Consider the following 56,385-nt stretch of genomic DNA (forward strand, 5'->3'; position numbering starts at 1 on the left):
GCTCGGTGCTGGCGATCGGCCTGGTCCTCGCCGGGCACGACATGGGCACCGTGCTCGTCATGGTCGCCCTCGTCGCCGGTGCCTTCTTCGTCGCCGGCCTGCCGATGAAGTGGTTCGCCGCCGCGGGCGTCCTCGGCGCGGGCGTGGCCGCCGCGCTCGTGCTCTCCTCTGACAGCCGTACCACCCGCGTGATGTCCTTCCTCGGCCTCGCCGAGGCGGACCCCTCGGGTGCGGGCTTCCAGACGCGCCACGGCCTGTGGGGCCTGGGCACCGGGGGGCTCTCCGGCGTCGGGCTGGGCGCCTCCCGGGAGAAGTGGTCCTATCTCCCCGAGGCCCACAACGACTTCATCTTCGCGATCATCGGCGAGGAGCTCGGGCTCCTCGGCACCCTGCTCGTCCTGGCGCTCTTCGGGGGTCTCGCCCTCGGCATGTTCCGCATCGTGCGCCGCCACACCGACCCGTTCGTGCAGATCGCCACCGCCGGGATCGCCACCTGGATCCTCGCCCAGGCGCTGGTCAACATCGGCGTCGTCATCGGCCTGCTGCCCGTCATCGGCGTGCCGCTGCCGCTGGTCTCCGCCGGCGGGTCGGCGATGATCTCCACGCTCATCGCCATCGGCGTGCTGCTGGCCTTCGCGCGCTCCGAGCCCGGCGCGGCCCAGGCGCTGGCCACCCGCCGCGGGGTCGTGCGGCGCTCGCTCGCCGTCGTCGGACGGGGGCGTCGTGGCTGAGCCGCTGCGGGTCCTCCTCGCGGGCGGCGGCACGGCGGGGCACGTCAACCCCCTGCTGGCGACCGCCGCGGAGCTGCGCGAGCACGACGGCGCCGAGATCACCGTGCTGGGCACCGAGGCCGGGCTGGAGGGCACGCTCGTCCCCGAGGCCGGGTACCCGCTCCGCGTGGTCGAGCGCGTGCCCCTGCCGCGCCGGCCCTCGCCCGACCTGCTGCGCCTGCCCGGCCGCCTCGCCGGCGCCGTGCGCTCGGCCGACCGGGCGATCGCCGACAGCGGCGCCCAGGTGGTGGTCGGGTTCGGCGGCTACGTCGCCACCCCCGCCTACCTAGCCGCCCGACGGCGCAACGTCCCCGTGGTGATCCACGAGCAGAACGCCCGCCCCGGCCTGGCCAACCGTCTCGGGGCCCGCTGGGCCGCCGTCGTCGCCCTGACCTTCGCCTCCACGCCGCTGCGCGCGGCGAAGGGCCGCACCGAGGTGACCGGACTGCCGCTGCGCCCCGCCGTCGCCGCGCTCGTCGCCGACCGGGCGACGCCGGACGGTGCCGCGGCCCGGCGCCGCTCCGCCGCCGCCGAGCTGGATCTGGACCCGGCGCGCCTCACCCTCCTCGTCACCGGCGGCTCGCTCGGCGCCCAGCGCCTCAACGAGGCCGTCGCGGGGGCCGCCGCCGCCCTCGTCGGCGCGGGCGCCCAGGTGTTCCACCTGACCGGACGCGGCAAGGACTCCGGGGTGCGCGAGGCCGTCGCCGCGGCCGCGCGCGACCTCCCCGAGGTCGCCCGGCACTACCACGTGCGGGAGTACCTCGGCGCCATGGAGCTCGCCTACGCGTGCGCGGACCTGGTGCTGTGCCGCTCCGGCGCCGGCACCGTGTCCGAGCTGGCCGCACTCGGCCTGCCCGCGGTCTACGTGCCGCTGCCGATCGGCAACGGCGAGCAGCGGCTCAACGCCGCTGACGTCGTCGCCGCCGGCGGGGGAGTGCTCGTCGAGGACGTCGACCTGGACGCCGCGTGGGTCGCCGCGCACGTCAGCGAGCTGCTGGGCGACGGCGAGGAGCTGCGCCGCCGCGGCGGCGCCGCCGCCACGGCCGGCCCACGCGACGGCGCCGCCCAGCTCGCCGCGCTCGTGCGTGAGGCCGCAGGACGCGGCACCGAGGAGGGCCGGCATGGCTGAGCGTTTCCATCTGGTGGGCGTCGGCGGGGCCGGCATGTCCGCCGTCGCCGAGCTCCTCGCCGCCCGCGGGCACGAGGTCTCCGGCTCCGACCAGCGCGACTCCGCCGCGCTGGCCCGCCTCCGCGCGGCCGGCGTGCGGACCTACGTCGGCCACGACGCGTCGCACGTGCCGGGCTCGGGCTCCCTGGTGGTCTCCACCGCCGTGCGCCCGGACAACCCCGAGCTCGTGGCCGCGCGGGAGCGTGGCCTGGAGGTCCTGCACCGCTCGCAGGCACTCGCGCAGGCCGCCGAGGGGCTCGACTTCGTCGCCGTGGCCGGTGCGCACGGCAAGACCTCGACCTCGGCCATGCTCGCGGTCGCGCTGCAGGCGGCGGGCGAGGATCCGTCCTACGCCATCGGTGGCACCGTGCTGGCGCTGGGCACCGGTGCCCACCTGGGCGCCGGGCGCGCCTTCGTGGCCGAGGCCGACGAGTCCGACGGCTCCTTCCTCAACTACACCCCGCGGGTCGCGCTGGTGACCAACGTCGAGCCCGACCACCTCGACCACCACGGCAGCGAGGCGGCCTTCCGGCGCTCGTTCGAGCAGTTCGCCGACCGCATCGTGCCCGGCGGGCTGCTGGTCGCGTGCTCCGACGACCCCGGGGCGCTGGCGCTGGTCCGGCACGCCGTGGCCCGCGGCACCCGGGTCGTGACCTACGGGCGCGGCGAGGCGCCCGAGGGCGTCGAGGCGCACGCACGCCTGGCGGCCGCGGACCGGCTGACGGGGCGCGGCTCCGCCGCCCGGCTGACCCTCGCCGGCCTCGACGACGCCGTCGTCGAGGTCGAGCTGACCCTGCGCGTCGGCGGCGCTCACATGCTCCTCAACGCGGCCGGCGCCTGGTGCGCCGGGCTCGAGCTCGGCGTCGGCCCGGAGGACATGGCCGCCGCCCTGGGCGCGTTCACCGGCACCGGCCGCCGGTTCGAGGACCGTGGCGAGGCCGGCGGCGTCCGGGTGGTCGACGACTACGCGCACCACCCCACCGAGGTCGCCGCCACCCTCGGCACCGCCCGCCTCGCGGCGGGGGAGGGGCGCGTCCTCGTCCTGTTCCAGCCGCACCTGTACTCCCGCACCCGCACCTTCGCCGAGGAGTTCGCCACCGCGCTGGCCGCCGCCGACGAGGTGGTCGTCACCGACGTCTACGCCGCCCGGGAGGACCCGGTCCCGGGAGTGGACGGCGGCCTCATCACGGCCGCGATGGCCCGCCACGGCGACCGGGGGCGCTACGTGGCCGACCGTCTCGAGGCGGCCACCGCCGTCGCGGACCTCGCCCGTCCTGGAGACCTCGTCCTGACCGTCGGCGCCGGCGACGTCACCGAGCTGGGACCGGTGATCCTCGACCGGCTCGGGGAGCGGGCATGAGGCCGCCGGCCGCCCCCCGACAGCCCCGCCGCCCCGATCCCGAGCCAGCTCGCCCCGACCGGGGGCGCGCTCCGGCCGGGCGGCCGGACGGCGCCCCGACGCGCCCGGCGAAGACCGCCCGGGTGCCGGCGGCACCGGGGCGTGAGCAGACCGTGCCGGGCGACGCCCTCGAGCGCCGGCCCTCCGTGCCCGCCGCGGCCCGGGTCCTGCCCGACCGGCCGCGCGGCGCCACGGCCGCCGCGGTGAGCACCGGCCTGGCCGCCCGCCTCGCCGAGAAGGCGGCCGCCGACCGGCGGCTGCTCCTGCACCGGATCGGCGTGACCCTCGCGGTGCTCGCCCTGCTCGGCGGCGTGGCGTGGGTGCTGCTCTTCTCCCCGCTGCTCGCCCTCCAGGGCGACAAGATCGAGCTCGCCGGCGTCGGGGGCGAGGTGGACGCGGCCCAGGTGCGCGCCGCCGTCGAGCCCGAGGTCGGCACACCCCTGCTGCGGGTGGACACTTCCGCGGTCGCCGACCGCGTCGCCACGCTCCCCGCCGTCGAGCGGGCGCAGGTGTCACGGTCCTGGCCCGACGGCGTGACCGTCACCGTCGTGCCGCGGCAGCCCGTCGCGGCTGCGCCGGTCGAGGGCGGCTGGGTGCTGCTCGACGACGACGGGGTGCAGGTCACGACCGTCCCGGAGGTCCCTGCGGACCTGCCGGAGGTGACCGTCCCACTCTCGACGTCGGCCGAGACTGCGCCGGCCCTCGAGGCCGTGCTCAGCGTGCTGGGCGCCCTCCCGCCGGACCTGCTCGGCCAGGTGGCCGAGGCCGGTGCCACCTCGGCGGAGCACGTCACCCTGACGCTGGCCGACGGCGCCACCGTGCGCTGGGGTGACGCGGGGGAGAGCGAGCTGAAGGTCGAGGTGCTCACGGTGCTGCGCCAGCAGCCGGCGGGCGTCTACGACGTCAGCGTGCCGCGCGCGCCCACCACGAGCTCGTGAGCCGGCCCGACACGCGCGACACACCACCACCGGTCGTTGCCCCGGCCACCCCGGGGACCTAGCGTCACGTGTGGCAGAAAATGACATAAGTCTAACCCTGAGGTAAAGGTTGAGGGTTGGGCTCCGCAAGGACGACGAGAGGGACCGACGTGGCGGCACCGCAGAACTACCTGGCAGTGATCAAGGTGGTGGGAATCGGCGGTGGCGGCGTAAACGCTGTCAACCGCATGATCGAGGTCGGTTTGAAGGGCGTCGAGTTCATCGCCGTCAACACCGACGCACAGGCGCTGCTGATGAGCGACGCGGACGTCAAGCTCGACGTCGGCCGCGAGCTCACCCGCGGGCTCGGCGCGGGCGCCGACCCCGAGGTGGGCAAGAAGGCGGCGGAGGACCACGCGGAGGAGATCGAGGAGGTCCTGCGCGGGGCCGACATGGTCTTCGTCACCGCCGGCGAGGGTGGCGGCACCGGCACCGGCGGCGCCCCTGTCGTCGCCCGGATCGCCCGCTCGCTCGGCGCGCTGACGATCGGCGTCGTCACGCGGCCCTTCACCTTCGAGGGGCGCCGGCGCGGTGTGCAGGCCGAGTCCGGCATCGAGGCGCTGCGCGCCGAGGTCGACACCCTCATCGTCATCCCCAACGACCGGCTGCTCTCCATCTCCGACCGTGGCGTCTCCGTCCTGGACGCGTTCAAGTCTGCCGACCAGGTCCTGCTCTCCGGTGTCCAGGGCATCACGGACCTCATCACCACCCCCGGTCTGATCAACCTCGACTTCGCGGACGTCAAGTCCGTCATGCAGGGCGCGGGCAGCGCCCTCATGGGGATCGGCTCCGCCCGCGGCGAGGACCGCGCGGTCCAGGCCTCCGAGCTGGCGATCTCCTCGCCGCTGCTCGAGGCGAGCATCGACGGCGCGCACGGCGTCCTGCTCTCCATCCAGGGCGGCTCCGACCTCGGCCTGTTCGAGATCCACGAGGCGGCCAGGCTGGTCCAGGAGGCGGCGCACCCCGAGGCCAACATCATCTTCGGCGCCGTCATCGACGACGCCCTCGGCGACGAGGTCCGCGTGACCGTCATCGCCGCCGGCTTCGACGAGGGGACCGGGCCGTCCGGCTCGACGAACAAGCTCGCCGGCCGTCCGGTCGGCCAGGTGGCCCCGCGGGCGGCCGAGCCGGCCCCGGCTCCCGCCGCCCCCGCCGTCCCCGCGGAGGTGGAGACCGGCGCGCACCGGGCCGCGCTGCCCACGCCCGGCGCCCTCCCCGTCTCCGCGCCCAGCCCCGCCGCGGTCCCGGCCCACGAGCCGGCACCGGTGACGGCCTCCGTCCCCGCCTTCATCGGCGAGGACGGTCAGCCGCGCCAGCAGCGCTCGTTCGAGGTGCCGCGGGTCTTCGACGAGGAGCCGGCGCGTCGCCGCGACGAGGACCTGGACATCCCCGACTTCCTGAAGTGAGCGGGCGGCCGTGAGCGGTGCGGCGGCCAGCGCGGTCCCGCTCCTCCCGGCCGACGTCGGCCCCGGCGCGCGTGGTGCGTTCACCACGCGCGCCGGGGGCGTGTCCGGCGGCGCCTGGGGCGGTCCGGACGGCAGCGGCGGCCTGAACCTCGGGCTCCACGTCGGTGACGACCGGGACGCGGTCCTGGCGAACCGGGGCCGACTCGAGGCCGCCGTCGGGGCGCCCGTGGCGTGGATGGACCAGGTGCACGGCAGCGCCGTGCTCGAGGTGACCGCGGTGTCCGGCGCGAGCCAGGGGGAGTGTGACGCTCTCGTCGCGCGGGCCGGCGCGCGGTCGGGGCTTGCCGTGATGGTCGCCGACTGCGTCCCGGTCCTTCTCGCGGACTCGGCCGGGTCCGTCGTCGCCGCGGCCCACGTGGGGCGGCAGGGTCTCGTGCGCGGCGTCCTGGCCGCCACGGTCGCCCGGATGGCCGGGCTCGGCGCGGCGCCGGAGGACCTCCACGCCGCCGTCGGGCCGAGCATCTGCGGGCGCTGCTACGAGGTGCCCGCGGCCCTGCGTGACGAGGTGGCCGCGGCGGTCCCGGGCACGGCGTCCACGACCTCCTGGGGCACCCCGGCCCTCGACCTCGCCGCCGGGGTGCGCGGCCAGCTGACCGGCCTCGGCGTCTCTTCCGTGGCCACGCTCCGGGCGTGCACCATGGAGGACGAGCGGTTCTACTCCTACCGCCGCGCGGGCCGCGCGGGCACGGCGGCGACCGGGCGGTTCGCCGGGGTGGTCCGCCCGTCGGGCGCGGCACGCTGAGGCGCACGACACGCCGCCGGACGTGACGCCAGGCCTGGTCGCACTGGTCTAGCGTCGGGGGCAGCAGCAGGTCGCCGCAGACGCGGCCGGGGACAGACTTACGAGGAGCAGCGATGGCCGGAACGATGCGCAAGATGATGGAGTACCTCTCCCTGGCGGAGCCGGAGGACGAGCTGTACGACGACACGCCCGAGCCGGAGTCCTACGACGACGCCCCGGAGCCGGAGCGCGACCGTGACCGTGAGCGTTCCGAGCACCGCGCCGAGGTGACGCCCATCTCCCGCGCCGCCGCACTGCACATCGAGGAGCCCGTCGTGACCGAGGACCTGCGCCGGATCGTCACGGTGCACCCCGTGAGCTACAACGAGGCCCGCGTCATCGGCGAGGCGTTCCGTGAGGGCACCCCCGTCATCATGAACCTCACCGGCATGAGCGAGGCCGACGCCAAGCGCATGGTCGACTTCTCCGCCGGCCTGGTCTTCGGGCTGCACGGTGCCATCGAGCGGGTGACCAACCGGGTGTTTCTTCTCTCCCCGGCGACGGTCGAGGTCGACAGCGACAAGTCCGACGGCGACCGGGTCCCCGGGCGCTTCTTCTCCCAGGGCTGACACCTTTGTCCCTCTTCTTCGGCCTGCTGGACCTGCTGCTGCTGCTCTACATGCTGGTCCTGATCGTCAGGCTCGTCCTCGACTGGATCCAGGTGTTCGCGCGCTCCTGGCGCCCCTCGGGGATCGTCCTCGTCCTCGCGAACCTGGTCTACGGGCTGACCGACCCGCCCCTGCGCTTCCTGCGCCGGTTCATCCCTCCGCTGCGCCTGGGCCAGGTGCAGCTCGACCTGGGATTCCTGGTGCTCTTCCTGGGGGTGCAGCTGCTGCGCGTGATGGTCCGTGCGCTGGCGGCAGGTTTCTCCTGACACCACATCGACCGCTAATGTCCTAGCAGGCACTGCTTGCCAGGGGTCCGCTACGGTTGCTCGAGTGAGCGGCCGGACCAGGGCTCATGACCGAACGAGACGACACCGAGGTGACCACCATGGCGCTGCTCACAGCAGACGACGTCCTCAACAAGAAGTTCCAGCCGACCAAGTTCCGCGAGGGTTACGACCAGGACGAGGTCGACGACTTCCTTGACGAGGTCGTCAACACGCTGCGCGTGGTGACGGGTGAGAACGAGGAGCTCAAGGCCAAGCTGGCCGCCGCCGAGCGCCGAGTCGCCGAGCTGACCCGCGAGGGCGGCAACGGCGCGCGTCCGGCATTCGCCGAGAACCAGTCCCCGGCCGAGTCGGAGCCCGAGGTCGTCGAGCAGGCGGCCGCCCGGCCCGTCCCGGCCGCCGCCCCGGTCCAGCCGGCCCCGGTCCAGGCCGCGCCCGTGCAGGCCGCGCCGGTCCAGACCGCCCCGGCCGGCGGCAACGAGCCCGAGTCCGCCACCGGCATGCTCGCCCTGGCGCAGCGCCTGCACGACGAGTACGTGCGCAACGGCAAGGAGGAGGGCGAGCGGCTCGTCTCCGAGGCCCAGGCCGAGGGGCAGCGCATCATCAAGGAGGCCGAGGACCAGCACAACCGGACCCTCACCCAGCTCGAGCAGGAGCGTTCGCTCCTGGAGCGCAAGATCGACGAGCTGCGCACCTTCGAGCGCGACTACCGCACCCGCCTGAAGAGCTACCTCGAGTCTCTCCTCAGCAACGTCGAGTCCGGCGCCCCCAAGGCCGAGGGCATCTGACCCGCAGCACCGACGACGGACGGCGACGGCCCACCAGGGCCGTCGCCGTCCGTCGTCGGTGTGACGTGCGAGGATGACACCGATGGAGAGCCAGCCCGAGACGCCGCAGCACCGCGCCCGCGACCGGGGCGCCGACGTGCCCGCGCTGACGCAGGAGACCGAGGGCACGCCGACCGCCCGGGACGACGGCGCACCGGCCCGGGACGAGGGCCCACCGGCCCGGTTCGACGGCACGCCCGTCGTCCCGTCCCGCCTTCGCCGTCGGCTTCTCGCCCTCCTGCTCGGGCTCGCGGCGGGCATCGTCGCGGTCGACCAGGTGACCAAGCACCTCGCCGAGGCGCGCCTGGTGCGCGGCGAGATCGTGCCGCTCCTCGGAGACGCCCTGGGCCTGCAGCTCGTCTACAACCCGGGTGCGGCGTTCTCCTTCGCCACCGGCATGACGTGGGTCTTCACGATCATCATGGTGATCGTGGCCGTCGCGGTGCTGCGCGTCTCGCGCCGCCTCGGCTCGACCGCCTGGGCGGTCGCGCTGGGCATGCTGCTCGGCGGCTGCCTCGGCAACCTCTACGACCGGCTCTTCCGCGACCCGGGCTTCGCCGTCGGGCACGTCGTGGACTTCATCAGCTACAACGGCTGGTTCGTCGGCAACGTCGCCGACATCGCGATCGTCGGCGCCGCGGTGCTGGTCGCCCTGCTCGCCGTGCGCGGACGGGAGGTCGACGGCTCGCTCGCCGTCGACGTCGAGCGACGGGGGAGAGGTGCCGATGCCTGAGGTCCGCTCCCTGCCCGTCCCGGACGGCCTGGTCGGCGAGAGGGTCGACGCGGCCCTCGCGCGTCTGCTCGGCCTGTCCCGCACGCGCGCGGCCGAGCTGGCCGCGGCCGGCGGCGTCACGCTCGACGGGCGCGCCCTGGGCAAGTCCGACCGGCTCGTCGCCGGCGGCTGGCTCGAGGTGACCCTGCCCGACGTCGCTCCCCAGGCCGCGCCCGCGCCGGTCGCCGTCGCGGGGATGCGGCTGGTCTACGAGGACGACGACGTCGTCGTCGTCGACAAGCCCGTCGGCGTCGCCGCCCACCCGTCCCCGGGCTGGGACGGGCCCACCGTCGTCGGCGCGCTGGCCGCCGCCGGCCACCGGATCTCCACCTCCGGAGCCGCCGAGCGGCAGGGCATCGTGCACCGGCTCGACGTCGGCACGTCCGGGCTCATGGTGGTGGCCAAGTCCGAGCTGGCGTACAGCGTCCTCAAGCGCGCCTTCAAGGAGCGCACGGTCGAGAAGGTCTACCACGCGCTCGTCCAGGGCCACCCCGACCCGTCCACCGGCACGGTCGACGCCCCCATCGGCCGGCACCCGACCGCCCCCTACAAGATGGCGGTCGTGGCCGGCGGCAAGGAGTCGGTGACGCACTACGAGACCCTCGAGGCGATGGCCGGCGCCTCGCTCCTGGAGATCCACCTCGAGACCGGGCGCACCCACCAGATCCGCGTGCACATGGCCGCGGTGCGTCATCCCTGCGTGGGCGACCTCACCTACGGCGCCGACCCACGCCTGGCCGAGCGGCTGCACCTGACCCGGCAGTGGCTGCACGCCGTCCGGCTGGGGTTCGAGCACCCCGCCACGGGGCGCTGGACGCAGGTGAGCAGCGACTACCCCGAGGATCTCGCCGACGCCCTCGCGGCCATGCGGGAGGGAGCACGATGACCCCGCCGAGCACCCCCGAGAGCTCCGGCACCGACGTCGTCGACGACGCCGACGGCGTGACGATCGTCCGCGTGACCGAGCGCGCCCAGCTCGAGCGCGCCTGGGACGTGCGCACGGAGGTCTTCGTCCACGAGCAGCACGTGCCGCTCGAGGAGGAGATCGACGACCTCGACACCGCCGAGAGCACCACCCACGTGCTGGCGCTCGACGACACCGGCGGGGCGGTCGGGACCGGTCGGCTGCTCACCGACCCCGCCCACCCGGGCGAGGTGCATCTCGGCCGGCTCGCCGTCCGGGCGGCCGCGCGTGGCCAGGGCATCGGGGCCCGCCTCGTCGTCGCCATCGAGGCCCTGGCCCTCGCCGAGCACGCGGTGACGCGGGACGGCCCCGAGACCGGTGGGAGGCCGCGCCTCGCGGTGCGCGTCGTGCTCTCCGCGCAGGAGGTGGCGATGGAGTTCTACCGCCGGCTCGGCTACGAGGTGGTCACGGGCGAGCGCTACCTCGACGCGGGCATCTGGCACCAGGACATGGCCCGGACCGTCGTGTCCTGACCGCGGGGTCCGGCGCGTCGCTCCGGGTGATCCCGGCCACCCCGCGAGCCCGCGGTCCGCGGCGGATCGCGAGCTCCCGGACGACCCGCCGGGGAGCGACACGCCGGGCCCGGGCGGCACGCCGGGCGCGGCCGCCGCGCCTGAACGGAAGTGTCGGCGGCCCGACCTAAACTGGGGCGCATGGCTGCTGGAGGATCCTCGGAAGACTTCGTCCACCTCCACGTCCACACCGAGTACTCGATGCTGGACGGGGCCGCCAAGCTGAACCCGCTCTTCGCCGAGGTCGACAGGCTGGGCCAGAAGGCCATCGCCATGACCGACCACGGCTACATGTTCGGCGCCTACGACTTCTGGAGCACGGCCCGCGGCGCGGGCATCAAGCCGATCATCGGCGTCGAGGCGTACCTGACCCCGGGGACGGCGCGGGCGGACAAGACGCGCGTGCGCTGGGGCGACGAGTCCCAGTCCGACGACGACGTCTCGGCGCGGGGCTCCTACACGCACATGACCATGCTCGCCCGGACCACCGAGGGGATGCACAACCTGTTCCGGATGGCCTCCCTCGCCTCGCTCGACGGGCAGATGGGCAAGGCGCCGCGCATGGACCGCGAGCTGCTCACCACCTACGGCAAGGGCCTGATCGCGACCACCGGGTGCCCCTCCGGGGAGGTCCAGACCCGTATCCGGCTCGGCCAGTACGAGGAGGCCCGGCGGGCCGCCGGGGAGTTCCAGGACATCTTCGGCAAGGAGAACTTCTACGTCGAGCTGATGCAGCACGGCCTGGACATCGAGTCCCGCGTCATCCCGGACCTGCTGCGCCTGTCCCAGGACATCGGCGCCCCGCTGCTGGCCACGAACGACTCCCACTACGTCAAGGCCGAGGACCACAGCACGCACGACGCCCTTCTGTGCATCAACTCCGGGTCAACCCTGGCCGACCCGAACCGGTTCCGGTTCACCGGCGACACCTACTACGTGCGCTCGGCCGCCGAGATGCGCGACGTGTGGCGCGACCACCCGGACGCCTGCGACAACACGCTGCTCGTCGCCGAGCAGTGCGAGGTGGAGTTCCACACCGCCGCGCAGGGCGCGAACTACATGCCGCGCTTCGAGGTCCCGGCGGGCGAGGACGAGCACTCCTGGTTCGTCAAGGAGGTCGAGAAGGGACTGCACTACCGCTTCCCGAACGGCATTCCCGACGACGTGCGCAAGCAGGCCGAGTACGAGGTCGGCGTCATCACCCAGATGGGCTTCCCCGGCTACTTCCTCGTCGTCTCCGACTTCATCAACTGGGCCAAGTCCCAGGGCATCCGCGTGGGGCCGGGCCGTGGCTCCGGCGCCGGCTCGATGGTCGCCTACGCGATGCGCATCACCGACCTCAACCCGCTGGACCACGGGCTCATCTTCGAGCGGTTCCTCAACCCCGACCGCGTCTCCATGCCCGACTTCGACGTCGACTTCGACGAGCGCCGGCGCGGCGAGGTCATCGACTACGTGACGAAGAAGTACGGCGACGACCGCGTCGCCCAGGTGGTCACGTACGGCACCATCAAGGCCAAGCAGGCCCTGAAGGACTCCTCCCGCGTCCTCGGCTACCCCTTCGCGATGGGCGAGAAGCTGACCAAGGCGATGCCGCCGTCGGTCATGGGCAAGGACATCACGCTCTCGGGGATCTTCGACCCGAAGGACAAGCGCTACGCCGAGGCGGAGGAGTTCCGCCAGGTCCACGCCGCCGACCCCGAGGCGCAGAAGATCGTCTCCTACGCCAAGGGCCTCGAGGGCATCAAGCGCCAGTGGGGCGTCCACGCCTGCGCGGTCATCATGTCCTCCGCGCCGCTGATCGACATCATCCCGATCATGCGCCGTCCGCAGGACGGCGCCATCATCACGCAGTTCGACTACCCGACCTGCGAGGGTCTGGGCCTGCTGAAGATGGACTTCCTGGGCCTGCGCAACCTCACGGTCCTCGACGACGCCCTGAAGAACCTCGTGGTCAACGGCAAGGAGCCGGTCGACCTCGAGACTCTCGGCCTGGACGACCCCAAGACGTACGAGCTCCTCGGCCGCGGCGACACCCTGGGCGTGTTCCAGCTCGACGGCGGCGGCATGCGGACCCTGCTGCGGCTCATGCGCCCCGACAACTTCGAGGACATCTCCGCCGTCGGCGCGCTGTACCGGCCCGGCCCGATGGGTGCGAACTCGCACACGAACTACGCGCTGCGCAAGAACGGCCAGCAGAAGATCGAGCCCATCCACCCCGAGCTCGAGGAGCCGCTCAAGGAGATCCTCGGCACCACGTACGGCCTGATCGTGTACCAGGAGCAGGTCATGGCCATCGCGCAGAAGGTCGCCGGGTTCACGCTCGGCCAGGCCGACCTGCTGCGCCGCGCGATGGGCAAGAAGAAGAAGGCGGAGCTGGACAAGCAGTACGCCGGCTTCGAGGCGGGGATGCTCGAGCGCGGCTACTCCAAGGAAGCCGTCAAGACGCTGTGGGACATCCTCCTGCCGTTCTCCGACTACGCCTTCAACAAGGCGCACTCGGCCGCTTACGGCGTGGTCTCGTTCTGGACCGCCTACCTCAAGGCGAACTACCCGACCGAGTACATGGCCGCCCTGCTCACCTCGACGCAGGACAACAAGGACCGCCTGGGCCTGTACCTCGGCGAGTGCCGCCACATGGGCATCACGGTCCTGCCCCCGGACGTGAACACCTCCGCCGCCGACTTCACCCCGGTCGGCAACGACATCCGGTTCGGGCTGGCCGCGATCCGCAACGTGGGAGCGCACGTGGTCCGGGCGATCGTCGAGACCCGGGAGCAGAAGGGGGACTTCACCTCCTTCACCGACTTCCTCGACAAGGTCCCCGCGGTCGTCTGCAACAAGCGCACCATCGAGTCCCTCATCAAGGCCGGTGCCTTCGACTCCCTCGGACACACCCGCCGCTCGCTCGTGGCGGCGCACGAGGACGCCATCGACGCCGTCGTGGACGTCAAGCGCAACGAGGCCGTGGGCCAGTTCGACCTCTTCGCCGGCCTCGGCGGCGACGACGGCGGCGCGGCCGGCTTCGCGCCCGACATCCCCGACCTGCCCGAGTGGGACAAGAAGGCCAAGCTGACCTTCGAGCGCCAGATGCTGGGCCTGTACGTGTCCGACCACCCGCTCGCCGGGCTGGAGCACGTGCTCCAGCGGGCCGCCGACACCCAGGTGGCGTCCCTGCTCGAGGACGACGCCCGGCCCGACGGCGCCAGCGTCCACATCGCCGGCCTGGTCACCTCCCTGCAGCGGAAGATGACGAAGAACGGCAACCCGTGGGCCATCGCCACCGTCGAGGACCTCACCGGCTCCATCGAGGTGCTGTTCTTCCCGCAGACGTTCGCGACCGTCTCCACCGCGCTCGCCGAGGACACGATCGTCACCGTTCGCGGCCGCCTCAACCGCCGCGACGACATCCCCACGATCTACGCGCAGGAGATGACGCTGCCGGACGTGTCCAACGCCGAGGACGGGCCGGTGAGCCTGACGCTTCCCGCCAACCGGTGCACCGGCCCGATGGTCGAGCAGCTGCGCGGCATCCTCACCAACCACCCCGGCCAGGCGGAGGTGCGCCTGCGCCTGACCAGCCCGGGCCGCCACACGGTGATGAAGCTGGCGGACAACCTGCGCGTGCAGCCCACCCCGGCGCTGTTCGGGGACCTCAAGGCGCTGCTCGGGCCGAGCTGCCTGGTGCACTGACCCTGCATCGGCCTGATGGAACGGAGCGGGCGGGACACGAAATCTCGGCGAGGAGACGACGTCGCGTCGGGGTGAGGTTCAGCCCACGCGGGCGGCAGCCCTCCCGGTCGGCAGGTCCACCTCGACGAGCATCCCGGCCGCGAGCTGACGGCCGCGGCGGGTCTCGACCTCGCCGTCCACGCTCACCTCGCCGTCGGCGATGAGCTCCCGGGCCTGGGCGCCGGACTCCGCCAGGTTCGCGAGCTTGAGGAACTGGCCCAGCCGGATGGTTCCCTCCGTGGGGACCGTGGGGACGTCGTCGGTTCTCATGGCCCGATCCTGCCAGGTGGTGGCGGCCGGCCACCCGGCGGCGTCCCCGGACGGAAGCCCCGGCGGAGCGCCGCCGCTCCGCACCTAGACTTACCATCATGCTCAAGCGCACGGACCTGCGAGGTCAGACCCTGACCGCGGCCGAGCTGGCCGCCACCCTGCCGCGTGCGGCGCTGGACGTGGAAGGGGCCCTGGAGCAGATCCGGCCCGTCCTGAGGGACGTGCGCGCGCGTGGCGCGGCCGCCCTGCGGGACCTCGCCGAGCGGTTCGACGGCGTTCGCCCGGAGCACCTGCGCGTCCCGGCCGCCGAGATCGCGGCCGCGCTCGACGGGCTCGACCCCGCCGTGCGGGAGGCGCTCGAGATCTCGATCGCGCACAACCGGGCCGGGCACACCGCCCAGCTGCCGCGTGAGACCAGCACCGAGATCACCGGCGGCGGCGTCGTGCGCCAGCGCTGGGTGCCGGTGCGTCGCGTCGGCCTGTACGTGCCCGGCGGGCTGGCCGTCTACCCCTCCAGCGTCGTCATGAACGCCGTGGCCGCGCAGGTGGCCGGCGTGGAGCAGCTCGCCATCGCCTCGCCGCCCCAGAAGGAGTTCGGCGGCCTGCCCCACCCGGTGATCCTCGCCGCGTGCGCCCTGCTGGGCGTGGGGGAGGTCTACGCCGCGGGCGGCGCCCAGGCCGTGGCCATGCTCGCCTACGGCGCCAGCGTCGAGAACGACGTGGACCGCGCCGACCTTGCCGCCGCCGGCGGCGCCGGCGAGCTCCTCTGCGAGCCGGTCGACGTCGTCACCGGCCCGGGCAACATCTACGTCGCCGCCGCCAAGCGGGCCGTCATGGGCACCGTGGGCATCGACGCCGAGGCCGGCACCACCGAGATCGCGGTCCTGGCCGACGCGAGCGCGAACCCCGCGCACGTGGCCGTGGACCTGATGTCGCAGGCCGAGCACGACCCCGCCGCCGCGTCCGTCCTGATCACGGACTCGCCCGAGCTGGCTGACGCCGTCGACGCCGAGATCGCCCGCCGGGTGCCCGCCACCAAGCACGCCGACCGCATGCGTACCGCCCTGACCGGGCCGCAGTCCGGCACGGTTCTGGTGGCGGACCTCGAGCAGGGCATCGCCGTCGCCGACGCCTACGGCGCCGAGCACCTCGAGATCCAGACCGCCGACGCCGCGGCGGTCGCCGGGCGCATCCGCAACGCCGGAGCGATCTTCGTCGGCCCCTACTCCCCGGTGCCGCTGGGTGACTACCTCGCGGGGTCGAACCACGTGCTGCCCACGGGAGGGACCGCGCGGTTCGCGAGCGGCCTGAACGTCACCGCCTTCATCAAGTCCGTCCAGGTGATCGAGTACGGCGAGACCGCGCTGAAGGAGCTGGCCGCCCCGCTGACCGCCCTGGCCGTCTCCGAGGACCTGCCGGGCCACGCCGAGGCGGTCAACGCCCGTTTCGAGTGATGCGCCGCATCCCCCGGTGGCTTGCCCGGGCCCCGATCCCGCTCTTCCGGGCGGGCTTCGGCTGGGTCTTCGCGGGTGTGCTGGTGATGGTCGAGCACCGCGGTCGCAAGTCAGGTCTGCCCCGGTACGTCGTCCTCGAGACCGTGGTCGCCGAGCCGGGCGCCGTCGTCGTCCCGTGCGGGTACGGGTCGCGGTCGCAGTGGTTCCGGAACGTCCAGGCCGACCCGCGCGTACGGCTCTGGCGCGGGCGCACGGCCGGCGTCCGGGCGGTCGCGCACCTGCTGCCCGCCGCCGAGGCGCACGAGCTCCTCGACCGGTACCGGCACGAGCACCGCCTGCGCGCCCGCCTCGTCGCCCGGGTGGTCGGTCTCCCCGGTCTGCGTGCCCGTGACCCGCTGCCGGCCGACATCGACGAGCGTGTGGCGCTCGTACGCATCGCGACGCGGCCATGAACGGCTCCGTCCTGCGGGCGCCGGGCATGCCGCTGCTCCTGGCGATGACCGTGCTCGGCTTCTCGGGCTACGCCGCACTGCTGCCCGTCGCGCCGCTCTGGGTGGTCCGGGGCGGCGCCGACGCCGGCGGCGCCGGCCTCGTCAACGGCGTCCTCATGCTCTTCACCGTGCTGACCCAGCTCGTCGTACCCACCGCCCTGCGGCGCCTCGGCTGGGCCCCGGTGCTCGTGGCCGGCATGCTCCTGCTGGGGCTTCCCGGGCTCGCCCACGGCGTGACCGACGACCTCGGGCCCACCCTGGCGCTCTCGGCCGTCCGGGGGCTCGGGTTCGGCGTGCTGACCGTCACCGGCAGCGCCCTGATCGCCGAGCTGGTCCCGGCGGCACAGCGGGGGAGGGCGATCGGCGCCTACGGCCTCGCCATCGCGGGTCCCCAGGTCCTGCTGCTGGCGGGGGCGCCCTGGATCGCCGAGCGGCTGGACTTCTGGGTGGTCTTCGCCCTGGCGGGGCTGCCCGTGGTGGGCGTCGTGCCGGCTGTCCGCCTGGCGAGGATGCTTCGCCACATCCCCGAGCAGCCGAAGCGGGCACCCTACGTGCGCCTGCTCCGGCCGATGATCCTGCTGCTCGGCGTGACCCTGGCCGGCGGGGCGCTGATCACCTTCATGGCCCAGATGAGCAGCAGCGCACCCCTCACCGTGCTGGCCCTGCTCCTCATGAGCGTCACCGCCGCGCTCACCCGCTGGCGGGTCGGCTCGCTCGCCGACCGGTACGGCGCCCAGCGGTTCATCTGGCCGCTCGTGCTCAGCACGGCGGCGGGCATGGCGGTCATCGCCTGGGCGGTCCGGGACCCGCAGGCGACCAGCGTGCCGGCGCTGCTCGCCGGCACCGCCCTGGTCGGCGTCAGCTACGGCGCGCTGCAGAACCTGACGCTGGTGGTCACCTTCGCGTCGGTGAGCCGGCCGCATTACGGCTCGGCCAGCGCGGTGTGGAACATCGGCTTCGACGCCGGCACGGGGCTCGGCTCGGTCGTGGTCGGCGTGGTCGCCGCGGGGACGTCCTTCCCCGTCGCCATGCTCGCGGCAGGAGCGCTCTCCCTGCTGACCCTGCCTCTGGCCCTGCGGCGCGGACGACTCTCGCCGCAGCGCTGAGCTCAGCGCTGCGCGAGCACGAACGGGTGGACGGCGGACGCGCCGGCCTGCCGGAGAAGACGAGCGGCGACGGCGAGCGTCCAGCCCGAGTCGGTGAAGTCGTCCACCAGCACCACCGTCCGCCCCGGCAGGCCGGCCCGCGCGGCCTCGGACAGCTCCAGGTGCAGGCGGCGCTGGATGCCCGCGAGCCGCTGGGCGGAGTTGACGTCGTGCCGGCCGGCCGGGCGGTCCGGGGCGGGCGCGACCGCGCCGACCAGCGGGGCGCCGAGCACGTGCGCCACCCCCTGGGCCAGGTGCCGCACCAGCTGCGGGCGCGTGGCGGAGTCGACGATCACGACGCCGTCCACCCCCGCGGAGCCGTCGCCACGGCGCAGTGCTCCGGCCCAGTCCTCGAGCACCTGCTGGACCGGACGCCGCAGGGCCGTCGGCAGGAGGCCGTCGTGGCCGTGGGCCGCCTCCTGACCGCCACCCGCGCCGCCGCCCGCGCCGGAGTCACCGGCCTCGCCGTCGTCCCGAGGGCCCCTGGGCGGCTCGAGCAGCTCGCGCAGCGGCGCGGACCAACCGAGCCCGTCGAGGCGGGCGAGCGCCCGCCCCGGCTCGGCCCGCTCGTCCTCCGGGATCTTGCCGCGCAGGTCCAGGCCCAGCGCGTCCATCCCGGTCGGCCACTGCCGCCGCGGGGAGATCTCCAGTCCGGGCCGGTCGAGGGCCGCGCGCACCTGCTGGACCGCTGACGCGTCGACGCCGGCCTCAAGAGCCAGGCCCCCGCACAGGTCACAGCGCCCGCACCGCCAGCCCTCCGCCAGGTCGGGATCGTCGAGCTGGTGGCGCAGGAACGCCATGCGGCAGGCCCCCGCCGCCAGGCGCTGGTAGTCCACCATCGCCTGCTGCTCCTGCAGCCGGGTGGCCTCGACCCGGGCGTAGCGTTCGGCGTCGTAGGTCCACGCCGCCCCGGTGGCCTCCCAGCCGCCGCGCATGCGGCGGACCGCGCCGTCGACGTCGAGCACCTTGAGCATCGTCTCGAGCCGGTTGCGGCGCAGGTCCACCTGCGTCTCGAGGCGGGCGGTCGACATCGTCCCGCCCTCGGCCAGCGCGGCGAGCGTCTCCCGCACCGCCGACTCGGGCGGGAAGCCCAGCGAGCCGAAGTAGTTCCAGATGTCCCGGTCCTCCTGCCCGGGCAGGAGGACGACGTCGGCGCGCGTCACGCCGCGGCCGGCGCGGCCGACCTGCTGGTAGTAGGCGATGGGGGAGGACGGGGCGCCCAGGTGGACCACGAAGCCGAGGTCGGGCTTGTCGAACCCCATGCCGAGCGCCGAGGTGGCCACCAGGGCCTTGACCCGGTTCTCCTTCAGGTCCGCCTCCAGCTGCTCCCGCTCGGCGGTGTCCGTCTGACCGGTGTAGGCCCGCACGTCGTGCCCGGCGGCGCGGAGCTGCTCGGCCACCCCCTGGGCCGCCGCCACGGTGAGGGTGTAGACGATGCCGGACCCGTCCCACCGGCCGAGCTGGTCCGCGAGCCACGCGACGCGGCTGGAGTGGTCGGGCAGGGGCAGCACGCCCAGGTGCAGCGACGGCCGGTCCAGCGAGCCGCGCAGCACCAGCACGCCGTCGTCGTGCCGGCCCACCCCGAGCTGCTCCGCGACGTCCTGGCTCACCCGGGCGTTCGCCGTCGCGGTCGTGGCGAGCACCGGGATGCCGTCGGGCAGGTCGCCGAGCAGCGTGCGGATCCGCCGGTAGTCGGGGCGGAAGTCGTGGCCCCAGTCGGAGATGCAGTGCGCCTCGTCGACGACCACCAGCCCCGCGCTCGCCGCGAGCCGGGGGAGGACCTCGTCGCGGAAGCCGGGGTTGTTGAGCCGCTCGGGAGAGCACAGGAGCACGTCCACCTCGCCCGCCGCGATCGCCGCGTGGACCTCGTCCCACTCCGTGACGTTGGCGGAGTTGATGGTGACTGCGCGGATGCCGGCCCGGGAGGCGGCCGCGATCTGGTCGCGCATGAGGGCCAGGAGCGGGGACACGATGACCGTGGGCCCCGCGGGCGGGCGCCCCGCGGCGCCGGCCCGCAGCAGCGCGGTGGCCACGAAGTACACGGCCGACTTGCCCCAGCCCGTCCGCTCGACCACCAGTGCGCGCCGCCGGTCGGCCACCAGCGCCTCGACGGCGGTCCACTGGTCCTCGCGCAGGCGAGCGTCGTCACGGCCCACGAGGGCACGCAGCGCCGCCTCGGCCTGCCCGCGCAGGGCGGACGAGTCCTGGGGGCGGCCGTCGGCCGTCGTGCCGGTCGCCCGCTTCGGGCCGGCGTCCGTCGCCGCTGCGTTCTCGGTCATGGTGCTCCCTCTCCTCGGACCCTCCACGCTCTCACGAACGCCGCCACCTTCTCGCGGCCCGCCCACACCCGGTCGGCGTCGCGGCCGACGCCCGTCGGTGGCGGTCCGTGCCGGGCGCGAGGCAGCCGGATGCGCCAGCATGACGCCATGACGAGGCAGACGGACGCGCGCACCAGCTGGGACGCCACGGCCTACGACCGGTTCGCCGCGCACCGCGCCCGGCCGGTCCAGATCCTGCTCGCCCGGGTGGGAGCGAACGACCCCGCGCTGGTCGTCGACCTCGGGTGCGGCACCGGCGCCTCCACCCGCCCGCTCGCCGCCCGCTGGCCGCGGGCCCGTGTCCTCGGCGTCGACTCCTCGCCGCAGATGCTCGAGCGCGCCCGCCGCTCCGACCCGGACGGGCGCATCGATTGGGTGGGGGCCGACATCAGGGACTGGCAGGCGCCCGGCCGGCCGGACGTCGTCGTCACCAACGCGGTGCTCCAGTGGGTGCCTGGGCACCTGGAGCTCCTGCCCGGCTGGGTGGAGAACCTCGCGCCCGGGGGCTGGTTCGCCCTCCAGGTGCCCGGCAACGCCGGCGCCCCGAGCCACACGCTCCTGCGGGGCCTCGTCGAGCGGCTCCCCGAGGGGCCGGAGCTGACGCAGCTCCTGCTGGGCGACGAGGCGCAGGACCCGGCCGGCTACGCCGCGGCGCTGCACGCGGCCGGGTGCGCCGTCGACGCCTGGGAGACCACGTATCTCCACCTGCTCGACCCGGCGGGCGAGCTCGACGCCCCCGTCCTCGAGTGGATGCGCGGCACCGGGTTGCGGCCGGTGCTCGGTCGGCTCGGCCCGGCGCGCGAGGCCGACCTCCTCGACCGGTACGGCGCCGCGCTCGCGGCCGCCTACCCACGCGCGCCGATGGGGGTCCCGCTCCCGTTCCGGCGCATCTTCGCCGTCGGCCAACGGCGGGCCTGACCGCGATCGGCGTGGCGGTGCTCACCCCACGTCTCCCCGGCCGGACGCGGACGCGGCCCGCGTGCGGGCGCGGCCTAGACTTCCCTCCGTGACCACCCCCGCCGAGACCCCCACCGCGCAGGTCCGCCTGCCGCTGCGCCCGGGCCTGGAGGGCCTCGAGCCCTACGGCGCGCCGCAGCTTGACGTCCCCGTCCTGCTCAACGTCAACGAGAACCCGTACCCGCCGTCGGAGGCGGTCGTCGCGGACATCGCGGACGCCGTGGCCAAGGCTGCGCACGGGCTCAACCGCTACCCCGACCGGGACTTCCACGAGCTGCGCGCCGAGCTGGCCGAGTATCTGCGCGTCGAGTCCGGGGTCTCCCTCGCCGCACAGCAGATATGGGCCGCCAACGGCTCCAACGAGGTCATGCTCCACCTGCTCCAGGCCTTCGGCGGGCCGGGCCGCAAGGTGCTCTCCTTCGCACCCACGTACTCGATGTACCCCGAGTACGCCCGCGACACCCTCACCGAGTGGGTCGCCGGCCGCCGCGAGGAGGACTTCACCCTCGACCTGGACCACGCGCGCCAGCAGATCACGGAGCACCGGCCCGCGGTCATCCTCCTGGCCAGCCCCAACAACCCCACCGGCACCGCGCTGCCGCTGGAGGCCGTCGAGGCGATCTGCGAGGCGGCCGCGACGGCCGGCCCTCGCACGGCCGACGGCACCCCCACGGCCGCCGTCGTCGTGGTCGACGAGGCCTACGGCGAGTTCCGCCGGGAGGGCGTCTCCAGCGCCCTGACCCTGCTGGCCCGCCACCCCCACCTGGCCGTCTCCCGCACGATGTCCAAGGCCTTCGGCATGGCGGGGCTGCGGCTCGGCTACCTCGCGGCGACGCCGGCCCTGGTGGATCACCTGCGCGTGGTGCGCCTGCCCTACCACCTCTCCGCCGTGACCCAGGCCGCGGCGCTCGCCGCCCTGAGCCACCGGGACGAGCTGATGAGCCAGGTCGCCTCGCTGCGTGCCGAGCGTGACGCGCTGGTGGAGTGGCTGCGCGGCCACGGGCTGCGCGTGGCGGACTCGGACGCCAACTTCGTCCTGTTCGGACTTTTCCCCGACCGCCATGAGGTGTGGAATGGTCTGCTGGAACGCGGCGTCCTGATCCGAGAGGTCGGGCCCGAGGGCTGGTTGCGCGTGTCCGTCGGGACGCCGCAGGAGACGGCCGCCTTCCGGGCGGCGCTGGAGGAGGTGCTGGGCTGGTGACCGTGCAGACGCAGGCAGTGCAGACGCAGACCGGGCGGCGGACGGCGCGCGTGGCGCGCACGACGTCGGAGTCCGACGTCGTCGTCGAGATCGACCTCGACGGGAGCGGGCGGACGGACATCTCCACGACCGTGCCGTTCTACGACCACATGCTCACCGCGCTGGGCAAGCACTCGCTCATCGACCTCACCGTCCAGGCGACCGGCGACACCCACATCGACGCGCACCACACGGTCGAGGACGTCGCGATCAGCCTCGGCCAGGCCCTGCGCCAGGCGCTCGGGGACAAGAAGGGCATCGCCCGGTTCGGCGACGCCCTGGTGCCGCTCGACGAGGCCCTCGCGCAGGCGGTCGTGGACGTCTCCGGCCGCCCCTACCTCGTGCACTCCGGCGAGCCCGCCGGGCAGGAGTACCACCTGATCGGCGGCCACTTCACCGGCTCGCTGACGCGTCACGTCCTGGAGTCCATCGCGCACCACGCCGGCATCTGCCTCCACGTGCGCGTGCTGTCCGGCCGCGACCCGCACCACATCGTCGAGGCCCAGTTCAAGGCCCTCGCGCGCGCCCTGCGCGCCGCTGTCGCCCTCGACCCGCGCGTCGAGGGCGTGCCCTCCACGAAGGGAGCTCTGTGACCAGTCCCGGCGACCCACGCGGCGATGACGCCCCGCTGACCGAGGCCGACGTCGAGCGGATGCTGCGCGCCCTCGACGACGTCCCCGAGGCCGAGGGCCACGACCGGTCGGCAGGCGGCCCGGACCGCGCGTCCGCCACCGACGCCGGAGCCGGCGACGCCGCGGCCGGCCACGCCGGGGCCGACGCCGGGGCCGACGCCGGGGCCGACGGCGGCGCTGCTCCCTCACCGGGCGACGCCGCCGACGACGGCGTGCCGGCCGGCGACCCCGACGTGGCGGTCCCGACCGCCGCCCCGACGGTCCCCGGCAAGCTCGCCCTCGTGCTGACCCCCGTGGCGTCCGCGCCCGCCCTGGCCGGTCTGTGCGCCATGGCGGGCATCGACGTCGACGTTGTGCCCTCCTCCTCCGGCGCGGTCGCCGCGCTCGAGGTCGCCCCGAAGGCGCCCGCCGACGACTGGGACATCTCCCAGCTGCTCGGCGGGGAGGACGGCGGCTTCCCGCCCGAGGCCGAGGACCTCGCGAAGAACCTCTCGCGGCTCTCACGGGCGGGCGTCGTGCTCCTGGTGGCCGACCTCGCCACCGACGTCGGCATCGAGGCGGGCCTGTCGGGGCAGGTCAGCGCGAGGCGGTACACCTCCGGCGAGCCCGAGGGTGACGTCCCGGCGGGCCTGATCCTCGCCGGCGCGGACCAGGTGATCGAGGACCTCATCCTCGGCCGCACCCGCCCCGACGCCGTCAAGGGCCACCAGCGCTCCGGCACCCTGCCGCGGTGGAAGGCCGCCCGCATGTTCGGCCGGGGCCTGCGCCGGAGGAAGCCGTGAGCCGCCGCGTCGTCGTCCTGGACTACGGCTCGGGGAACGTCCGCTCCGCCGTGCGCGCGCTCGAGCGGGTGGGCGCCGACGTCGAGCTCACCGCGGACCCCGCGGCCGTCGCCGAGGCGGACGGCCTCGTCGTGCCCGGGGTGGGCGCCTTCGCCGCCGTCATGGAGCAGCTGCGCGCCGTGCGCGGCGACCAGCTGATCGAGCGCCGTCTCGCGGGCGGACGCCCCGTGCTGGGCATCTGCGTCGGCCTGCAGGTGATGTTCACCGCGGGCGACGAGCACGGCGTGCGCACGCCCGGCCTGGACCAGTGGCCGGGCGAGGTGGTCAGGCTCGACGCCCCCGTCGTGCCCCACATGGGCTGGTCCCCGGTCCGCGCCCCGGAGGGGTCGGTCCTCTTCGACGGCGTCGCGGACGAGCGGTTCTACTTCGTCCACTCCTACGCCGTGCAGACCGACCCGGCCGCGGCCCTGGGCGGCGACTCCCCGCTGGAGCCGCCCCTGGTGACGTGGGCCGAGCACGGCGTGCCGTTCGTGGCCGCCGTCGAGAACGGCGCGCTGAGCGCCACACAGTTCCACCCCGAGAAGTCCGGCGACGCAGGTGCCCAGCTGCTGCGCAACTGGGTCAACTCCCTGGGCCGCTGAGGAAGAGAGTCACATGAGCGCACCGCGCCTGGAGCTGCTGCCCGCCGTCGACGTCGTGGAGGGGCAGGCCGTCCGCCTCTTCCAGGGCGAGGCCGGGTCCGAGACCGCCTACGGCGACCCGGCCGAGGCCGCCGCCGCCTGGGTGGAGGAGGGCGCGGAGTGGATCCACCTCGTCGACCTCGACGCCGCGTTCGGGCGGGGCTCGAACCACGACCTCCTCGCGCGGATCGTGGCCGAGCTGGACGTGAAGGTCGAGCTCTCGGGCGGCATCCGCGACGACGACTCCCTCGAGCGCGCCCTCGACTCCGGCGCGCGCCGGGTCAACCTCGGCACCGCGGCCCTGGAGAACCCCGAGTGGACCTCGCGGGCCATCGCCCGCCACGGCGACCGCATCGCCGTCGGCCTCGACGTGCGCGGCACGACGCTCGCCGCCCGCGGCTGGACCAAGGAGGGCGGTGACCTGTGGGAGGTGCTCGACCGCCTCGAGTCCGACGGGTGCGCCCGCTACGTCGTCACCGACGTCACCAAGGACGGCACCCTGCGCGGCCCCAACGTCGAGCTGCTCCGGCAGGTGTGCGCCCGCACGGACGCCCCGGTCGTCGCCTCCGGCGGCGTGGCGAACCTCCACGACATCGAGACCCTGCGCGGCCTGACCGAGGTGGGGCTCGAGGGCGCCATCGTCGGCAAGGCGCTGTACGCCGGCGCGTTCACCCTCTCCCAGGCGCTCGACGTCGCGGGACGGCCGTGAGCACGCAGCACGACGGCCAAGGCCACGGCCACGGCCCGCAGCAGGGCGGCCACGCCGGGCACGGCCACGGGCTCCCGCTGACCGACTCCGCCGGGCAGCCCTGGGCCGGCCGGGCGCTCAAGCCGAACCCCTTCTCCGGCGACGACGGTCGGGTCCAGCCCGCTATGGCGGCCGCCCTCGCCCAGGAGGACGACGGCGCACGCGTGGTCGCCGTGGTCGAGGCGATGCGGACCGGCCGCGTCATCGTGCCGGTGGTGGCCCACGAGCACCCCGGCACGGACGCCGACGGCAACGTCGCCCCGCACGCGGCGGACAAGTTCCGCACCGGGGACCGCAGCGGCGACGCCATGGCGTCCGCGGCCATGGTCTCCGTGCGCGCGCCCGACGGCCGCTCCGCCCTGCCGGTCTTCTCCTCCGTGGCGGCGATGCAGGCCTGGAACCCCGGCTCCCGGCCGGTGCCGGTCGAGGCCACCCGCGCCGCGCTGTCCGCGGTGCAGGAGAGCGACTCGCTGCTCGTCCTCGACCCCGGCAGCGACGTCACCGTCCTCGTCCCGCGCCCCGCCGTGTGGGCGCTCGCCCAGCAGCTGCCGTGGACGCCGTCCTGGGCCGACCCCGAGCTCCCGGGGGTGGCCGTGGACGCCCTGCGCGGCATCACCGAGCTCCTCGGCGTCCGGCTCGAGCGCGGCGGCACCGCCGAGCTGCGGGTCGTCGTCGCCGTCCGGGCCGGCCTGGGGCCGGAGCAGCTGCGGGACGTCGTGGCGCGCACCAGCCGCGCCCTGTCGGAGCACCCGGTGCTCCGCGAGCGCGTCGACTCTCTCGAGCTCGCGCCCACCCAGGTCGCCTGACCCCGTGCCCGGCCGGGCACGTGCGTGTCGCGCACGTGCTCGGGAGGCGGGGGAGCGCCGCGCCCTGACAGACTCGGCCGCATGACATCCGCACGCACCCGGAGCTTCGACTCCGCCTACGACCACGGCTTCGTCCGCACCGCCGCCTGCACGATCCCGATCGCGATCGCCGACCCGCGCCGCAACGCGGAGGCCGTGATCGAGCAGGCGCGGGCGTGCCACGACGACGCCGTCGCGCTTGCCGTCTTCCCCGAGCTGTGCCTGAGCGGCTACAGCATCGACGACCTCTTCCTCCAGGACGCCGTCCTGGACGGTGTGGTGGAGGCGGTGGGCGAGATCGCCCGGGCGAGCGCGGACCTGCTGCCCGTCCTGGTCGTCGGCGCACCGCTGCGTCACCGCAACCGTGTGTACAACACGGCGGTCGTCATCCACCGCGGCGAGGTGCTCGGCGTCGTGCCGAAGTCACTGGTGCCGACCTACCGGGAGTTCTACGAGCGCCGGCACTTCGCACCCGGCGACGACGTGCGCGAGCAGGTCCTCGTCCTCGGCGATGTCTCGGTCCCGTTCGGCACCGAGCTGCTCTTCGAGGCGGTCGACGTGCCGGGGTTCGTCGTGCACGTCGAGGTCTGCGAGGACATGTGGGTCCCGGTGCCGCCGAGCGCCGAGGCCGCCCTGGCCGGTGCGACCGTGCTGGTCAACATCTCCGGCAGCCCCATCACGGTGGGGCGCGCCGAGGACCGGCACCTGCTGTGCCGCTCGGCCTCCTCCCGCTGCCTGGCCGCCTACGTCTACGCGGCGGCCGGCCAGGGCGAGTCGAGCAACGACCTGTCCTGGGACGGGCAGACGATGATCTACGAGAACGGCGTGCTCCTCGCGGAGACCGAGCGCTTCCCCGACGGGCCGCGACGGGCCGTGGCCGACGTCGACGTCGACCTGCTGCGGCAGGAGCGCATGCGCATGGGCACCTTCGACGACAACCGCCGCACCCACGCCGCCCGGACCGACGCCTTCCGGGCGGTGCCCTTCGCCCTGGACGCCCCGCGCACCGACGTCGGCCTGCGGCGCCACGTCGACCGCTTCCCGTTCGTGCCGGACGACCCGGACCGCCTCGCCCTCGACTGCTACGAGGCCTTCAACATCCAGGTCTCCGCGCTCGAGCAGCGGATGCGGTACATCGGCGAGCCGAAGCTGGTCATCGGCGTCTCGGGCGGCCTGGACTCCACGCACGCGCTCCTGGTGGCGGCGCGCGCGATGGACCGGCTCGGCCGCCCGCGCACGGACATCCTGGGGTACACCCTCCCGGGCTTCGCCACGAGCGAGCACACGAAGTCCAACGCCCACGCGCTCGGGGAGGCCCTCGGTATCACCTTCGAGGAGATCGACATCCGGCCCGCGGCGCGCGAGATGCTCGAGAAGATGGGCCACCCCTTCGCCCAGGGGGAGCCGGTCTACGACGTCACCTTCGAGAACGTCCAGGCCGGGCTGCGCACGGACTACCTCTTCCGGCTGGCGAACGCGAACAACGGGATCGTCGTCGGCACCGGCGACCTCTCGGAGATGGCCCTCGGCTGGTGCACCTACGGCGTCGGCGACCAGATGTCGCACTACGCCGTCAACACCGGGGTGCCCAAGACGCTCATCCAGCACCTCGTCCGGTGGGTCATCGCCTCCGGCGAGGTCGACGAGCACGCCGCCGCCGTCCTCCAGTCCGTGCTGGACACGAGGATCACGCCCGAGCTCGTCCCCGCGGGCGAGGACGAGGAGGTGCAGAGCACCGAGGCCTCGATCGGGCCGTACAACCTCCACGACTTCACCCTGTTCTACGTGCTGCGTCACGGGTTCCGGCCGAGCAAGATCGCCTTCCTCGCCCACCACGCCTGGCGGGACGCGGAGGCCGGGACGTGGCCGCCCGGCTTCCCGGAGGACGCCCACTTCGCGTACGACCTCACCGAGATCCGCCGGTGGCTCGAGGTCTTCCTCAAGAGGTTCTTCGGCTTCGCCCAGTTCAAGCGGACGGCGCTGCCCAACGGCCCCAAGGTCATGGCCGGCGGGGCGCTGTCGCCGCGCGGGGAGTGGCGGGCGCCGTCGGACAGCAAGGCCGACGCGTGGCTCGAGGAGCTCGAGCAGATGCTGCCCGCGGCGCAGGAGGCCAGGCCGGCGGGCGGCAAGCACGCCTGACCGGCGGGCGGGGCCGACGGAAGGCCGGAGCCGCGTCCCGCCGTCGTCCCGTGCTGTGGCCCGCACCACGCGCGCGACACCGGGACCGTGGTCGTCGCCCGTGCTAGTCTTTTCCACTGACCGACCAGGGAGCAGTCCCTGGTGCGCAAGCGGAGATTCTCCCACCTTGGTCTCGCACCGCCGTCAGGCGGCACAGAGGCCGGGTTCAGGTCGCCGAGGGCTCGCCCTCGGCCGTGCCCGTACGGGGCCGCCTCTGGCGACCACGTGCGGCACAGACCTCGAGGCCTCCGCGTGCGACCGCACGACGGAGGCCTTCTTCGTCCTACGGCGGTCGCGAGCGACGACGTAGAGGAGCACAGCATCAGCGAGCCCCGCATCAACGACCGGATCCGCGTTCCCGAGGTCCGGCTCGTCGGCCCCGCAGGAGAGCAGGTCGGCGTTGTCCGGGTCGAGGACGCCCTGCGCCTGGCGCAGGAGGCTGACCTCGACCTGGTCGAGGTCGCGCCGGACGCGCACCCGCCCGTCGCCAAGCTCATGGACTTCGGCAAGTTCAAGTACGAGTCGGCGATCAAGGAGCGCGACGCCCGTCGCAACCAGGCGAACACCGTCCTCAAGGAGATCCGGTTCCGCCTGAAGATCGACCCGCACGACTACGAGACCAAGAAGGGTCACGTGGTGCGGTTCCTCAAGGGTGGCGACAAGGTCAAGGTCATGATCATGTTCCGCGGCCGCGAGCAGTCCCGTCCCGAGATGGGCATGCGACTGCTGCAGCGTCTGGCCGAGGACGTCTCCGACCTGGGCTCGGTCGAGTCCTCCCCGCGCCTCGACGGGCGCAACATGACGATGGTCATCGGTCCGCACAAGAAGAAGGCCGAGGCCATGGTCGAGCAGCGCAAGAAGCGCGAGGAGGAGCGGGCCGCGAAGAAGGCCGAGCGGCACGAGGGTGCCGCGACCGCCGACGCCGGCGCTCCGGCCGAGGCTCCCGGGACCGGGACGGCCACCGAGACCGCCTGACGGTCACGAAACGTGCAAGACGCCCTGGGCCCCACCGGGTCCAGGGCAGGACAGATCTGTGCCGTCGAGGCGGCGCGGACGACAGAGGGACGGACATGCCGAAGAACAAGACGCACTCCGGTGCCAAGAAGCGCTTCCGGGTCACCGGCAGCGGGAAGCTGATGCGCGAGCAGGCCAACAAGCGCCACCTGCTCGAGCACAAGTCGAGCAAGCGGACCCGCCGCCTCTCGCAGGACCAGGCCGTCGCGCCCGCCGACGTCCGGACGATCAAGAAGCTGCTCGGCAAGTAACGCCGCCCCAAACTGTTAGGAGACTGACGTGGCACGCGTCAAGCGGGCGGTCAACGCCCAGAAGAAGCGCCGTACGACCCTCGAGCGCGCCAGCGGCTACCGCGGCCAGCGCTCGCGCCTCTACCGCAAGGCGAAGGAGCAGGTCACTCACTCGATGACCTACTCCTACCGCGACCGTCGCGCCCGCAAGGGTGACTTCCGGCGGCTGTGGATCCAGCGCATCAACGCTGCGGTCCGCGCGGAGGGCATGACCTACAACCGCTTCGTCCAGGGCCTCAAGGCCGCTGGCGTCGAGGTGGACCGCCGCATGCTCGCCGAGCTGGCCGTGACCGACATCGCCGCGTTCAACGCGCTTGTCGCCACCGCCCGCGAGGCCCTGCCGGCGGACGTCAACGCCCCGGCTGCCTGAGCCGACGGCGCCGCCTGCCCCGGCAGGATGAAGCCATGACCGAGCGCCCGGACACCGAGCTGACCAACCCCCGCGCCGAGCGGGTACGACGGGTCAGCCGGCTGTCCGGGCGCTCGGCGCGTTCCCGGCACCACCAGTTCGTGGTGGAGGGACCGCAGGGGGTGCGCGAGGCCGTCCGTCACGTGCCGGCCCAGGTGCGCGACGTCTACCTGACCGCAGAGGCCGCGGGGCGCCACCCGGAGATCGTCGAGGCCGCCCTGGCCGGCGGCTGCTACGTCCACACCGCCACGCCCGAGGTCCTCCACGCGATGAGCGAGGACGCCCAGGGCGTCCTCGCCGTCCTCGACGAGCAGGGTCCGACGACGACCCCCGCCCTCGCCGACCTCCAGGCCCTCCGCGACGGTGCCGGTCCCCGGCTCGTCGCCGTGCTGGCCCGGGTGAACGACCCGGGGAACGCCGGCGCCGTCATCCGCGCCGCCGACGCCGCGGGCGCGGACGCCGTCGTCCTCGCCGCCGGCAGCGTGGAGCTGACCAACCCCAAGGTCGTTCGCTCCACCGCCGGCTCGCTGTTCCACCTGCCGGTGGTCACGGGCCACGACCTGGCGTCCGTGCTGGCGTCGCTGCGCGGCATGTCCGGCCCGGTCGTCCTCGCAGCCGACGGCGCGGGGGAGTGGGACCTCGACGACCTGCAGGACCGTGCAGGGCTGCCCGGCCTGCCGGTGGCCGAGGACGAGCTGAGCGCGACCGCCCTGGTCGCCCCGGACCTGACCGGGCCGACCGTCTGGGTCTTCGGCAACGAGGCCCACGGTCTCGCCGAGGAGGAGCGCGCCCTGTGCGACGCCGCCGTGCGAGTGCCGATCCACGGCCTGGCCGAGTCCCTCAACCTCGCCACGGCGGCCACGGTGTGCCTCTACGCGTCCGCGCGGGCGCAGCGCCGGGCATGAGCCAGGGGTCGGTGCACGCCGGGCCGGGCCACCTGGACGCCCTGCTCGAGCGCGTCCAGCGGGTGCGCGCCGCCGGCGGGCCCGAGCGGCACGGTCGCGCGCTCATCGGCATCGTCGGGGCGCCCGGCGCCGGGAAGTCCACGCTGGCGTCCCTGCTCGCGGAGGCGCTCGGGAGCGCCGGCACCGCCTCGGCGGTCGTCGGGATGGACGGGTACCACCTCGCCCAGGCGGAGCTCGAGCGGCTCGGCCGGGCGGACCGCAAGGGAGCGCCCGACACGTTCGACGCCGACGGCTACGTCGCTCTCGTCCGGCGCATCCGCGTCCAGCGGCCCGATTCGCCGGCGGTCTACGCGCCGCTGTTCGACCGCCACCTCGAGGAACCGATCGGCAGTGCCGTACCCGTGCCGGCGGACGTCCCCGTGGTCCTCACCGAGGGCAACTACCTGCTTCTCCCGACGGACCCGTGGCAGCGGCTGCGCCGCCTCCTCGACGAGACCTGGTACGTGTCGGTCGACGAGGACGCGCGGCGGGCCCGGCTGCTCGCCCGCCACCTCGCGCACGGCCGGCCGCCCGAGGTCGCTGAGGCGTTCGCAGGCGGGTCGGACCAGCGCAACGCCGAGCTGGTGGCGAGCACGCGCCGCCGCGCCGACCTCGTGGTGCACTGGCGGGACGCCTGACCGCCGGCAGCGCGGGCTGATCAGGAACCCGGCAGGCCCGTCCGGGAGAACCGCGCGACGACGGCGAGGCACACCCCCGCCAGCACCACCAGGGCCGCCAGCATCGTCACGTGGTCGAACCAGCCGGCCAGCAGCGCGAGAACCGTGGGGATCAGGAAGCCGACGTAGCCAAGCGCGTAGAAGACCCCGGTGAGGGCGCCGAGGTCGTCGGGGCCCGCGATGCGCTGCACCTCCTGGAGTCCGGAGACCAGGTTGATGCCGTACGACGCGCCCAGGACCACCGAGCCCACCATCCCCAGCCACGGGTTCGCCGTCGCCGCGGTCAGCGTGGTCACCCCGAGCCCCACGACGACGACGCCGAGCGCCACCAGCAGCGCCCGTGCGCTCGCCCGGTCGTCGAGGCGCCGCGCGAGCGGCTGCACGGCGACCCCGGCCCCGAAGGTCAGGGCGATCAGCAGGGTCGCGTACGCCAGGTCGTGGCCGCCCACCGCCGAGGACAGGACGAGCGGGACGACGGCGAAGGAGACCGCGTTGACGCCGAAGACCCACGGTGCGGCCGGGGCGACGACCCGCAGGAAGCGCACCGACCGGGCCGAGCGGGCCGCCATGCTGCGCGGTGCCGCGCGCCGGGGGCTGAGCAGGGAGGGCTCCGGGAGGCCCCGCAGGACCAGCAGTCCGGGCAGCGTGATCACCAGGTGCAGCAGGTACGGCAGCACCTCGGGGGCGGGCGCCCACTCGGCCATCGCCGCGGTGAGGACCGGGCCGAGCCCGAACCCCGCCGTGAGCGCGACCGACGACCGCCGGGCGCCGGCGCCCGGGGCGGCGTGGTCGAACGGCGGGGCGGAGAGCTCCTTGACCCAGCTGGTCGCGGCGGCCATGGCCAGCCCCACCGACACCCCGGTGACGAACCGCCCGGGGAAGAGCAGCCACAGGCCCAACGGGCCTGCGGCCATGATCGCGGATCCGAGAAGAGCCGTGAGGACGGCCCAGGTGGTGACCGGGCGTCGGCCGAGCCGGTCCGACGCCGGCCCGCCCAGCAGCAGCGCCGGGACGAGGCCCACGACGTAGACACCCAGGACGGCGTTGACGGTCACCGAGGAGAGCCCGAGCGCGTCGCGGTAGAGGAGCATCAGCGGCGTGAACTGGTTCCCGCCCCAGCCGACGAGGGTGAGCACCAGCGCCGCCGGCACCCACGGCGCGACGCCGCGCCGGGAGCTGCCGGGGGCCTGACTCATGGGGCGGACGTTATCCGCTCCCCCCGGGCGGGGCCGAACGGGTCCGCGCCCCGGCAGCCGCCCACCCGAGCGCCCCCGGGTGCCGCACCGACCGGCTGGCGACCTCGATGCCCTCCGCGAGGGCGTCCAGCCAGGGCGCGCCGGCCGCGAGGGCCGCGGCGGTCGCGCCGTGCAGCACGTCCCCGGCGCCGAGCGTGTCCACGACTTCGACGGCTGGCACGGACAGCTGCGTGCGGACGCCGTCGTGCAGCACCGCGACCGGGCCGCCGCCGTGCGAGCGTGCCACGAGCGCCGGACCGAGGCGGGCCACCGCCCCGAGGACGGCGTCGTCGTCGGGCGTCCCCGCCGCGCGGGTCGGGCCGGGCGGCACGAGGTCCGCGGAGAGGACCGCGAGGTCGACGTCCGCCAGCAGGGCCTCCAGCCCGTCCTTCCACGAGCCGCCGTCGAGGATCACCGTCGTCCCGCGGGCCCGGGCGGCCGCGGCCAGCGCGGTCTGCGCGGCGAGCAGGTGACCGTCCACGAGCAGCGCGCCGGCGCCGTCGAGGGCGTCCGGCGGGGGAGCGGCCACCCGGCGCCCGACGGCGTTGGTCGAGACCACGGCCCGCTCGCCCGTGCCGCGGGTCACCAGGACCGTGGAGAGGGGAGGGGCGCCGTCGTCGGCAAGGTCGAGGACCGTCACGCCCGCCGCGGCGAGCTCGGCGCGCGCCAGGTCCGAGAGCGTGCCGGTGCCGAGGGCGGTCACGAGCGTCGTCGGCGCCCCCAGGGCGGCGGCGGTGCGGGCGGCGTTCGCCGCCGGTCCGCCGACCTCGACGGCGAGGGAGGCGGCCACGACCTTCTCGTCAGGTCCGGGCACGCGCTCGACCACCTGCGTGACGTCGATCGTCGTCAGCCCGCAGCACACCACCCGTCGCGCTCCCACGGGCCGATCGTGCCACGTGCGCCGGCCGCCCTCCGCCGTGCGGGCCGGTGCGCGCCGGGCGGCCGCCGCTCAGTGCGGCGCGGGGCGTCCCTGCTGGACGTAGTCCACGAGCTGGTCACGCTCGTCCTGCAGCTCGTCGAGCCGCTGCTTGACGATGTCGCCGATGCTGACGATGCCGGCCAGCCGCCCGTCCACCAGGACGGGCAGGTGCCGGACGCGCCGCTCGGTCATCGTGCGCGCGAGGCTCTCGATGTCGTCAGCGGGTGTGCAGGTGGTGACCTCGGTGGTCATGATCGCCCCCACCTTCTCCTCGAGGGGCGGTGCGGTGGCGCGCCGGAGGTGGATGACCACGTCCCGCTCGCTGACGATGCCGTCCACCCGCCCCTCCCCGTCCGAGACGACCACCGCGCCGATGCGGTGCTCGGTGAGCAGGTCCAGGAGCTCGGCGACCGTCGCGTCGCGGCGGATGGTGACCACGCTGTCACCCTTGCGTCGGAGCACGTCGGAGATGCGCATACCCGAAGGTACTGCCTTTCCGCAATGTGATCCAGGTCATGGGCGTTCGAAACCGGTGAGAACCGCCGGGTATTACGGCACTTACGAGTGGCGTTATATGGTTAGGCAATGCTTACCTCAGCGACGCGCGTCACGCCGGAGGTCGTCAAGGACGACCGCCCGGCCTACCGCCCGTTCGCCGTGCGCGTCGCTCGCGTCGCCCGGCTCACGCCGCACTTCACCCGGGTGACGTTCACGGGCGAGGACCTGCGCTGGTTCGGCACCGACGGCCTCGACCAGCGGGTGAAGCTGGTCCTCCCGGTCGACGGCCGCCTCTGCGACGTCGGCGCCGAGGACCCGGAGACGCTGCGGGCCGGCACCTGGTACGCCCGCTGGCGCGACCTGCCCGAGGACGAGCGTGGGCCCTTCCGCACCTACACCGTCCGTCACGTCCGCCCCGAGCTCGGCGAGGTCGACGTCGACATGGTCGTCCACGACGACGGCGGACCGGCCTGCCGGTGGGCGACCGCCGCCGCGCCGGGCGACGAGGTGATCCTCGTCGGCCCGGACGCCCGTTCGCGCGAGTCGCACATCGGGATCGACTGGGCACCCGGCACCGCGACCGAGCTGCTCCTCGCCGGGGACGAGACCGCCGTCCCCGCCATCTGCTCCATCCTCGAGACGCTCCCCGCGGGCCGCCGGGCACGCGCGTTCGTCGAGGTCCCCACCGCCGAGGACGTCCTCGACGTGGCACTTCCCGAGCACGCCGAGATCACCTGGCTGGCCCGCGAGGCCCAGCCGCACGGGGCGCTGCTCGTGCCGGCCGTGCGCCGGTGGATCGACGGCCACGCCCGTGTGGTCGCCTCCGCGCTGGCGGTCGAGGACCAGCCGCTCGAGGACGTCGACGTCGACCATGAGCTTCTCTGGGACTCCCCGGTCGTGCGCGTGCTGCCGCACGACCGCTGCGGGCGCGGGGCGCGCTGCGGCAGCGACTTCTACGCCTGGTTCGCGGGCGAGGCGGGCACGGTCAAGTCCCTGCGCCGCCTCCTCGTCTCCGAGGTGGGCGTGTGCCGCCGCCGGGTCGCGTTCATGGGGTACTGGCGTCTCGGCCGCGCCGAGGCGCAGTAGGACCCGCGCGGATGACCACCGTCCTCGGCGGCCGCGCGCCCGCGACCGCCCCGGCGAGGCGGGACGCCGCCGCCCTGCGCGCCGGTCTGCTCGCCGCCGTCGCCCTCCTCGGCGTCGTCGTGCTCGCCTCCCTCGCGCTCGGGGCCCGTGACGTCGCGCCCGGCGACGTCCTCGACGCGCTGCTCCACCGGGTGCCCGGCAACGCGGACCACGACGTCGTGATCGACCAGCGCGTTCCGCGCACCGTCGTCGGCCTGGTGGCCGGCGCCGCCCTCGGCCTGGCGGGCACCGTCATGCAGGGCGTCACCCGCAACCCGCTCGCCGACCCCGGGCTCCTGGGGGTCAACGCGGGTGCCTCGCTCGCCGTCGTCCTGGCGATAACCCTGCTCGGGGTGACCAGCCCGGGTGCCTACGTCTGGTTCGCGCTCGCCGGCGCGGCGCTGGCTGCGGCGCTCGTCTACGGCGTCGGTGCGATCGGCCGGGAGGGCGCCACCCCGGTGAAGCTCGCGCTCGCCGGCACCGCGGTCACGGCCGGGGCGACGTCGCTCATCACGCTCGTGCTCATCGCCGACTCGGACACCCTCAACAGCTACCGCCGCTGGTCCGTCGGCTCGCTCGCCGGCCGCGGCACGGACGCGCTGGTGCCGCTGCTCCCGTTCCTCGCCGTCGGCGCCGTGCTCGCGCTCGCCGCCGGGCGGAGCCTCAACCTCCTGGCGATGGGCGACGACGTCGCACGCGGCCTGGGTCAGAACCTCCACCTCGCCCGGGGGGGCGCGGCCACGGCGATCGTGCTCCTCGCCGGCTCGGCGACGGCGCTCGCGGGCCCGGTCGTCTTCGTCGGTCTCGTCGTGCCCCACCTCGTGCGCCCGTTCACCGGGCCCGACCACCGCTGGATCCTGCCGTTCTCCCTCGTGCTCGGGCCCGCGCTGCTGGTCGCCGCGGACGTGGTCGGGCGCCTCGTCGTGCGGCCGGGTGAGCTCGAGGCGGGCATCGTGGTCGCCGTCGTCGGCGCCCCCGTCCTGATCGCCATCGTGCGGCGCGTGAAGCTGGCGGGGCTGTGAACGGCGCGCGCGCGGTCGTCGCCCCCGCCCGGCCGGGCGTCGCGTCCTCCCCGGCGCTCGCCGTCGCCCGGTACCGCCGCGCCGGCACCCGCACGCGCGCCGTGGTCGCGGTGCTGCTCGCCCTCGTGCTCGTCCTCGTGTGGCTGCACCTGAGCGTCGACAACGCCATGTCGGCGCCGGACCTGCTGCGCACCCTGACCGGCCGGGGCGAGAGCGGGGAGAAGTTCGTCCTCTTCCGGCTCCGGCTGCCGCGGCTGCTCCTCGGGGTGCTGGTCGGGGCGGCGTTCGCGCTGGCCGGCGGGCTGTTCCAGACCACCCTCCGCAACCCGCTGGCCAGCCCCGACATCCTCGGGGTCAGCGGCGGTGCGTCGCTCGCCGCCGCCGCAGCGATCCTCCTGGGCGGGCTCTCGGGCGCCGCCGTGTCCCTGGCCGCGCTCGGCGGCGCGGTGGCGGCCGCGGTCGCGATCTACGCCCTGGCCTGGCGTTCCGGGGTGAGCGGCTACCGGTTCGTGCTGGTCGGCGTCGCCGTCGCGTTCCTCGTCAACGCCGGGCTCGCGTACCTGATCTCGCGCGCCGCGGTCAACGACGTGCGCGAGGCGCTGGTGTGGATGGTGGGCAGCCTCGGCACCCCGGCGTGGGCCGACGTCGTCGCCCTGGCCGTGGCGCTCGCGGTGCTGCTGCCCGCCGTCGGGCTGCTGGCCCCTCGTGTCCGGATCCTCCAGCTCGGCGACGACACCGCCGGCGGCCTGGGGGTCCGGGTCGAGATGACGCGGCTGGCCGCCCTCGCGCTCGCCGTCGCCCTCGCCGCGGCGGCCACCGCCGCCGCCGGCCCGGTCGCGTTCGTCGCCTTCGTCTGCGCGCCCGTGGCGCGCCGCCTCCTCCCGACGGCGGGCCTCGCCCTGGTGCCCTCCGCGCTGGTCGGCGTCGCCCTCGTCCTCGCGGCCGACCTCGCCGGGCAGCACCTGCTCGGCCTGCAGGTGCCCGTCGGCATCGTCACCGGGGTCCTCGGGGCCCCGTACCTGCTGTGGCTTCTCGCCACCGCCAACCGGGAAGGACGCGGCGCATGAGCGGACGCAGACCCGAGCACGAGCTCCGCGCCGAGGCCCTGAGCCTCGCCTACGACGGCGATCTGGTCGTCCGTGACCTCGCCCTCGAGGTCCCCGCCGGCGCGGTCACCGCGATCGTGGGGGCGAACGGGTGCGGCAAGTCGACCCTGCTGCGCGGGCTCGCTCGCCTGCTGCGGCCGCGCTCCGGCCTCGTCGTCCTCGACGGCCGGGCCGTCCACGAGCGGCCCGCGAAGGAGGTCGCCCGCACGATCGGGATCCTCCCGCAGTCCGCCACCGCGCCGGAGGGCATCACGGTGGCCGACCTCGTCGGCCGCGGTCGGTACCCGCACCAGGGCTGGTTCCGCCAGTGGACGTCCACGGACGACGCCGTCGTGCGGGCCGCCCTGGAGGCGACGTCCACCCTCGAGCTCGCGCCGCGACGGGTGGAGGAGCTCTCCGGCGGGCAGCGCCAGCGCGTGTGGATCGCGATGGCTCTCGCCCAGGACCCGGACGTCCTGCTCCTCGACGAGCCCACGACGTTCCTCGACGTCGCCCACCAGATCGACGTCCTCGACCTGCTGCTGGAGCAGAACCGTGACCGCGGGACCACCGTGGTCATGGTGCTGCACGACCTGAACATGGCCGCCCGGTACGCCGACCACCTCGTGGTCATGGCCGACGGGCAGGTGGTCGCCACCGGCGCGCCGGCGGAGGTCCTCACCGCCGAGCTGGTGGGCCGGGCGTTCGGCGTCGAGGCGCGGATCCTGCCCGACCCGGTGTGCGGCTCGCCGATGGTGGTGCCGATCGGGCGCTTCCACGGCGTGCAGCCCGGCCCGGCCGCGGCGTCCCGCCCTGCCGTCGCGTCCGGCCCGGCTGCGGCGTCCCGCCCTGCCGTCGCGCCCGGGGCCACCGCGACGCCCAGCTCCACGGCGACCCCCGCCCACGCCGGCTGACCCCGTCCGCCCCGTCCCGGCGCGTACCTCCTGACACCCGACCCAACACCGAACACACCCCCTGGAGTCCCCGTGACCTCATTCCGACCCCTCGCGGCCGCCGCGACGGCCGCCGCGCTGCTCGCCCTGACGGCCTGCGGCTCGAGCGGGACCGCCGACGAGACCGCCACCACCGCCGCCGCGGGCTCAGGCGACTTCGAGCCCGTCACCATCGAGCACGCGTTCGGCTCGACGCAGATCACCGAGCGGCCCGAGAAGGTCGTGACCCTGGGCTGGGGGAGCGCGGAGGCGGCGATCGCCCTCGGCGTCGTCCCCGTCGGGATCGAGGCACAGACGTACGCCGCCGACGAGAACGGGCAGCTGCCCTGGGTCGCGGAGGCCCTGGAGGAGGCGGGCGCCGAGCCCACGATGATCCCGGCCTCGGTCGAGGAGCCCGCGTACGAGGAGATCGGTGCACTCGCGCCGGACGTCATCCTCGCCCCCTACTCCGGCATCAGCGCCGAGCAGTACGAGCTGCTGTCCCAGATCGCTCCGACGGTCGCCTTCCCGGACGAGCCGTGGACCACCCCCTGGCGAGAGGTCATCACCACCGTCGGCACCGCGCTCGGGACGCCGGACGAGGCCGAGAGCCTCGTCGCGGACCTCGACGGCGAGATCGCCGACGCCGCGGCCGCCCACCCGGAGCTCGAGGGCAAGACCGTCGCCGCGGTGTGGGACGTCGGCGGGACGTTCTGGGTGTACAAGCCCGAGGACTCCCGCGTCGACTTCCTGCTCGACCTCGGCCTCGAGAGCGCCCCGGCGGTGGAGGAGCTGGCGACGGACGAGGAGAGCTTCGTCTACTCCCTCAGCTACGAGGAGACCGACCGGCTCGAGTCGGACGTCCTGGTCACCTACGCGAGCACCGAGGAGGAGGCGCAGACGTTCCTCGGGCAGTCGTACGCGCAGGCCATCCCCGCCGTGCGGTCCGGTGCGGTCGCCAGCATCACGGGTGACGAGCTCATCGCCGCGATGTCGCCGCCCACCGCCCTGTCGGTCAGCTGGGGCCTGGACACCTACGTCGAGCAGATCGCGGAGGCCGCGGCCGCGGTCAGGTGACCTGCGGCGCCATTTCGTTGACGGCGCCACGGTCGCGAGGGATCATCCGGAGATGAGCGTCGTCCCGATCCCGCCGCGCACCCGCTGGGTCCCCGACCCGCGGGGCGGCGGCCGGGGCGTGCGCATCTCCGCGCACCCCGAGGCCGGCGTCGTCGTGCTGAGCGTCTGGCGGGCCGACGAGTGCGTCGCGACAGTCAGGCTCCGCCCGGCCGAGGCGGCCGAACTGATGTCCGCGCTCGCCGCCTCGCTCGCCGAGGTCGCCGAGTCGGGTGCCGCCCGTCCGGGGCCTGGCGCCGGCCGTCGGGAGTCTGGTCCGGCCGCCCGTCCCCGGGCCAGCTGAGCGGATGAGGCTCTTCGTCTCGCTGCCGTTGCCGCCGGAGGTTCAGGAGCACCTCGCCCTGGCCGTGCGCTCGGTGTCGGAGCTCGATCCGGTGCCGGGCCCGCGGGGCGGCAGGCCGGCACTGCGCTGGGTCCCGGAGGAGCAGCGCCACATCACGCTCGCCTTCTACGGCGAGGTTCCCGACGGCGCCGTGGAGGACCTCTCCGACGACCTCGCCGGAGCCGCCGCTGCGTTCCCGCCGCTCCGGCTGCAGCTGCGAGGCGCGGGAGTCTTCTCGAGGCAGACGCTGTGGGTCGGCGTCCACGAGGAGGCGCGCAGCGACGGCGGGCGCTGGCTCTGGGACGAGGCGACCGGGGAGGGGCAGAGCGGCAGGCTCGTCGAGCTCATGGCGGCGTGCGAGGACGTCGGTGCGCGGTACGCCTCGTTCGAGCGTCGCGACCGGCGGCGGGCGCACGTCACCCTCGCCCGGGCGCGGAACCGACGCTCGGACGACGGCGAGCTCTCCCGGCGGGCGCAGGCGCTCTCCGTCTACACCGGCCCGCCCTGGACGGCCACGCACGCGCGGCTGCAGGTCTCCTACCTCGGCGCGGGAAAGGGAGGCACGCCGCTGCACGAGGCGGTCGCGGATCTGGCGTTCGGCACTCGGTAGAGCGGTGCGGCCTGTGCCACGCCGTACGGCTGTCGGCCCTACTGCGCGGCCGGAGCCTCCTTCGCGGACTCCGCCAGAGCACGGTTGCGCTCACGGACCACGGCCACCGTCGCGACGGCCGTGGCCGCGAGTGCGGCCACCGACATCCATGGCCTGTTCAACCGGTAGCCGAGCAACCTGTCCACCGACCATTCCCCCGGGCCGGTGAGCGCGAGCGCCGCCGTCGAGACGCCGAGGAGCGCCGCGTACTCGTACCCGCCGCTCTGCGCGAAGAACCCCGAGGGGTAGTGCACCGACGCCGCCGCGGCCATCGTGCCGCTCGCGGCGGCCGCGGCGAGCGGGGTCGCCAGCCCGAGCACGATGCAGGCGCCGCCTCCGGCCTCCCCGAGCCCGGCCGCGATCGCGCTGGGCAAGCCCGGCTTGAAGCCCATCGACTCGAACGCCGCTGCCGTGCCCTTGAGCCCGTGGCCACCGAACCACCCGAAGAGCTTCTGGCAGCCGTGGGCGATCAGGACCCCTCCGACGCCGGACCGGAGGATCACGCGGCCGGCGTCCTTGAACGGGTCTGGCGTGCCGTACATGAGCGGTCCTTTCGTCGGACGCCCGGTCCGCGGGGCGCGGCCGGCCCACCGACCAGGCTCCCACCGGCGCCTCCCAGCGATCAAGGGACGCTGAAGATCGGGCGACGCGCCCCCGACCCCTCAGCCGTCGGTCAGCCCGAGTCGTCGCTCGGTCCACGTCCTCAGCGGTGCCGACGGGCGAGGCGCGGACGTTTTCCCCATGCCAACCCCGGATGTCAGTGGTCGAATGTACGTTCGATGCATGGACGGGGAGACGGCGGTCGAGGAGGGGATCGTGCGGCGCAGTCGGCCGCCGTCCATCTCCGTCAGCATGCTCGACGGCGAGCCCATGCTCGCCCTCAGCCTCGACCACGCCGACTGCGGGACGCCCGCTGCCGACATCGCCGGCGAGCTCGTCCAGCTGGCCAACGCCGCGCCCTGGATCCTCCCGCTGTCGGAACTGACCACGCCGCACCCGGACGAGGCGAAGGAGCCGTCGCCGCACCGGCTGCGGTCGCCCGCGGCGGCTCTGCTGGAGGCGCACCGGCCGGGGCCGGAGCTGGCGCGCAAGCTCGAACGTGCATCGCTGGCCGACGCGGACGACGCCACGCTCGTCGAGATCGTGGCGGCGTGGGAGCGAGAGGCGTCGTGGGCGGCGGCCCAGCAGGCGCGAGCCATCGCTGAGCTCGGCCGGCGGCGCTCGGCGGGTGGCCCCCGCTCCGCCCGCTCCACGGTGTACGAGGTGGAGGCACGGCTGAGCCTCACCAAGTACGCCGCCGAGGGGCGCATCACGACGGCTGAGGCGCTGGAGGAGTTCCCCGCGGTCGCCGACGCACTCGCGGTCGGTCACATCGACTCGCGCAAGGCCAACGTCTTGCTTCTCGAGGAATGGCTGTCGCCGGACGAGCGCCGCAGGGTGCACGACAAGCTGCTCCCGGACGCCGACCTCTACACGGCACCGCAGCTGCGGCAGATGATGCGCCGCGAGGCGCTCACGGCCAACCCCGCCGCGGCGAGGAAGCGACACGCGAAGTCCTACAGCGACCGGCACCTGCGCGTGGACCCCGGATCGGACGCCATGTCGTTCCTCAGCGGCTATCTCCGTGCTGACGACGCCGAGGCCGTGCGCATCGCCGTCGACGCGATGGCGGTGGCCGCCAAGGGGCCGGGGGACGCCCGGACCATGGACCAGCGCCGTGCGGACGCTTTCACCGACGTCTTCCGCACCATCCTCGACACGGGCACCACACCGGCTGGTGCCACGCTGCCCACGCTCCAGCGCCGCGGCCCTCACATCCAGGTGACGGTGGCGGGCGGCACGCTGCTCGGGCTGGACGACCAGCCTGCCGAGCTGGGCGGCTACGGGCCCATACCCGCCGAACTGGCTCGCCAGATCGCTCAGGACGGCACCTGGCGGGCGCTCTTCACCGATGCGGCAACGGGCGAGTTCGTGGCCCTGTCGTCGAAGGCCTACCGGCCCGGTGCCGACCTCACCCGTACGGTCCTCGCCCGGGACGTGACCTGCGTGTTCATGGGGTGTCGTACGCCCGCCTGGCGCTGCGAGATCGACCATGTCGACTCCTACGACGCCGCCAAGGCCGAGATCGTCGAGCAGACTGCGACCGAGAAGGTCGACTCCAAGTGTCACAGCCACCACGACGTCAAGACCGTCGGCCTGTGGGACTCCGACCGAGAGCCGGTGACAGGCGAGGTCACCTGGACCGCTCCCACCGGCCATACCTACGTCCGCAGACCCGTCCGGCCACCTGGGCCGCCCCCGCGGCGGTCGGCGGACGAGGACCCGGACGATCCACCGCCTTTCTGAGCAACGGCAACGCCTCGGGGAGGATTGCGCGGCCCGCCGCCGCACTGAGCGGGCGACGTGCTGCCGCGAGCCCGGCGACGCGCCGCCGCCCTGGGCTAGCATCGACGCGTGCCTCATGCGCAGGACGTCGGCCGTCCACGCCGATTTACCGGGCCCGCCCTGGGCCTGGTCTGAGCCGCGCCTCGAGACCGAACTCCGCCCGGGCGGGCGTGCCACCTAGACTGACCCGCTGGCAGCCGCCCGTGCCCGCACGCGTGCACTGCCGCCCCGAACCGCCCGGAAGGTAGTCATGACTTTGACCGACGAGTCCCTCCACCCGCTGGACGAGGCCGCCGTCTCGGCAGCGGTCGAGAAGGGACTGGCCGCCGTCGCGGCTGCGTCCACTCTCGACGAGCTGAAGGCCGCGCGCCTCGCCCACACCGGTGACCGCAGCCCGCTCGCCCTCGCCAACCGCGCCATCGGCGGGCTCGAGCCCAAGGACAAGGCGGTCGCCGGCAAGCTCCTCGGACAGGCGCGCGGGCGCCTGAACAAGGCCATCGCCGAGCGGCAGGGTGTGCTCGAGGCGGAGCGCGACGAGCAGGTGCTGCGCACCGAGACCGTCGACGTCACCCTCCCCACCGCGCGCGAGCCTCGGGGCGCCCGGCACCCGCTCGAGACGCTCATGGAGGACGTCTCCGACTTCTTCGTCGCCATGGGCTGGGAGATCGCCGAGGGCCCCGAGGTCGAGCACGAGTGGTTCAACTTCGACGCGCTGAACTTCGGGCCGGACCACCCGGCCCGTCAGATGCAGGACACCTTCTACGTCGAGCCGCCGGCGGACGCCGACGGAGACCCGCACCTGGTGCTGCGCACCCACACCTCCCCGGTGCAGTCGCGCACCATGCTCTCCCGCGACGTCCCGATCTACATCGCCTGCCCGGGCAAGGTGTTCCGCACCGACGCCCTGGACGCCACGCACACCCCGGTCTTCCACCAGGTCGAGGGCCTCGCGGTCGACAAGGGCCTGACCATGGCGCACCTCAAGGGCACGCTGGACCACTTCGCCCGCGCGATGTTCGGACCCGAGGCCCGCACGCGCCTGCGTCCGAGCTTCTTCCCCTTCACCGAGCCCAGCGCCGAGATGGACCTGTGGTTCCCGCAGAAGAAGGGTGGACCCGGCTGGATCGAGTGGGGCGGCTGCGGGATGGTCAACCCGAACGTCCTCGTCGCGGCCGGCATCGACCCCGACGTCTACTCCGGCTTCGCCTTCGGCATGGGCATCGAGCGCACCCTCATGCTGCGCCACGGCATCGCCGACATGCACGACATGGTCGAGGGCGACGTCCGCTTCTCCCAGCAGTTCGGCACCACCGGAAGGGGCAACTGACATGCCGTACGTCCCGCTGACCTGGCTCGCCGAGCACGTGGAGGTCCCCGCCGGCACCACCGCCGAGCAGCTCGCCGCCGACCTCGTGCGGGTCGGCCTCGAGGAGGAGGGGATCGTCCCGCCCGCCGTCACCGGCCCGCTCGTCGTCGGCCGCGTGCTCTCCGTGTCCAAGGAGGAGCAGAAGAACGGCAAGACGGTCAACTACTGCCGCGTCGACGTCGGCGAGCACAACGACGCCCCCGGCGAGGGGAAGGAGCCGGCAGACGTGCCGAGCCGTGGCATCATCTGCGGCGCGCACAACTTCGAGGCCGGCGACCACGTCGTCGTCGCGCTGCCCGGCGCCGTGCTGCCGGGGCCGTTCCCGATCGCCTCCCGCAAGACGTACGGCCACATCTCCGACGGCATGATCTGCTCCGCGCGCGAGCTCGGCCTGGGCGAGGACCACTCCGGGATCATCGTCCTCGAGGAGATGCTCGGAGCCGACGGCGTGCCCGCGCCCGGGACCGACGCCCTCGACCTCCTGGGCCTCGGCACCGAGGTCCTCGAGATCAACGTGACACCCGACCGCGGGTACTGCTTCTCCATGCGCGGCGTCGCCCGCGAGTACTCCCACTCCACCGGGGCCGCGTTCACCGACCCGGGCCTGCCCGAAAACCTCCCCACGCCGCCGCCGGCGGCCACCGGCGACGGGTTCGCCGTCGAGGTGGAGGACCCGGCGCCCGTGGACGGCCCCGGCTGCGACCGGTTCGTCACCCGCATCGTCCGCGGCATCGACCCGACGGCGCCGACCCCGCGCTGGATGGTCGAGCGGCTCACCCAGGCGGGCATGCGGCCGATCTCGCTCGCCGTCGACGTGACGAACTACGTCATGCTCGACCTCGGGCAGCCGCTGCACGCCTACGACCTCGGCACGCTCGCCGCCCCGATCGTGGTGCGGCGCGCCCGGGCGGGGGAGAAGCTCACCACCCTGGACGACATCGAGCGCCGGCTCGACCCCGAGGACCTCCTCATCACGGACTCGCCCGACGGCGCCCGGGCCGGCCGCGTCCTCGGCCTCGCGGGTGTGATGGGCGGGGCGGAGACCGAGGTCTCCGCCGCCACCACCGACGTCCTGATCGAGGCCGCCCACTTCGACGCCGTCTCCGTCGCCCGGACGGCCCGCCGGCACAAGCTGCCGAGCGAGGCCGCCAAGCGCTTCGAGCGCGGCGTCGACACCCGCCTCCAGGCGGTCGCGGCCCAGCGGGTCGTCGACCTGCTCGTCGAGCACGGTGGCGGCACGGCCGACCCGGCCGTGAGCGACCTCGACACGACGACGGCGCCCGCGCCGATCCTCTTCGACCCCTCCCAGGCGGGCCGCCTGGTGGGCGTGGAGTACCCGCGCGAGCAGGTGCTGGACACCCTGCGCCAGATCGGCTGCACCGTGGTCCCGGCCGCGGACGCGGAGACCACCGTCGCCGGCGACGGCGCGGACGACGCCGCCCCCGGCGTGCTCGTCACCCCGCCCACCTGGCGCCCCGACCTGGTCGGGCCCGCCCACCTGGTCGAGGAGGTCGCGCGCCTGGCCGGCTACGACGAGATCCCGTCCGTGCTGCCGCCCGCCCCCGCCGGGCACGGCCTGACGGTTGCCCAGCGCCAGCGTCGCGACGTGGCCCGCGCCCTGGCCGAGCACGGCCTGACCCAGGTGCTCTCGTACCCCTTCGTCGGTGACGACGTCCACGACAGGATGGGGCTGCCCGCCGACGACGCGCGCCGCACCGCGCTGCGACTGGTCAACCCCATCGCCGACGACGCGCCCGCCCTGCGCACGTCCCTCCTGGCCACGCTCCTGGAGACCGCGCGCCGCAACGTCTCCCGCGGCACGGCCGAGCTCGGCATCTTCGAGATCGGGCTCGTCACCAGGCCCGCCGGCCTGCGGGCCGGGGCTGCCCCCGGGGTCGACCGCCGGCCCACCGAGGACGAGCTCGCCGTCCTGCGGGCCGCCGTGCCGCTGCAGCCGCGCCGCGTCGCCGGCGTCCTCGCCGGGCAGCAGGTGCCCGACGGCGTCTGGGGCCCCGGCCGCCGCAGCGACTGGGCGGACGCGCTCGAGGCCGCGAAGATCGTGGCCTCGACGGTCGGCGTCGAGCTCACCGTCCGCGCCGACGACCACGCCCCCTGGCACCCCGGGCGCTGCGCCGAGCTGAGCGTGGGGGGCGGCGTCGTCGGCCACGCCGGCGAGCTGCACCCCAAGGCCTGCGAGGCGTTCGAGCTGCCGTCCCGGACGGTCGCCTTCGAGCTGGACCTCGACGCGGTCCTCGCGGCGAGCCCGGCCGAGCCGGTGCAGGTGGACCCGGTGTCGACCTTCCCGCTCGCCAAGGAGGACGTCGCGCTCGTCGTGGACGCCTCCGTGCCCGCCGCCGACGTGCTGGCCGCCGTCGTCGAGGGGGCCGGGGAGCTCGCCGAGGAGGTCCGGCTCTTCGACGTCTTCACCGGCGAGCAGCTCGGCGAGGGCAAGAAGTCCCTCGCGTTCGCGCTGCGCCTCCGGGCGGCCGACCGCACGCTCACGGCGGAGGAGACCGCCGGGGTGCGCAACCGGATCGTGAAGGTGGCCGGCAAGCGGGTCGGCGCGGTGCTGCGTGGCTGAGGCGGGGGCGGGGGCGGCCCAGCGCGGCGACCGGCCGGACCTGCGGCGCGACCTGCGGCCGGACCCCGTGGCCGGCACCGCCGTGCCGCCCGCCCGCACCGCGCTGGTCACCGGCGCCTCGCGGGGCATCGGCCGGGCGCTCGCGGTCGGCCTCGCCCGGGCCGGCCTGGACGTCGCGGTGCTGGCGCGCGACGGCGACCGGCTGGCGGACGTCGCGGCGGAGATCGAGGCGCTCGGCCGGCGCACCGCCGTCGCCGTGGCGGACGTGACTGACGCCGCCGCGGTGGACCGCGCCGTCGCGGACGTCGAGAACGCCCTCGGCTCGATCGACCTCCTCGTGAACAACGCCGGACGCATCGACACCGAGGTGCCGCTCTGGGAGGCCGACCGCGACGAGTGGTGGTCCGTGGTGGAGACCAACGTGCGGGGGCCGTTCCTGCTCGCGCGCGCCGTCGTCCCCGGCATGCTCGCCCGCGGCGGCGGCCGGGTCATCGACCTCAACTCCGGCGCGGGCACCCGGGACAGCGCCGATGCCACCGCCTACTACGCCTCGAAGACCGCGCTCTTCCGCATCGGCGGCGGCCTGCACGAGGCGGGGTTCGCGCGCGGGCTGCGCGCCTTCGAGCTGGCGCCGGGCGTCGTGGACACGGACATGACGCGGTCCATGCGCTCTCACGAGGGCCGCACGGAGTGGACGGACGTGGCCGACGTCGTCGAGCTGGCGGTCATGATCGCGCGCGGCGGTCTCGACGAGCTGTCCGGGCGCTATCTCCGCGCCGGGACGGACACGCCCGCCTCGCTCCGGTTCCAGCTCGGCCGAGGCGAGCCGGCGGAGCCGGTGCGCAGGCTGCGCGTCGCCGACTGGCCCGGCTGACGGCCTCCGTCCCGCACGCAGCGTGCGTCGTAGCCCTGGCGTTCGACGCAGCCCTATCGTTCGACGATGAGCAGCCGCCACGTGGTCCTCGCGACCCTCGGGAGCGCGGGTGACGTGCTGCCCTTCGTGGCGGTGGGGTCCGAGCTCACGTCCCGCGGGCACCGGGTCTCCGTGACCGCCAACCCCGCCTTCCGTGAACCGGTCGAGGCAGCCGGTCTCGAGCTCGTCCCGACCGGCACGGTCGCCGACTACGAGCGCACGACGGCGGACCCGGGACTGTGGAGCCCGGTGCGGTCGTTCCGCACGGTCGTGGAGCGCGCCGTCGTCCCGGCGATGCGTCCCGTGTACGAGTACCTCACCGGGCTCGACCCCGCCGGGACGGTGGTCGCCGGGTCCGTGTTCGCGCTCGGCGCGCGCATCGCGCACGAGCGTCACGGGTTCCCCCTCGTCGGCGTCCACCTCCAGCCGACGGCGTTCCTCAGCGCCTACGACAACGCCGAGCTCGGCCCGGTCCGGGCGCCGTCGTGGCTGCCGCCCCGGTTGCACGCAGCGCGGCTGGCCGCCGTCGACCGCTGGGTGTGCGACCCCGTCCTCGCCCCGCCGGTCAACGCCTTCCGGGCCGAGCTCGGCCTGCGGCCGGTCGCCCGCGTCTTCGGCAGGTGGGCGCCCTCACCCCAGAGCAACCTCGGCCTGTTCCCCGACTGGTTCGCGCCCGTCCGCCCGGACTGGCCCGTCAACATGACGCTGACCGGGTTCGTCGCGGCCGGTGACGAGGAGGCTGAGCTGCCGACGGCGGTCGAGGCGTTCCTGTCCGGCGGTGCGCCGCCCGTCGTGGTGACGTTCGGCTCCTCGATGCGCCACGCCCGCAATCTCTTCGCCGCGGTGCTCGGGGCCAACCGTCTTCGCGGACGCCGCACCATCCTGCTGACCCGGTTCGCCGAGCAGGTGCCGGACCCGCTGCCGGCGGACGCGCTCCACGTGGGGTGGGCGGCGATGGCGCGGCTGCTGCCGCGCGTCGCCGCCGTCGTGCACCACGGCGGCATCGGCACCGTCGCGCAGGTTCTCCGGGCCGGCGTGCCGCACCTCGTGGTGCCGTTCACCCACGACCAGCCGGACAACGCCAACCGGCTCGTCCGCCTCGGCGTCGCGGAGCGGCTCGATCCCGCGCGTCTCAGCCCCGACGCCGCGGCCACGGCCCTCGACCGGCTGCTGCGGCCCGGCGTGCGCGAGCGGTGCGCGACGTACGCGGCACGCATCGATCCCGCCGCGGCCGTCCGCGCCGCCGCCGACGTGATCGAGTCGGCGGGCCGTGCCTGAGCCGGCCGTCCGGTCGGGCTTCGCCCCGCGGCGCGGACGACGGACACAAGCCCGCGCCGGCGAGTTTCTGACGCTCCGTCCGTATCCGAGGACAAAAGTCCCTCGGGCGCCGGACCGGGCGGGCGCAGAGTGGAGGCATGAGGATCCTCGTCGTCACCGCGTCCAAGCACCACGCCACCGACGAGATCGGTGACGCCATCGTGACGGAGCTGCGCGCGTCCGGCCACGAGGCGAGGCGGGTGGCGCCGGCAGACGTGCGCGACCTCGACGGGATCGACGCCGTCGTCCTCGGTTCCGCCGTCTACATGACGCAGTGGATGGAGTCCATGCGGGGCCTGGTCGCCCGGCTCGGCGGCGAGCTCCGGGCAAAGCCGGTGTGGGCCTTCTCCTGCGGGCTCGCCGGCGTCACCGCGACAGGCACGGTCCAGGACCCCGCGCGAGCCTCCGCGGTGGTGCGCCAGATCGACCCGATCGACTACCGGACGTTCGCGGGCCGCCTGGACCCGACCGTCCTCGCCCTGCGCGAGCGCTCGGTGATCCGGCTGTCCGGAGCCCCGGAGGGGGACTACCGCGACTGGGACGAGATCCGGTCCTGGGCGCGCGGCATCGCGAGCGAGCTCCGGACGCACCTCGCGGAAGCCGGCTGACCCACGGGCTGCCCCCGACGCCGTCAGGGGAACTGGCCCCTCAGGGGATCAGGAGCACCTTGCCGGTGGTGGCCCGCCCCTCGAGCGCCTCGTGGGCCGCGCGCGCCTCGGTGAGCGGGAAGCGGGCCCCGATCCTCACCCTCAGGGTCCCCGTACCGGCGGCGTCGAAGATCTCCCGGGCCCGCCACAGGAGCTCCTCCCGGTCGACCGTGTGGTCGGCCAGCTTGGGACGCGTGACGAAGAGCGAGCCCGCCTTGTTCAGGCGCTGGAGGTCGAAGGGCGGGACCTGGCCGCTCGCGCCGCCGAAGAGGACGACCATGCCGCGGCGGCGCACCGACGCGAGCGAGGCCTCGAAAGTGTCCTTGCCGACGCCGTCGTAGGCGACGTCCGCGCCGGCCCCGTCGGTCAGCTCGCGCACGATGCGGGGCACGTCGGAGGTGAGGTCGTCGAGCTCGGTGTACCGGATGACCTCGGCGGCTCCCGCCTCGCGGGCCAGCGCCTCCTTCTCCGGCGAGCCGACCATGCCGATGACCCGGGCGCCGCGCGCGGCGGCGAGCTGGGTGAGCAGGAGGCCGACTCCGCCGGCGGCGGCGGTGAGCAGCACCGTGTGCCCGGCCTCGACCGGGAACGTCGACCTCAGGAGGTAGTGCGCGGTCATGCCCTGCAGCGGCAGGGCGGCGGCGGTCGCGAGGTCGAGCCCGGCCGGGACGGGCACGGCGACGTCGGCGCGCATCAGCACCTGCTCGGCGTACGAGCCCGGCGCGTCGGCCCAGGCGATCCGGTCGCCGACGGCGAGGCCCTCGACGCCGTCGCCCACGGCGATGACCGTGCCGGCGCCCTCGGCGCCGGGCACGTGCGGGAAGGGCATCGGGTAGACCCCTCCGCGCTGGTACGTGTCGATGAAGTTGACGCCGGCCGCCGCCACCTCGGCGAGGACCTCGCCGGGCCCCGGCTGCGGGTCCGGCAGCTCGACGGTGGACAGGACCTCGGGGCCACCGGCCTGGGTGGCGTGGATCGCGCGCATGGGCCCCAGCATGGCCCGCGCGCCGCCCGCCGGACAAAGCGGCGGCCCACGGCCCCCGACGCAGCCGGTTCTCGCGCGAGGGCTGTCCGGATGCCGGGACGCCCACGGCCGGGGAGCGACACGGCATGCAGAGCGCTGTATGGTTATGCAGGTGTCCTTCTCCGTAGCCGTCGCCGGCGCCTCCGGGTACGCCGGGGGCGAGGTGCTCCGCCTCCTCCTGAACCATCCCGACGCCGAGATCGGTGCGCTCACCGCGCACTCGAGCGCGGGCCAGCGCCTCGGGACCCACCACCCGCATCTCCTGCCGCTCGCGGACCGCGTCCTCGAGCCCACCGGGGTCGACGCGCTGGCGGGCCACGACGTCGTCGTGCTCGCGCTCCCGCACGGGGCCTCGGGCGAGATCGCCGCCGCCCTCGACGCGGCCGGCTCCTCCGCCCTGGTCCTGGACTGCGGCGCCGACCACCGCCTCACCGACGCCGCCGCGTGGGAGCAGTTCTACGGCAGCGAGCACGCCGGCTCCTGGCCGTACGGGATGCCCGAGCTGATCCTCGCCGACGAGGGGGCCCGTCAGCGGGAGAAGCTGCGCGACGCCCGCCGGATCGCGGTGCCCGGCTGCAACGTCACGGCGGTGACCCTGGGCCTCCAGCCCGGCGTCGCGACCGGCCTGGTCGACCCGGCCGACGTCGTGGCCGTCCTCGCCGTCGGCTACTCCGGCGCCGGCAAGGCCGCCAGGACGCACCTCCTCGCGGCCGAAGGGCTCGGCTCCCTGGCGCCCTACGCCGTCGGCGGGACGCACCGGCACATCCCCGAGATCGAGCAGAACCTGCGGGCCGCCGGCGCGGGGACGGTCCGGCTCTCCTTCACCCCGGTCCTCGCGCCCGTCTCCCGTGGCATCCTCGCCACGGTCACGGCGCCGCTCCGGGCGGACGTCACCGCAGCCACCGTGCGGGCCGCGTGGGAGCAGTACTACGGCGACGAGCCGTTCGTCCGCCTCCTGCCCGAGGGGCAGTGGCCCACCACCGCGATGGTCACCGGCGCGAACACCGCGCTGGTGCAGGTGGCGGTGGACGAGCGGGCGGGGCGCGTCGTGACGGTCTGCGCGATCGACAACCTGGTCAAGGGCACCGCGGGCGCCGCCGTGCAGTCCATGAACCTCGCCCTCGGCCTCCCGGAGGCGACCGGCCTGACCACCGTGGGGGTCGCCCCGTGAGCGTCACCGCACCCGCCGGCTTCCGCGCCGCCGGCGTCACCGCCGGCCTCAAGCCCTCCGGGAAGCCGGACCTCGCGCTCGTCGTCAACGACGGGCCCCACCACGTGGCGGCGGGGGTGTTCACCTCCAACCGCGTCGTGGCCGCACCGGTGACGTGGTCGCGGGCGGTGGTCGGGGACGGCACGGCCCACGCCGTCGTCCTCAACTCCGGCGGCGCCAACGCCTGCACAGGCCCCGAGGGCTTCGCCGACACCCACCGCACCGCCGAGCACGTCGCCGAGGTCCTGGGCGTCTCCGCCGGCGACGTCGTCGTCTGCTCCACCGGCCTGATCGGCGAGCGGCTGAACCTGCCCGCCCTGCTCGGGGGCGTGGACGCCGCCGCCGCGGCGCTTGCGGCCGACGGCGGAGGCGCCGCCGCCCGAGCCATCATGACGACCGACACCCACCCCAAGGAGGTCCTCGTCACCCGGGGGGCCGCCGGCGCGGCGGGGCCCGACGGCACCTCCGCCGGCGCCTGGTCGGTCGGGGGCATGGCGAAGGGGGCCGGCATGCTCGCGCCGGGCCTGGCCACCATGCTCTGCGTGCTCACCACCGACGCCGTGGTCGAGGCCGCCGACGCCGACGCCGCCCTGCGCGCAGCGACCGCGGTGACTTTCGACCGGGTCGACTCCGACGGGTGCATGTCCACCAACGACACCGTCGTCCTCCTCGCCTCCGGCGCCTCCGGCGTCGCGCCCTCCCGCGACGAGCTCACCGAGGCGGTCACCGCGGCGTGCGCGGACCTCGCCCGCCAGCTCGTCGCCGACGCCGAGGGCGCCAGCCATGACATCGCCGTCACCGTCACGGGGGCGAGCACCGAGGAGGCCGCCGTCGCCGTGGCCCGGGCGGTGACCCGCTCGAACCTGTTCAAGGCGGCCGTCTTCGGCAACGACCCCAACTGGGGCCGGGTGCTCTCCGCCGTCGGCACCGTCCCGGTCGAGGTCGCCCCGTTCGAGGCCGACGCCGTCGACGTGACGATCAACGGCGTCATGGTGTGCCGTGCGGGCGGCGTGGGGGAGGACCGCTCCCTGGTGGACCTCGCCGCCGCCCGCGAGGTGCGCGTCGACGTCGACCTCCACGCCGGCGCCGCCGCCGCCACGGTCTGGACCAACGACCTCACCCACGACTACGTCCACGAGAACAGCGCGTACTCCACATGAGCGAGCAGACCCCCTCCCCGCAGGTGCCCGCCGACTTCGACACCGAGGCCGGGCTCTTCGCCCACCAGAAGGCGGAGGTCCTCATCCAGGCGCTGCCCTGGCTGCGGCGCTTCTCCGGCGCCCGCGTCGTCATCAAGTACGGCGGCAACGCCATGGTCGACGACCAGCTCAAGCGCGCCTTCGCCGAGGACGTCCTCTTCCTCCACCAGGTGGGGCTGCGGCCCGTGGTCGTCCACGGCGGCGGTCCCCAGATCTCCTCGATGCTCGACCGGGTCGGCCTGGAGTCCGAGTTCCTCGGCGGGCTGCGCGTGACCACCCCGGACGTCATGGACATCGTGCGGATGGTGCTCACCGGGCACGTCCAGCGCGAGCTGGTCTCCCTCCTCAACGCCGACGTCGCCCACGCGGTGGGCCTGTCCGGCGAGGACGGCCGCCTCCTGCAAGCGGTGCGGCGTCCCGCGCTCGTCGACGGCGAGCCGACCGACGTCGGCCTGGTCGGCGACGTCGTCGCGGTCGACCCGCAGGCGGTCGAGGACCTCCTCGACGTCGGGCGCATCCCGGTGGTCTCCACCGTGGCGATCGACCTCGACGAGCCCACCCAGGTGCTCAACGTCAACGCCGACACCGCCGCCGCCGCCCTCGCCGTGGCGCTCGGCGCGACGAAGCTCGTGGTGCTCACCGACGTCGAGGGCCTGTACCGCAGCTGGCCGGACCGCTCGTCGCTGATCTCCCACATCGGGGCCGGCGAGCTCGAGGGCATGCTGGGCTCGCTGCAGTCGGGGATGGTGCCCAAGATGGAGGCCTGCCTCCGCGCCGTGCGCGGCGGGGTCCCCCAGGCGCACGTCATCGACGGTCGGCAGCCGCACTCGATGCTGCTGGAGATCTTCACGGCCGAGGGTGTGGGCACCCTCGTGTCGCCCGACGAGGAGGACGCATGAGCGAGCACAGCACCACAACCGAGCACGACACCACGGAGCACGGCACCACGACCGGGCACGGCACCGCCGGCACCCGGTGGACCGAGCGGTACCGCGGCGCCGTCATGAACACCTTCGGCGACCCCCAGCGCGTCCTCGTGCGCGGTGAGGGCGCGTACGTCTGGGACGCCGACGGCAACCGGTACCTCGACCTCCTCGGCGGCATCGCCGTCAACGCCCTCGGTCACGCCCACCCGGCGCTCGTCGCGGCCGTCGCCGACCAGCTCGGCACGCTCGGCCACGTGTCGAACTTCTTCACCACCCCGGCCCAGGTCATGCTCGCGGAGCGGCTGCTCGGCCTCGTCAGCCCCGGCGGCGCCCCCGCCGGCTCCCGCGTCTTCCTGGCCAACTCCGGCACCGAGGCGAACGAGGCCGCCCTCAAGCTCACCCGCCGCCACGGCGGCCCCGCCCGGCCGCGGGTCCTCGCCCTCGAGGGTGCCTTCCACGGCCGGACCATGGGCGCGCTGTCCCTGACCCACAAGGCCGCCTACCGCGAGCCCTTCGAGCCGCTGCCGGCTGGCGTCGAGTTCCTTCCCTTCGGAGACCTGGCCGCGCTCGAGGCCGCCCTGGGCGACGACGTCGCCGCGCTGTTCCTCGAGCCGGTCCAGGGCGAGGCGGGCGTCCGTCCCCTCCCGAACGGCTACCTCGCCGCTGCCCGCCGGCTCACCCGGGAGGCCGGCGCCCTCCTCGTGCTCGACGAGGTCCAGTCCGGCATGGGCCGCACCGGCTCCTGGATGGCGCACCACGCGCTCGACGGCGGGGCCGTCGTCCCCGACGTCGTCACCCTCGCCAAGGGCCTGGGCGGCGGGATGCCGATCGGCGCCGTCGTCGCGCTCGGCGAGCAGGCCGCCACGCTGCTCAGCCCCGGTCAGCACGGCACCACGTTCGGCGGCAACCCCGTCGCGGCGGCCGCCGCTCTCGCGGTCATCGACACGATCGAGCGCGAGGGGCTGCTCGCCCACGTCGCGGAGACCGGAGCGGCGCTGCGTGCCGCGCTCGTGCGCGTGGACGGCGTCGCCGAGGTCCGCGGCTCCGGGCTGCTCCTGGCGGTCCAGCTCGACGCACCGGTCGCGAAGGGCGCCGCGGCGGCGCTGCTCGAGGCCGGCTTCATCGTCAACCCGGTGCGCGAGGACGCGCTGCGCCTCGCGCCCCCGCTGGTGCTGACGGCCGAGCAGGCGGACTCGTTCGTCCAGGCGCTCCCCGCCGCGCTCGCCGCTGCACGCCAGGCGGTGTCGCCGTGAGCGCCGAGGAGATCGCCGCGGACGCGGGGTCCGTCGTCGCCGCGACGAAGGCGGCCCGCCACGCCACGATCGCGCAGATCCTCGCCCACCAGCCGGTCCGCTCCCAGTCCGAGCTCCGGGAGGCGCTGGCCGAGCGGGGCGTGCACACCACCCAGGCCACGCTCTCGCGCGACCTCGACGAGCTGCGCGCCCAGAAGGTCCGCGGCCCGGGCGGGGAGCAGATCTACGCGCTTCCCGCGGAGGGCGGCGCGCGGCTGCCCGTCGGAGCCGAGGAGTCGGAGCAGATCGCGGCCCGGCTGCAGCGGTGGTGCGCGGAGGTGCTCGTCAGCGCCGACGCCACCGCCAACCAGTTGGTGCTGCGCACGCCGCCCGGCGCCGCCCAGCTGCTGGCGTACGCCATCGACAACTCGGTGCTGCCGGGCGTGCTCGGCTGCATCGCTGGGGACGACACCGTCCTGGTGATCGTCCGGGACGCCGCGGGCGCCCAGGCCCTGGCCGCCCGGCTGCTCGACCTCGCCACGCGTGGGCGAACCCGGCCCGGCACCGGACCGGGCTACCCAGACCAGACCTGACCGACCGGGCCCCCGGGGCCTGCCGCTCCAGAAGCACCATGACCGCCGGGCTCCAGCCCCGCACGACCCGACACACGCGGCACCGCCGTGAGAGATCAACCAGGAGATACCCATGAGCGAGAACACCACCACCACGTCCGGCAAGGAGCGGGTCGTCCTGGCCTACTCGGGCGGCCTCGACACCTCCGTCGCGATCGGCTGGATCGGTGAGCGCACCGGCGCCGAGGTCATCGCCGTCGCCGTCGACGTCGGCCAGGGCGGGGAGGACCTCGAGGTCATCCGCCAGCGCGCGCTCGACTGCGGTGCGGTCGAGGCCTACGTGGCCGACGCCCGCGAGGAGTTCGCCACCGAGTACTGCATGCCGGCGCTCAAGGCGAACGCGCTGTACATGGACTCCTACCCGCTCGTCTCGGCGCTCTCGCGCCCCGTGATCGTCAAGCACCTCGTGCGCGCCGCCCGCCAGTTCGGCGCGACGACCGTCGCGCACGGCTGCACCGGCAAGGGCAACGACCAGGTGCGCTTCGAGGTGGGCATCACCTCGCTCGCGCCCGACCTGAAGTGCCTCGCGCCGGTGCGCGACCTCGCCCTGACCCGCGACGTCGCCATCGAGTACGCCGAGACCCACAAGCTGCCGATCGAGACGACGAAGCACAACCCGTTCTCCATCGACCAGAACGTCTGGGGCCGCGCCATCGAGACAGGCTTCCTCGAGGACATCTGGAACGAGCCGACCAAGG

General features: G+C 74.6%; 55 protein-coding genes (2 of these 55 cut by a window edge). 48 read left to right on the top strand and 7 right to left on the bottom strand.

Annotated elements, in window-relative coordinates:
- From ftsW to dnaE, 13 genes are all read left to right on the top strand, one after another.
- Positions 1–731 carry the 3' portion of a putative lipid II flippase FtsW gene (gene ftsW, locus ABD774_RS05885; protein ID WP_345038707.1) on the top strand. It extends 598 nt beyond the left edge of the window, so 731 of the gene's 1,329 nt are visible here — the last part of the coding sequence; its start codon lies off the left edge, out of view; its stop codon occupies positions 729–731.
- A complete protein-coding gene (gene murG / locus ABD774_RS05890) occupies positions 724–1,899 on the top strand; it encodes an undecaprenyldiphospho-muramoylpentapeptide beta-N-acetylglucosaminyltransferase (RefSeq protein ID WP_345038709.1) in 1,176 nt (391 codons plus the stop codon). Before ftsW ends, murG begins: the two co-directional genes overlap by 8 nt.
- Complete coding sequence (gene murC / locus ABD774_RS05895) at positions 1,892–3,298, top strand: UDP-N-acetylmuramate--L-alanine ligase (protein WP_345038711.1); 1,407 nt, start codon at positions 1,892–1,894, stop codon at positions 3,296–3,298. The genes murG and murC overlap by 8 nt, the downstream gene beginning before the upstream one ends.
- A gap of 122 nt (positions 3,299–3,420) precedes the next feature.
- On the top strand, positions 3,421–4,275 hold the full coding sequence (locus tag ABD774_RS05900) for a cell division protein FtsQ/DivIB (protein WP_345038714.1): 855 nt from the start codon (positions 3,421–3,423) through the stop codon (positions 4,273–4,275).
- Between the two features lie 149 nt (positions 4,276–4,424).
- Complete coding sequence (gene ftsZ, locus ABD774_RS05905) at positions 4,425–5,720, top strand: cell division protein FtsZ (protein WP_345038716.1); 1,296 nt, start codon at positions 4,425–4,427, stop codon at positions 5,718–5,720.
- Positions 5,721–5,730: 10 nt separating this feature from the next.
- Positions 5,731–6,522: a peptidoglycan editing factor PgeF gene (gene pgeF / locus ABD774_RS05910; protein WP_345038718.1), complete on the top strand. Its 792-nt coding sequence runs from the start codon at positions 5,731–5,733 to the stop codon at positions 6,520–6,522.
- 113 nt (positions 6,523–6,635) lie between these two features.
- Complete coding sequence (locus tag ABD774_RS05915) at positions 6,636–7,130, top strand: cell division protein SepF (protein WP_345038720.1); 495 nt, start codon at positions 6,636–6,638, stop codon at positions 7,128–7,130.
- A gap of 5 nt (positions 7,131–7,135) precedes the next feature.
- Positions 7,136–7,435, top strand: coding sequence for a YggT family protein (locus ABD774_RS05920; RefSeq protein WP_345038723.1), 300 nt, complete (start codon positions 7,136–7,138; stop codon positions 7,433–7,435).
- Positions 7,436–7,554: 119 nt separating this feature from the next.
- Entirely contained in the window at positions 7,555–8,241 is a 687-nt protein-coding gene (locus tag ABD774_RS05925; RefSeq protein WP_345038855.1) for a DivIVA domain-containing protein, read from the top strand.
- Between the two features lie 82 nt (positions 8,242–8,323).
- The gene (locus tag ABD774_RS05930) at positions 8,324–9,013 is read left to right on the top strand and encodes a signal peptidase II (RefSeq protein WP_345038725.1); all 690 of its coding nucleotides are present in this window, start codon (positions 8,324–8,326) and stop codon (positions 9,011–9,013) included.
- On the top strand, positions 9,006–9,938 hold the full coding sequence (locus ABD774_RS05935; RefSeq protein WP_345038727.1) for an RluA family pseudouridine synthase: 933 nt from the start codon (positions 9,006–9,008) through the stop codon (positions 9,936–9,938). Before ABD774_RS05930 ends, ABD774_RS05935 begins: the two co-directional genes overlap by 8 nt.
- Entirely contained in the window at positions 9,935–10,489 is a 555-nt protein-coding gene (locus ABD774_RS05940) for a GNAT family N-acetyltransferase (RefSeq protein WP_345038729.1), read from the top strand. The genes ABD774_RS05935 and ABD774_RS05940 overlap by 4 nt, the downstream gene beginning before the upstream one ends.
- 180 nt (positions 10,490–10,669) lie before the next feature.
- Positions 10,670–14,221 (top strand): DNA polymerase III subunit alpha, encoded by a 3,552-nt coding sequence (gene dnaE / locus ABD774_RS05945; RefSeq protein WP_345038732.1) that lies wholly within the window; start codon positions 10,670–10,672, stop codon positions 14,219–14,221.
- A gap of 78 nt (positions 14,222–14,299) precedes the next feature.
- Here the strand turns inward: dnaE and ABD774_RS05950 are convergent, their stop codons facing one another.
- Positions 14,300–14,530, bottom strand: coding sequence for an RNA-binding S4 domain-containing protein (locus ABD774_RS05950; protein WP_345038734.1), 231 nt, complete (start codon positions 14,528–14,530; stop codon positions 14,300–14,302).
- Positions 14,531–14,628: 98 nt separating this feature from the next.
- On the opposite strand from ABD774_RS05950, the gene hisD reads away from it, so the two are divergent.
- From hisD to ABD774_RS05965, 3 genes are read left to right on the top strand one after another with little or no spacing between them, the layout of a single operon-like run.
- Complete coding sequence (gene hisD / locus ABD774_RS05955) at positions 14,629–15,984, top strand: histidinol dehydrogenase (RefSeq protein ID WP_345038736.1); 1,356 nt, start codon at positions 14,629–14,631, stop codon at positions 15,982–15,984.
- Complete coding sequence (locus ABD774_RS05960; protein WP_345038738.1) at positions 15,984–16,436, top strand: nitroreductase family deazaflavin-dependent oxidoreductase; 453 nt, start codon at positions 15,984–15,986, stop codon at positions 16,434–16,436. Before hisD ends, ABD774_RS05960 begins: the two co-directional genes overlap by 1 nt.
- Positions 16,433–17,581: an MFS transporter gene (locus ABD774_RS05965; protein ID WP_345038740.1), complete on the top strand. Its 1,149-nt coding sequence runs from the start codon at positions 16,433–16,435 to the stop codon at positions 17,579–17,581. Before ABD774_RS05960 ends, ABD774_RS05965 begins: the two co-directional genes overlap by 4 nt.
- Positions 17,582–17,583: 2 nt before the next feature.
- Here the strand turns inward: ABD774_RS05965 and ABD774_RS05970 are convergent, their stop codons facing one another.
- Positions 17,584–19,899, bottom strand: a complete 2,316-nt coding sequence (locus ABD774_RS05970) for a RecQ family ATP-dependent DNA helicase (protein ID WP_345038742.1) — start codon at positions 19,897–19,899, stop codon at positions 17,584–17,586.
- Between the two features lie 129 nt (positions 19,900–20,028).
- Between ABD774_RS05970 and ABD774_RS05975 the strand changes: the two genes are divergently transcribed.
- The 13 genes from ABD774_RS05975 (at position 20,029) to ABD774_RS06035 (ending at position 31,295) form a co-directional block, all read left to right on the top strand.
- Positions 20,029–20,856 carry a methyltransferase domain-containing protein gene (locus ABD774_RS05975; protein WP_345038744.1) on the top strand — a complete coding sequence of 276 codons (828 nt, stop codon included), beginning with the start codon at positions 20,029–20,031 and terminating at the stop codon, positions 20,854–20,856.
- An 88-nt stretch (positions 20,857–20,944) separates the two neighbouring features.
- On the top strand, positions 20,945–22,096 hold the full coding sequence (locus ABD774_RS05980; protein WP_345038746.1) for a histidinol-phosphate transaminase: 1,152 nt from the start codon (positions 20,945–20,947) through the stop codon (positions 22,094–22,096).
- Positions 22,093–22,728 carry an imidazoleglycerol-phosphate dehydratase HisB gene (gene hisB, locus ABD774_RS05985; protein WP_345038748.1) on the top strand — a complete coding sequence of 212 codons (636 nt, stop codon included), beginning with the start codon at positions 22,093–22,095 and terminating at the stop codon, positions 22,726–22,728. The genes ABD774_RS05980 and hisB overlap by 4 nt, the downstream gene beginning before the upstream one ends.
- A complete protein-coding gene (locus tag ABD774_RS05990) occupies positions 22,725–23,549 on the top strand; it encodes a hypothetical protein (RefSeq protein WP_345038750.1) in 825 nt (274 codons plus the stop codon). The genes hisB and ABD774_RS05990 overlap by 4 nt, the downstream gene beginning before the upstream one ends.
- A complete protein-coding gene (gene hisH, locus ABD774_RS05995; protein WP_345038751.1) occupies positions 23,546–24,190 on the top strand; it encodes an imidazole glycerol phosphate synthase subunit HisH in 645 nt (214 codons plus the stop codon). Before ABD774_RS05990 ends, hisH begins: the two co-directional genes overlap by 4 nt.
- 13 nt (positions 24,191–24,203) lie before the next feature.
- Complete coding sequence (gene priA / locus ABD774_RS06000) at positions 24,204–24,938, top strand: bifunctional 1-(5-phosphoribosyl)-5-((5-phosphoribosylamino)methylideneamino)imidazole-4-carboxamide isomerase/phosphoribosylanthranilate isomerase PriA (RefSeq protein WP_345038752.1); 735 nt, start codon at positions 24,204–24,206, stop codon at positions 24,936–24,938.
- Positions 24,935–25,783 (top strand): SseB family protein, encoded by an 849-nt coding sequence (locus tag ABD774_RS06005; protein ID WP_345038754.1) that lies wholly within the window; start codon positions 24,935–24,937, stop codon positions 25,781–25,783. The genes priA and ABD774_RS06005 overlap by 4 nt, the downstream gene beginning before the upstream one ends.
- 81 nt (positions 25,784–25,864) lie before the next feature.
- Entirely contained in the window at positions 25,865–27,961 is a 2,097-nt protein-coding gene (locus ABD774_RS06010) for an NAD(+) synthase (protein WP_345038756.1), read from the top strand.
- Between the two features lie 291 nt (positions 27,962–28,252).
- Positions 28,253–28,975, top strand: coding sequence for a translation initiation factor IF-3 (gene infC, locus ABD774_RS06015; protein ID WP_425554481.1), 723 nt, complete (start codon positions 28,253–28,255; stop codon positions 28,973–28,975).
- 95 nt (positions 28,976–29,070) lie between these two features.
- Positions 29,071–29,265, top strand: a complete 195-nt coding sequence (rpmI, locus tag ABD774_RS06020) for a 50S ribosomal protein L35 (protein WP_248259292.1) — start codon at positions 29,071–29,073, stop codon at positions 29,263–29,265.
- Positions 29,266–29,293: 28 nt separating this feature from the next.
- Positions 29,294–29,674 (top strand): 50S ribosomal protein L20, encoded by a 381-nt coding sequence (rplT, locus tag ABD774_RS06025; protein WP_248259291.1) that lies wholly within the window; start codon positions 29,294–29,296, stop codon positions 29,672–29,674.
- A 35-nt stretch (positions 29,675–29,709) separates the two neighbouring features.
- On the top strand, positions 29,710–30,618 hold the full coding sequence (locus ABD774_RS06030) for a TrmH family RNA methyltransferase (protein WP_345038761.1): 909 nt from the start codon (positions 29,710–29,712) through the stop codon (positions 30,616–30,618).
- Entirely contained in the window at positions 30,615–31,295 is a 681-nt protein-coding gene (locus ABD774_RS06035; protein ID WP_345038763.1) for a nucleoside/nucleotide kinase family protein, read from the top strand. The genes ABD774_RS06030 and ABD774_RS06035 overlap by 4 nt, the downstream gene beginning before the upstream one ends.
- Positions 31,296–31,315: 20 nt before the next feature.
- On the opposite strand, the gene ABD774_RS06040 is transcribed toward ABD774_RS06035, so the two are convergent.
- The 3 genes from ABD774_RS06040 to ABD774_RS06050 form a co-directional block, all read right to left on the bottom strand.
- Positions 31,316–32,530, bottom strand: coding sequence for an MFS transporter (locus tag ABD774_RS06040; protein WP_345038766.1), 1,215 nt, complete (start codon positions 32,528–32,530; stop codon positions 31,316–31,318).
- Between the two features lie 10 nt (positions 32,531–32,540).
- Entirely contained in the window at positions 32,541–33,449 is a 909-nt protein-coding gene (locus ABD774_RS06045) for a PfkB family carbohydrate kinase (protein WP_345038768.1), read from the bottom strand.
- Positions 33,450–33,518: 69 nt separating this feature from the next.
- Positions 33,519–33,965, bottom strand: a complete 447-nt coding sequence (locus tag ABD774_RS06050) for a CBS domain-containing protein (protein ID WP_345038770.1) — start codon at positions 33,963–33,965, stop codon at positions 33,519–33,521.
- 108 nt (positions 33,966–34,073) lie between these two features.
- On the opposite strand from ABD774_RS06050, the gene ABD774_RS06055 reads away from it, so the two are divergent.
- From ABD774_RS06055 to thpR, 7 genes are all read left to right on the top strand, one after another.
- On the top strand, positions 34,074–35,072 hold the full coding sequence (locus ABD774_RS06055) for a siderophore-interacting protein (RefSeq protein WP_345038773.1): 999 nt from the start codon (positions 34,074–34,076) through the stop codon (positions 35,070–35,072).
- Between the two features lie 11 nt (positions 35,073–35,083).
- The gene (locus ABD774_RS06060; protein ID WP_345038775.1) at positions 35,084–36,133 is read left to right on the top strand and encodes a FecCD family ABC transporter permease; all 1,050 of its coding nucleotides are present in this window, start codon (positions 35,084–35,086) and stop codon (positions 36,131–36,133) included.
- Positions 36,130–37,200, top strand: coding sequence for a FecCD family ABC transporter permease (locus ABD774_RS06065; RefSeq protein ID WP_345038777.1), 1,071 nt, complete (start codon positions 36,130–36,132; stop codon positions 37,198–37,200). The genes ABD774_RS06060 and ABD774_RS06065 overlap by 4 nt, the downstream gene beginning before the upstream one ends.
- Positions 37,197–38,132: an ABC transporter ATP-binding protein gene (locus ABD774_RS06070; protein ID WP_345038780.1), complete on the top strand. Its 936-nt coding sequence runs from the start codon at positions 37,197–37,199 to the stop codon at positions 38,130–38,132. Before ABD774_RS06065 ends, ABD774_RS06070 begins: the two co-directional genes overlap by 4 nt.
- 72 nt (positions 38,133–38,204) lie before the next feature.
- On the top strand, positions 38,205–39,227 hold the full coding sequence (locus ABD774_RS06075; RefSeq protein ID WP_345038782.1) for an iron-siderophore ABC transporter substrate-binding protein: 1,023 nt from the start codon (positions 38,205–38,207) through the stop codon (positions 39,225–39,227).
- Positions 39,228–39,279: 52 nt separating this feature from the next.
- Positions 39,280–39,567 (top strand): hypothetical protein, encoded by a 288-nt coding sequence (locus ABD774_RS06080; protein ID WP_345038784.1) that lies wholly within the window; start codon positions 39,280–39,282, stop codon positions 39,565–39,567.
- Positions 39,568–39,571: 4 nt separating this feature from the next.
- The gene (gene thpR, locus ABD774_RS06085) at positions 39,572–40,216 is read left to right on the top strand and encodes an RNA 2',3'-cyclic phosphodiesterase (RefSeq protein WP_345038786.1); all 645 of its coding nucleotides are present in this window, start codon (positions 39,572–39,574) and stop codon (positions 40,214–40,216) included.
- Positions 40,217–40,254: 38 nt separating this feature from the next.
- Here thpR and ABD774_RS06090 read toward each other — a convergent pair whose 3' ends face one another.
- A complete protein-coding gene (locus tag ABD774_RS06090) occupies positions 40,255–40,797 on the bottom strand; it encodes a DoxX family protein (protein WP_345038788.1) in 543 nt (180 codons plus the stop codon).
- A 241-nt stretch (positions 40,798–41,038) separates the two neighbouring features.
- Here ABD774_RS06090 and ABD774_RS06095 point away from each other — a divergent pair, with 241 nt between their 5' ends.
- The 6 genes from ABD774_RS06095 to ABD774_RS06120 all read left to right on the top strand — a co-directional run bounded on the left by ABD774_RS06095 (position 41,039) and on the right by ABD774_RS06120 (position 49,425).
- Complete coding sequence (locus tag ABD774_RS06095; protein ID WP_345038791.1) at positions 41,039–42,601, top strand: DUF222 domain-containing protein; 1,563 nt, start codon at positions 41,039–41,041, stop codon at positions 42,599–42,601.
- A 289-nt stretch (positions 42,602–42,890) separates the two neighbouring features.
- Positions 42,891–43,967 (top strand): phenylalanine--tRNA ligase subunit alpha, encoded by a 1,077-nt coding sequence (pheS, locus tag ABD774_RS06100; protein ID WP_345038793.1) that lies wholly within the window; start codon positions 42,891–42,893, stop codon positions 43,965–43,967.
- Between the two features lies 1 nt (position 43,968).
- On the top strand, positions 43,969–46,587 hold the full coding sequence (gene pheT / locus ABD774_RS06105) for a phenylalanine--tRNA ligase subunit beta (protein WP_345038795.1): 2,619 nt from the start codon (positions 43,969–43,971) through the stop codon (positions 46,585–46,587).
- Positions 46,580–47,461, top strand: a complete 882-nt coding sequence (locus ABD774_RS06110) for an SDR family NAD(P)-dependent oxidoreductase (protein ID WP_345038797.1) — start codon at positions 46,580–46,582, stop codon at positions 47,459–47,461. Before pheT ends, ABD774_RS06110 begins: the two co-directional genes overlap by 8 nt.
- Before the next feature lie 66 nt (positions 47,462–47,527).
- Entirely contained in the window at positions 47,528–48,778 is a 1,251-nt protein-coding gene (locus ABD774_RS06115) for a glycosyltransferase (RefSeq protein ID WP_345038799.1), read from the top strand.
- Positions 48,779–48,915: 137 nt separating this feature from the next.
- Positions 48,916–49,425 carry a flavodoxin domain-containing protein gene (locus ABD774_RS06120; protein ID WP_345038801.1) on the top strand — a complete coding sequence of 170 codons (510 nt, stop codon included), beginning with the start codon at positions 48,916–48,918 and terminating at the stop codon, positions 49,423–49,425.
- Positions 49,426–49,465: 40 nt separating this feature from the next.
- Here ABD774_RS06120 and ABD774_RS06125 read toward each other — a convergent pair whose 3' ends face one another.
- Positions 49,466–50,449, bottom strand: coding sequence for a quinone oxidoreductase family protein (locus tag ABD774_RS06125; protein WP_345038804.1), 984 nt, complete (start codon positions 50,447–50,449; stop codon positions 49,466–49,468).
- A gap of 139 nt (positions 50,450–50,588) precedes the next feature.
- Between ABD774_RS06125 and argC the strand changes: the two genes are divergently transcribed.
- The 6 genes from argC to ABD774_RS06155 form a co-directional block, all read left to right on the top strand.
- A complete protein-coding gene (gene argC / locus ABD774_RS06130) occupies positions 50,589–51,659 on the top strand; it encodes an N-acetyl-gamma-glutamyl-phosphate reductase (RefSeq protein ID WP_486327273.1) in 1,071 nt (356 codons plus the stop codon).
- Positions 51,656–52,858, top strand: a complete 1,203-nt coding sequence (argJ, locus tag ABD774_RS06135; protein WP_345038808.1) for a bifunctional glutamate N-acetyltransferase/amino-acid acetyltransferase ArgJ — start codon at positions 51,656–51,658, stop codon at positions 52,856–52,858. The genes argC and argJ overlap by 4 nt, the downstream gene beginning before the upstream one ends.
- Positions 52,855–53,796 carry an acetylglutamate kinase gene (argB, locus tag ABD774_RS06140; protein ID WP_345038810.1) on the top strand — a complete coding sequence of 314 codons (942 nt, stop codon included), beginning with the start codon at positions 52,855–52,857 and terminating at the stop codon, positions 53,794–53,796. The genes argJ and argB overlap by 4 nt, the downstream gene beginning before the upstream one ends.
- Positions 53,793–55,076, top strand: coding sequence for an acetylornithine transaminase (locus ABD774_RS06145; protein WP_345038813.1), 1,284 nt, complete (start codon positions 53,793–53,795; stop codon positions 55,074–55,076). Before argB ends, ABD774_RS06145 begins: the two co-directional genes overlap by 4 nt.
- Positions 55,073–55,648, top strand: a complete 576-nt coding sequence (argR, locus tag ABD774_RS06150; RefSeq protein ID WP_345038816.1) for an arginine repressor — start codon at positions 55,073–55,075, stop codon at positions 55,646–55,648. Before ABD774_RS06145 ends, argR begins: the two co-directional genes overlap by 4 nt.
- A gap of 112 nt (positions 55,649–55,760) precedes the next feature.
- On the top strand, positions 55,761–56,385 hold the 5' end (the start) of the coding sequence (locus tag ABD774_RS06155; RefSeq protein WP_345038818.1) for an argininosuccinate synthase. Its footprint extends 641 nt past the window's final position; 625 of the gene's 1,266 nt are visible here — the first part of the coding sequence; it begins with the start codon at positions 55,761–55,763; the stop codon falls past the right edge of the window.

Origin of the sequence: Georgenia daeguensis (assembly GCF_039537705.1) — a bacterium.
GTDB lineage: Bacteria > Actinomycetota > Actinomycetes > Actinomycetales > Actinomycetaceae > Georgenia > Georgenia daeguensis.

Bases quoted from the DNA above. Each gene is read 5' to 3' on its own strand.
- murC (WP_345038711.1), top strand. From the start codon at position 1,892: ATGGCTGAGCGTTTCCATCTGGTGGGCGTCGGCGGGGCCGGCATGTCC.
- ABD774_RS05915 (WP_345038720.1), top strand. From the start codon at position 6,636: ATGGCCGGAACGATGCGCAAGATGATGGAGTACCTCTCCCTGGCGGAG.
- ABD774_RS05925 (WP_345038855.1), top strand. From the start codon at position 7,555: ATGGCGCTGCTCACAGCAGACGACGTCCTCAACAAGAAGTTCCAGCCG.
- ABD774_RS05930 (WP_345038725.1), top strand. From the start codon at position 8,324: ATGGAGAGCCAGCCCGAGACGCCGCAGCACCGCGCCCGCGACCGGGGC.
- ABD774_RS05935 (WP_345038727.1), top strand. From the start codon at position 9,006: ATGCCTGAGGTCCGCTCCCTGCCCGTCCCGGACGGCCTGGTCGGCGAG.
- ABD774_RS05940 (WP_345038729.1), top strand. From the start codon at position 9,935: ATGACCCCGCCGAGCACCCCCGAGAGCTCCGGCACCGACGTCGTCGAC.
- dnaE (WP_345038732.1), top strand. From the start codon at position 10,670: ATGGCTGCTGGAGGATCCTCGGAAGACTTCGTCCACCTCCACGTCCAC.
- ABD774_RS05950 (WP_345038734.1), bottom strand. From the start codon at position 14,530: ATGAGAACCGACGACGTCCCCACGGTCCCCACGGAGGGAACCATCCGG.
- hisD (WP_345038736.1), top strand. From the start codon at position 14,629: ATGCTCAAGCGCACGGACCTGCGAGGTCAGACCCTGACCGCGGCCGAG.
- ABD774_RS05960 (WP_345038738.1), top strand. From the start codon at position 15,984: ATGCGCCGCATCCCCCGGTGGCTTGCCCGGGCCCCGATCCCGCTCTTC.
- ABD774_RS05965 (WP_345038740.1), top strand. From the start codon at position 16,433: ATGAACGGCTCCGTCCTGCGGGCGCCGGGCATGCCGCTGCTCCTGGCG.
- ABD774_RS05970 (WP_345038742.1), bottom strand. From the start codon at position 19,899: ATGACCGAGAACGCAGCGGCGACGGACGCCGGCCCGAAGCGGGCGACC.
- ABD774_RS05975 (WP_345038744.1), top strand. From the start codon at position 20,029: ATGCGCCAGCATGACGCCATGACGAGGCAGACGGACGCGCGCACCAGC.
- priA (WP_345038752.1), top strand. From the start codon at position 24,204: ATGAGCGCACCGCGCCTGGAGCTGCTGCCCGCCGTCGACGTCGTGGAG.
- ABD774_RS06010 (WP_345038756.1), top strand. From the start codon at position 25,865: ATGACATCCGCACGCACCCGGAGCTTCGACTCCGCCTACGACCACGGC.
- rpmI (WP_248259292.1), top strand. From the start codon at position 29,071: ATGCCGAAGAACAAGACGCACTCCGGTGCCAAGAAGCGCTTCCGGGTC.
- ABD774_RS06030 (WP_345038761.1), top strand. From the start codon at position 29,710: ATGACCGAGCGCCCGGACACCGAGCTGACCAACCCCCGCGCCGAGCGG.
- ABD774_RS06035 (WP_345038763.1), top strand. From the start codon at position 30,615: ATGAGCCAGGGGTCGGTGCACGCCGGGCCGGGCCACCTGGACGCCCTG.
- ABD774_RS06040 (WP_345038766.1), bottom strand. From the start codon at position 32,530: ATGAGTCAGGCCCCCGGCAGCTCCCGGCGCGGCGTCGCGCCGTGGGTG.
- ABD774_RS06050 (WP_345038770.1), bottom strand. From the start codon at position 33,965: ATGCGCATCTCCGACGTGCTCCGACGCAAGGGTGACAGCGTGGTCACC.
- ABD774_RS06055 (WP_345038773.1), top strand. From the start codon at position 34,074: ATGCTTACCTCAGCGACGCGCGTCACGCCGGAGGTCGTCAAGGACGAC.
- ABD774_RS06060 (WP_345038775.1), top strand. From the start codon at position 35,084: ATGACCACCGTCCTCGGCGGCCGCGCGCCCGCGACCGCCCCGGCGAGG.
- ABD774_RS06070 (WP_345038780.1), top strand. From the start codon at position 37,197: ATGAGCGGACGCAGACCCGAGCACGAGCTCCGCGCCGAGGCCCTGAGC.
- ABD774_RS06080 (WP_345038784.1), top strand. From the start codon at position 39,280: ATGAGCGTCGTCCCGATCCCGCCGCGCACCCGCTGGGTCCCCGACCCG.
- thpR (WP_345038786.1), top strand. From the start codon at position 39,572: ATGAGGCTCTTCGTCTCGCTGCCGTTGCCGCCGGAGGTTCAGGAGCAC.
- ABD774_RS06090 (WP_345038788.1), bottom strand. From the start codon at position 40,797: ATGTACGGCACGCCAGACCCGTTCAAGGACGCCGGCCGCGTGATCCTC.
- ABD774_RS06095 (WP_345038791.1), top strand. From the start codon at position 41,039: ATGGACGGGGAGACGGCGGTCGAGGAGGGGATCGTGCGGCGCAGTCGG.
- pheS (WP_345038793.1), top strand. From the start codon at position 42,891: ATGACTTTGACCGACGAGTCCCTCCACCCGCTGGACGAGGCCGCCGTC.
- pheT (WP_345038795.1), top strand. From the start codon at position 43,969: ATGCCGTACGTCCCGCTGACCTGGCTCGCCGAGCACGTGGAGGTCCCC.
- ABD774_RS06115 (WP_345038799.1), top strand. From the start codon at position 47,528: ATGAGCAGCCGCCACGTGGTCCTCGCGACCCTCGGGAGCGCGGGTGAC.
- ABD774_RS06120 (WP_345038801.1), top strand. From the start codon at position 48,916: ATGAGGATCCTCGTCGTCACCGCGTCCAAGCACCACGCCACCGACGAG.
- ABD774_RS06125 (WP_345038804.1), bottom strand. From the start codon at position 50,449: ATGCGCGCGATCCACGCCACCCAGGCCGGTGGCCCCGAGGTCCTGTCC.
- argC (WP_486327273.1), top strand. From the start codon at position 50,589: ATGGTTATGCAGGTGTCCTTCTCCGTAGCCGTCGCCGGCGCCTCCGGG.
- argB (WP_345038810.1), top strand. From the start codon at position 52,855: ATGAGCGAGCAGACCCCCTCCCCGCAGGTGCCCGCCGACTTCGACACC.
- ABD774_RS06145 (WP_345038813.1), top strand. From the start codon at position 53,793: ATGAGCGAGCACAGCACCACAACCGAGCACGACACCACGGAGCACGGC.